Origin of the sequence: Streptomyces sp. MBT53 (assembly GCF_016654115.1) — a bacterium.
In the GTDB taxonomy this organism is placed as follows: domain Bacteria; phylum Actinomycetota; class Actinomycetes; order Streptomycetales; family Streptomycetaceae; genus Streptomyces.
The window spans coordinates 1-41,140 of sequence record NZ_JAEQAZ010000120.1 but is presented as its reverse complement, the minus strand read 5'-3'; the positions used below and the strand labels follow the sequence as shown (position 1 = coordinate 41,140).

Here is a 41,140-nt window from a genome sequence, read left to right as displayed (position 1 = left end):
GGAAGACGCCGAACTCCTCCACCACGCTGGGGCCGAGGCGCAGTTCGTCGCGCTGCCGGAGCAGGGCGCCGGCCTGGACGAAGCGCAGGGGGAGGCCCTCGGACTCGAAGTAGAGATCGCCCGCCCAGTTCGCCTCCTCCTCGGTGAGGACGCGGCCCACGGCGTGTTCCAGGACCTCCACGGCGCCGGCCCGCTGGAGGCCGCCGAGGAAGACCTCCTCGATGACGGAGTCGGCGGCCGGTGCGGGGATCTCGGGGGTCGCGGCGACCAGGAAAGCGCACTCGGGGGTCGCGTCGAGGAGTTCCTCCAGGGCGGCGCCGCCGAACTCGATGTCGTCGAGGACGACGACCGCGCCGATCTCGCGGACGAGGCGAGGTCGAGGCAGTCCTCGGCGACGAGGTCGAGGAGGCTGCTGCGGCCCGAGCCCGAGGGGCCGGTGAGGCGTACGGAACGGCCGCGGGCGAGCAGCCGTACGAGCCGCTCGCGCTCCTCCTGGCGTTCCAGGAGCGGGAGTGCGGGCCGGTTCAGGCCGGGCGGGACGGGCGGTTTGGCCGCGCGGGCGGCCTCGGCGCGCTCGGCGGCGGTGAGTTTGGCGGGCCGGCCGGGCCGCTGGCCGGGCGGGCAGGCCTCGATCTCGCTGCCGTCGACGGGATTGACGGTGAGCAGGAAGTCACCGCTGACCAGCTGCACGGTGCGGGCGAGCGCCGGTGAGTGCTGGCCGAAGTCGGGTGTGAGCGGTTCCCGGGGCGGGCGCTGGCGCGACGACGTGTCGTCGCCGTCCTGGCCGTACTCCTCGGGTTCCCGGTTGATCGGGTCCATAGGTCCAAGCCCCCCAAAAGCGTCGTGTGCGGGTCGACAGGACCCAGGCCCCTCCCGGCCTTGCTGCACACCGCGCTGTCGCTTCTGGTCCGGGCCCGCTCGAAGGGTTGTCACACAGCGGGCGACCGAACCCTAAACCTTCGCACAGTATCTACGACAGCCCGGGGTACCGCGCCGTCCGAGACGTCACAGTCTCATGAGGATTGTGCCCGGCGGACGTCGCACCCTGGGGTCAGACCCTGGGAAGCGACTCCACCCCGATCCCGCCCTCGATGGCGAGGATGCGGTGCAGCCGGGTGGCCACGAGCAGGCGCTGCATCTGCGGCGGTACGTCGCGCAGCACCAGGCGCCGGCCGCAGCGGCCGGCCCGTCGATGGGCTCCCATGATGACGCCGAGGCCGGTGGCGTCCCAGGAGTCGAGCTCGGACAGGTCGAGCACCAGATCGCCGACTCCGTCGTCGACCGCCGAGTGCAGGACCGTACGGGCGTCCGCCGCGCTGCGGACGTCGAGGCGGCCCCCGACGACCAGCTCGACGTGGTCGCCCCTGATGTACATATGCGCTCCCCGTGAGTGCGGTGGCGTACTCCGTGATGTAGGTGATGCAACCTCTGACTGCGTTAGGTGCCGGGAGGTTGCCGTCTGTGAGCGAACCGATACCGAATTCACCCCTGGGTGTGATGCCGCAGGGGCGTGTGCGGTTTCAGTGCTTGTAGAAGCCCTGCCCGCTCTTGCGGCCGATGTCACCGGCGTCCACCATTCGGCGCATCAGCTCCGGCGGGGCGAACTTCTCGTCCTGTGACTCGGTGTAGATGTTGCTGGTCGCGTGCAGCAGGATGTCGACGCCGGTGAGGTCCGCGGTGGCCAGTGGGCCCATCGCGTGACCGAAGCCCAGCTTGCAGGCGAGGTCGATGTCCTCGGCGGTGGCGACGCCCGACTCGTACAGCTTCGCCGCCTCGACGACGAGCGCCGAGATGAGACGGGTCGTCACGAAGCCGGCCACGTCACGGTTGACGACGATGCAGGTCTTGCCGACGGATTCGGCGAACTCCCGCGCGGTGGCGAGGGTTTCGTCGCTCGTCTTGTAGCCGCGCACGAGTTCGCACAGCTGCATCATCGGGACCGGCGAGAAGAAGTGCGTGCCCACGACGCGCTCCGGACGCTCCGTCACGGCCGCGATCTTCGTGATCGGGATGGCGGAGGTGTTGGAGGCGAGGACGGCGTCCTCACGGGCGATCTTGTCCAGCGCGCGGAAGATCTCGTGCTTGACTTCGAGCTTCTCGAACACGGCCTCGACGACGATGTCCGCGTCGCCGACCGCGTCGAGATCGGTGGTCGCGGTGATCCGCCCGAGCGCCTCGTCGGCGTCGTGCGCCTCCAACTTCCCCTTGCTCACGAACTTGTCGTACGAGGCCTTGATGCCGTCGGTACCACGCTTGAGGGCTTCGTCGGTGACATCGCGCAGGACGACGTCCCAGCCCGCCTGCGCGGAGACCTGGGCGATACCGGAACCCATGAGTCCGGCGCCGATGACGGCAAGCTTCCGTGCCACTGTGCGACTCCCCTTTGAAACGCTTACAGCGTGTATCCGTATGCCTCTCGGCGGACACTAGCGAAGTGGCGGCGCTGTGTGACCGGTAAGTAACGCGCGTCACGTCTCATCTGACGGACATCACACCGGCGCGGGTCATACGACCGCCCGTACGGCGTAGTTGAGCACCGCCCGGGCCTGACTACGCTGGCCGTATGGTCAATCTGACGCGCATCTACACCAGGACCGGCGACCAGGGCACGACCGCCCTCGGGGACATGAGCCGGGTCGCCAAGACGGACGTCCGGATCTCGGCGTACGCCGACGCCAACGAGGCGAACGCGGCGATCGGCACGGCCATCGCCCTCGGCGGTCTGGAGGAGGACATCGTCAAGGTCCTCACCCGCGTCCAGAACGACCTCTTCGACGTGGGCGCCGATCTCTCCACACCGGTGGTCGAGAAGCCCGAGTTCCCGCCCCTCCGCGTCGAGCAGTTCTACATCGACAAGCTGGAGGCGGACTGCGACCACTTCAACGAGCGGCTGGAGAAGCTCCGTTCCTTCATCCTCCCGGGCGGCACCCCGGGCGCGGCCCTCCTCCACCAGGCCTGCACGGTCGTACGACGGGCCGAGCGCTCGACGTGGACGGCGCTGGAAGCCCACGCCGAGGTGATGAACCCACTCACCGCGACCTACCTCAACCGGCTGTCGGACCTGCTGTTCATCCTCGCGCGCACGGCCAACAAGGACGTCGGGGACGTGCTGTGGGTCCCGGGCGGGGAACGCTGACCGGCGGCGCCGCTACGCGGGTCGGTCGGAGTCGCCGGTAGATCGCCCGGCGCGGCGCCGTCGTCCGGTCGACGGCCTCGTTCATGTCACCTCCGGCGCGGACGTGCCGAAGAGGTCCGCGAGCACGTCCACGAGGGTGGCGCGCGGTGTGTCGCCCTCCTCGGCGAGCGTCCGCAGGGCCTTCCGCGCAAGCAGTTCGTCCACCGCCGCCTCCAGCTCGTTGCACTCCTCCATGGGCACGATCGCGGCCACCGCGGTGCCGTCGCGGGTGATGACCACCGCACGGTCGAGGAGCCGCGTCAGGTCGTCCCGGGCCTCGGGGAAGGATACGGATGCGGAGTTGTCCCTTCTCCCAGTCTCCGCTGCATCCTTCGACGTACGCCCGGACCATCCTCCGGAAGCACGCCGGGCGCCCGGGGCCCTGTTGGACGGAGCCCGCCGTATCCCCTGAATCACCGGGCTGCTCACGGTGGTCGGCGGTGTCGTGCGCTCCCGCCGCGACCGGCCGGGTGGTGCGCAACCACCGGGACACCGCTGTCGCCGAACGGCCGCGGGCCGAACAGACCGCGCTGCTCGCCGAGATGGACCGCAGCCAAGCTGTCGGCGCCGAACGCGCCCGGACGGCACGGGAGTTGCACGACATGGTCGCCGACCACCTGTCCGCGATCGCCGTTCACTGCCCGGCCGCGCTCTCCCTCGACTCCGCCCACGGCAGTGTCCCGGCACCGGTTGAACTCGCCGCGTACCGCATCGTCCAGGAGTCGTTCACCAACGCGTTCAAGAACGCCGAGGCGGCCGAACTCCTGGCCGCCGTACGGACGGTGGCGGGCGGCGAGGGTCTGATCGCGCCCCTCCCGGGGACCGATCCGGCCGTTCTCGACACCCTCACCCGGCGCGAGCGCGAGGTGTTGTCGTGCCCCGGTGGGGGAATGTCCAACGCGGGGATCGCGGACCGGCTCGACATGGCCGAGGCGACGGCGAAGACGCACGTCAGCCGGTTGCCGGCCAAGCTGGGGCTGCGCAGCAGGGTCCAAGCGGCCGTACTGGCGCAGGAGTTGGGGGTTTAGCACACCGGCGCCGAAGTGGTCCAGACCTATTGACCCGTGGTCCAGACCTTTCTATTCTCACGGCACCGTGGGCGCGAAGGCTCAGTCGCGCCCGTGTCACCCCCGACACCCCTGAGGAGGCGCTCAATGCGCTTCAGAACCAGAGCAGTTGCCGGGTTCGCGACCCTGCTGCTTCCGCTCGCCGCGCTCGTCGGTCTGGCGGCCCCCGCCGAGGCCGCCTCGACCGCGACCGCCACCTTCACCAAGTCCAGCGACTGGGGCACCGGCTTCGGCGGTCAGTGGACCGTCAAGAACACCGGTACCAGCGCCATCAGTTCATGGACGGTCGAGTGGGACTTCCCCTCCGGCACGTCCGTCACCTCGGCCTGGGACGCGGACGTCACCAGCTCCGGCAACCACTGGACCGCGAAGAACAAGTCCTACAACGGCACCATCGCCGCCGGCGCCTCCGTCTCCTTCGGCTTCAACGGAGCCGGCTCCGGCACACCCACCAACTGTCTGCTGAACGGCGGCAGTTGTGACGGCGGCACCACGGTCCCCGGTGACGCGGCCCCCTCCGCACCCGGCACCCCCACCGCCTCCGGGATCACCGACACCTCGGTGAACCTCTCCTGGTCGGCCGCCACCGACGACAAGGGCATCAAGAACTACGACGTCCTGCGCGACGGCACCAAGGTCGCCACGGTGACGACCACGTCGTACACGAACACCGGCCTGACCGCCGGCACCGACTACTCGTACACCGTGCAGGCCCGCGACACCGCCGACCAGACCGGACCGGTCAGCGGCGCGGTCGCCGTGCACACCACGGGCGGTACGACCACTCCCCCGACCACCGGCAGCAAGGTCAAGCTCGGCTACCTCACCGAGTGGGGCACCTACACCCGCAACTACCAGGTCAAGAACCTGGTGACCTCGGGCTCGGCGGCGAAGATCACGCACATCAACTACGCGTTCGGCAACGTGACGAACGGGCAGTGCGCGATCGGTGACGCCTACGCCGACTACCAGAAGACGTTCACCGCCGACCAGTCGGTCAGCGGTGTCGCCGACACCTGGGACCAGCCGCTCGCCGGCAACTTCAACCAGCTGCGCGAGCTGAAGGCCAAGTACCCGAACATCAAGATCCTCTGGTCCTTCGGCGGCTGGACCTGGTCCGGCGGCTTCGCGCAGGCGGCGGCCAACCCGACCGCGTTCGCCAACTCCTGCTACAGCCTGGTCGAGGACCCGCGCTGGGCCGACGTCTTCGACGGCATCGACATCGACTGGGAGTACCCGAACGCCTGCGGCCTGAGCTGCGACACCAGCGGCGCGGCGGCGTACAAGAACCTGATGCAGGCCCTGCGCGCCAAGTTCGGCACCAGCAACCTGGTCACCGCCGCCACCACGGCGGACGGCACCTCCGGCGGCAAGATCGACGCCGCCGACTACGCGGGCGCGGCCCAGTACGTCGACTGGTACAACGTGATGACGTACGACTTCTTCGGCGCCTTCAACGCGACCGGCCCCACCGCCCCGCACTCCCCGCTCACCACCTACACCGGCATCCCGACGCCCGGCTTCACGACGGCCGACGCGATCGCCAAGTTCAAGTCGAAGGGCGTGGCCGCGAGCAAGCTGCTCATCGGCATCGGCTTCTACGGCAGAGGCTGGACCGGCGTCACCCAGGACGCCCCGGGCGGCACGGCCACCGGCCCGGCACCCGGCACCTACGAACAGGGCATCGAGGACTACAAGGTCCTCAAGACGTCCTGCCCGGTCACCGGCACCATCGCGGGCACGGCATACGCCCACTGCGGCACCAACTGGTGGTCCTACGACACCCCGAGCACGATCGCCGGAAAGATGAGCTGGGCCAAGACCCAGGGTCTGGGCGGCGCGTTCTTCTGGGACTTCAGCGGCGACACCAGCAACGGTGAGCTGGTGACCGCCATCAACAACGGGCTCGCGTAAGCGAGTTACCCGCAACGAGGCAATAAGAGCTAGGCGACGTTGACGCGTTGACCGGGCGGGGCTGCTTCCAGCCACGCGAGAAAACCGGTCAACGCGTCTTCGCTCATGGCGAGTTCGAGCCGTGTGCCCCGGTGCAGACAGGTCAGGACGATCGCGTCGGAGAGCAGCGCCAGCTCCTCCTCGCCCTCGGGGAGACGGCGGCCGGCCACCTCGATCGCCGAGCGTTCCAGGGTGCGGCGCGGGCGGTAGGCGTAGGAGAAGACGCGGTACCACTCGATGCGGTCGCCGTTGTAGCGGGCGACGCCGTAGCTCCAGCCCTTGCCGTTGGTGTCGGGTTTCTCGGGGACGTCCCAGCGGAGCGAACAGTCGAAGGTGCCGCCGGAGCGCTGGATGAGTCTGCGGCGCAGGCCGAAGACGAACAGACCCACCACCACAAGGGCGACAACAATTCCGCACACAGTCAGAGCGAGGACCATCGACACCGACCTCCTCGTCTCCTAGGCAAAACAGGTAACGGAACGGAAAAAACACCCACATTCGCCTCAGCCGCGGCTGGGTCCGGATTCCTCCGGTCCCAGCCGCGGCTGAGTCACGTCATCGCGTGGTGCGCCAGGTCTCAGTTGGTCGCCGCCGCACGCAGTCGGACGTCCGCGGCGCGCTCGGCGGAGGCATCGCCCGCCGCCTTCGCCTGCTCCAGCTCGCGCTCCACGCGCTGGACGTCGATCTCGTCCGACAGCTCGGCGATCTCGGCGAGCAGCGACAGCTTGTTGTCCGCGAACGAGATGAAACCGCCGTGCACCGCGGCGACGACCGTGCCGCCGTCGCTCGTACGAATGGTCACCGGGCCCGACTCCAGCACACCGAGCAGCGGCTGGTGACCGGGCATGACGCCGATGTCGCCGGACGTGGTGCGCGCGACGACCAGGGTGGCCTCGCCGGACCAGACCTGGCGGTCCGCGGCGACGAGCTCGACATGCAGCTCAGCAGCCAAGGTGGGCTCCTCGGGTCACCACCCGGCGGTTGTGCCGGGTGTGGGTTTGATTCTAGTGGGCGTGAAAGAGGGGGTGGGACACGCCCCACCCCCTCAGGTGAAGCACGGGGTCAGGAGACGCCCAGCTCCTTCGCGTTCGCCTTCAGGTCCTCGATACCACCGCAGAGGAAGAACGCCTGCTCCGGGAAGTGGTCGTACTCGCCGTCGATGATCGAGTTGAAGGCCACGATCGACTCGTCCAGCGGGACGTCCGACCCGTCGACGCCGGTGAACTGCTTGGCGACGTGGGTGTTCTGGGACAGGAAGCGCTCCACGCGACGGGCACGGTGGACGGTGAGCTTGTCCTCCTCGCCCAGCTCGTCGATACCGAGGATCGCGATGATGTCCTGAAGGTCCTTGTACTTCTGCAGGACCGTCTTGACGCGCATCGCGGTGTTGTAGTGGTCCGCCGCGATGTAGCGGGGGTCCAGGATGCGGGACGTGGAGTCCAGCGGGTCCACGGCCGGGTAGATGCCCTTCTCGGAGATCGGACGGGAGAGAACCGTCGTCGCGTCGAGGTGGGCGAAGGTGGTGGCCGGGGCCGGGTCGGTCAGGTCGTCCGCGGGGACGTAGATCGCCTGCATCGAGGTGATCGAGTGACCGCGGGTCGAGGTGATGCGCTCCTGGAGGAGACCCATCTCGTCGGCCAGGTTCGGCTGGTAGCCCACCGCGGAGGGCATCCGGCCGAGCAGGGTCGAGACCTCGGAACCGGCCTGCGTGAAGCGGAAGATGTTGTCGATGAAGAACAGCACGTCCTGGTTCTGCACATCGCGGAAGTACTCCGCCATGGTCAGACCGGCCAGCGCCACGCGCAGACGGGTGCCCGGGGGCTCGTCCATCTGACCGAAGACAAGCGCCGTCTTGTCGATGACGCCCGAGTCGGCCATCTCCTCGATGAGGTCGTTGCCCTCACGGGTGCGCTCGCCGACACCGGCGAACACGGAGACACCGTCGTGGTTGTTGGCGACGCGGTAGATCATCTCCTGGATGAGCACCGTCTTGCCGACGCCGGCACCGCCGAACAGGCCGATCTTGCCGCCCTTGACGTACGGGGTGAGCAGGTCGATGACCTTGACGCCGGTCTCGAACATCTCGGTCTTCGACTCGAGCTCGTCGAAGCGCGGGGCCTTGCGGTGGATGGACCAGCGCTCGCCCGTGTACTCCTCGTCGCTGTTCAGCACCTCACCGAGGGTGTTGAACACCTTGCCCTTGGTGAAGTCGCCGACCGGGACGGTGATGCCGTCGCCGGTGTCGGTGACCGGGGCCTGGCGGACCAGACCGTCGGTGGGCTGCATCGAGATGGTGCGGACCAGGCCGTCACCCAGGTGCTGGGCGACCTCCAGGGTCAGCGTCTTCTTCGCGCCGTCCAGGGCCGGGTCGGCCACCTCGACGTGCAGAGCGTTGTAGATCTCCGGCATCGCGTCGACGGGGAACTCCACGTCGACGACCGGGCCGATGACCCGGGCGACGCGGCCCGTGGCAACGGCCGTCTCAACTGTCGTCGTCATTACTTGTCACTCCCCGCGGTCGCGTCGGCCAGGGCTGCGGAGCCACCGACGATCTCGCTGATTTCCTGGGTGATTTCGGCCTGGCGGGCCGCGTTGGCAAGACGGGAGAGCGTGGTGATCAGGTCTCCCGCGTTGTCGGTCGCCGACTTCATCGCGCGGCGGGTGGCGGCGTGCTTGGAAGCGGCCGACTGGAGCAGCGCGTTGTAGATACGGCTCTCGACGTACCGCGGCAGAAGGGCGTCCAGGACGTCCTCCGCCGACGGCTCGAAGTCGTACAGCGGAAGGATCTCGCCCTGGGGGGCAGCCTCCTCCGCGACCTCTTCGAGGCTGAGGGGCAGCAGCCGGCTGTCGATCGGCGTCTGCGTCATCATCGAGACGAACTCGGTGTAGACGATGTGGAGTTCGTCCACGCCGCCCTCCGCCGTGTCCTTCTCGATGGCCTCGATGAGCGGACCCGCGACCTTCTTCGCGTCCGCGTACTCGGGCTGGTCGGTGAAGCCGGTCCACTGCTCCGCGATCTTGCGCTCACGGAAGTTGTAGTGGGCGACACCGCGGCGGCCGACGATGTACGTGTCGACCTCCTTGCCCTCGGCCTCGAGACGTGCGGTCAGCTGCTCCGCGGCCTTGATGGCGTTGGAGTTGAAGGCGCCGGCCAGACCGCGGTCGCTCGTGAGGAGCAGCACAGCGGAACGGGTCGGCGTCTCGGCCTCGGTGGTCAGCGGGTGCCGGGTGTTGGAACCCGTACCGACCGCCGTGACCGCGCGCGTCAGTTCCTTCGCGTACGGCGTCGAGGCCTGCACCTTGCGGTGCGCCTTGACGACGCGCGAGGCGGCGATCATCTCCATCGCCTTGGTGATCTTCTTGGTCGCGGTGACGGATCGGATGCGACGCTTGTAGACCCGGAGCTGGGCTCCCATGAGTCAGGTCCCTTCCTACGTCACTTGGCCGCGGCCGGGGCGTCCTCGCCGAGGAGCTTGCCGTCCGAGGTCTCGAACTGCTTCTTGAACTCGGTGATCGCGTCCGCGGCGGCGGTGAGGGTGTCGTCCGACATCTTGCCGCCCTCCTTGATGGAGGTCATGAGGCCCTGCTCCTTGCGGTGCAGGTACTCCAGGAGCTCCTTCTCGAAGCGGCGGATGTCCTCGACCGGTACGTCGTCCATCTTGCCGGTGGTCGCGGACCACACGGAGACGACCTGGTCCTCGGTGGGCATCGGCTGGTACTGCGGCTGCTTGAGCAGCTCGACCAGACGCTGACCGCGCTCCAGCTGGGCCTTCGACGCGGCGTCCAGGTCGGAACCGAAGGCGGCGAACGCCTCCAGCTCGCGGTACTGGGCGAGGTCGAGGCGCAGTCGGCCGGAGACCTGCTTCATCGCCTTGTGCTGCGCGGAACCACCGACTCGGGAGACGGAGATACCGACGTTCAGCGCGGGGCGCTGACCGGCGTTGAAGAGGTCCGACTCCAGGAAGCACTGGCCGTCGGTGATGGAGATGACGTTGGTCGGGATGAACGCCGAGACGTCGTTGGCCTTGGTCTCGACGATCGGCAGACCGGTCATCGAGCCCTTGCCCATCTCGTCGGAGAGCTTCGCGCAGCGCTCCAGCAGACGGGAGTGCAGGTAGAAGACGTCACCCGGGTAGGCCTCGCGGCCCGGCGGACGGCGCAGCAGCAGGGACACGGCGCGGTAGGCGTCGGCCTGCTTGGAGAGGTCGTCGAAGATGATGAGGACGTGCTTGCCGTCGTACATCCAGTGCTGGCCGATGGCCGAACCGGTGTACGGGGCGAGGTACTTGAAGCCGGCCGGGTCGGACGCCGGGGCGGCGACGATGGTCGTGTACTCCAGCGCGCCGGCCTCCTCGAGCGCACCACGCACGGAGGCGATGGTGGAGCCCTTCTGACCGATGGCGACGTAGATGCAGCGGACCTGCTTGTTCACGTCGCCCGAGCGCCAGTTGTCGCGCTGGTTGATGATCGTGTCGACGGCCAGGGCGGTCTTGCCCGTCTGGCGGTCGCCGATGATCAGCTGACGCTGGCCACGGCCGATCGGGGTCATCGCGTCGACGGCCTTGTAGCCGGTCTCCATCGGCTCGTGCACCGACTTGCGGACCATGACGCCCGGGGCCTGCAGCTCCAGGGCGCGGCGGCCGGTGGTCTCGATCTCGCCGAGGCCGTCGATCGGGTTGCCGAGCGGGTCGACGACACGGCCGAGGTAGCCCTCGCCGACGGCGACGGACAGAACCTCGCCGGTACGGGTGACCGGCTGGCCCTCCTCGACACCGCTGAACTCACCGAGGATGACGGTACCGATCTCACGCTCTTCGAGGTTGAGCGCGAGACCGAGGGTGCCGTCCTCGAACTTCAGCAGTTCGTTGGCCATGGCCGAGGGCAGGCCCTCGACCTTCGCGATGCCGTCGCCGGCAAGGGTGACCGTACCGACCTCCTCGCGCGAGGCCGCGTCCGGCTTGTACGACTGGACGAAGTTCTCCAGCGCGTCCCGGATCTCCTCCGGCCGGATCGTGAGCTCCGCCATCTGGGTTCCCTGCTCTCCTTGTTGGGCCCGAAGTTTCACTTGGGGGGATGGGGGGACTCCCCCCTGAACGAGGTGAATCCTCTGCACGGCCCAACTCGGGCCGCCTTACTACGTCTTTGTTGTGGTGGTGCTAGCTCGCCATGCGGCGGGTGGCGTCATCGAGGCGGTCCGCGATGGAGCCGTTGATGATCTCGTCGCCGACCTGCACCCGGATACCGCCGAGGACCTCGGGGTCCACGTCGATGTTCAGGTGCATGTGACGGCCGTAGAGCTTCGCGAGGGCGGCGCCCAGGCGCTGCTTCTGCGGGTCGCTCAGCGGGACCGCCGTCGTGACGACCGCGACCAGGCGACTGCGGCGCTCGGCGGCGAGCTTGGACAGGGATTCGAGTCCCGCTTCCAGGCTACGTCCCCGGGGCGTGGTCACAAGGCGCGTCACCAGTCGTTCGGTGGCCGGCTTGGCCCGGCCGCCGAGCAGGCTGCTCAGCAGCTCGCTCTTGGCCGCGGTGCCCGCCGCGCGGTTGGTCAGCGCGGCACGCAGCCCGGTGTCCGAGGCGACGATCCGGCCGAACCGGAACACTTCGTCCTCGACGTCGTCGAGCTGGCCCGCCTGCTGGGCGGCGGTGAGGTCGGCGGTGGCCGCCAGTTCCTCCAGCGCGTCCACCAGGTCGCGGGACTGCGACCAGCGGGAGCGCACCATGCCGGACAGCAGGTCGAGGGCGGGGCCGCCGACCTGGGCGCCGAGCAGGCGCTCCGCCAGCGCGGCCTTCGCCTCGCCGTCCTGCGCCGGGTCGGTGAGGACCCGACGCAACGACACCTCACGGCCGAGCAGCGCGGTGACGGCGGCCAGTTCGTCGGCGAGCTGCGTCGCGTTCACGGACGTGGAGTCCGTGAGCGCGTCGAGACGCTCGCGTGCGGCTGCCAGGGCCTCGCGGCTCGCTCCGTTCATCGCGCGGCCTCGGCCTTCTCCTCGAGCTCATCGAGGAAACGGTCGATGACGCGGCTCTGCCGGGCGTGGTCCTCGAGGGACTCGCCGACGAGCTTGCCGGCCAGGTCGGTGGCGAGCTTGCCGACGTCCTGGCGCAGTGCCTGCGAAGCGGCCTTGCGGTCTGCCTCGATCTGCGTGTGACCGGCGGCGACGATCTCCTCGCGCTGCCGCTGGCCTTCCGCGCGCATCTCGGCGATGAGCGTGGCGCCCTGCTCCTGTGCCTCCTGGCGCAGGCGCGCGGCCTCGTGCCGGGCCTCGGCGAGCTGAGCCTTGTACTGCTCGAGCACGCTCTGGGCCTCGGTCTGGGCGGCCTCGGCCTTCTCGATACCGCCCTCGATGGCCTCGCGGCGCTCGTCCAGAACCTTGTTGATGTTCGGGAGGAGCTTCTTGGCGAGGAAGCCGAAGACGATGACGAAGGCGATCAGGCCGATGACAAGCTCGGGGATCGGCGGGACGAGAGGGTTTTCCTTCTCGGCCGCCAGAATGAGCAGCTGGCTCATGTCAGTGCCTTTCGTCTAGTGGGCTGTCGCTGATCGCGGTCGATCAGGTGCCGTAGACGAACGGCATGACCAGACCGATGAGGGCAAGGGCCTCACAGAAGGCGAAGCCGAGGATCTGGTTGGCGCGGATCAGGCCGGCAGCTTCGGGCTGACGGGCGAGAGCCTGGGTGCCGTTGCCGAAGATGATGCCGACGCCGACGCCGGGACCGATGGCGGCAAGGCCGTAGCCGATGGAGCCGAGCGAACCGCCGACGGCGGCGAGGGTCTCAATGGCAGCCATGCTGATTCTTCCTTATCTGTACGGACCGGCGGGGGTTGGCCACCGGACGCTTAAGGGGGTTCTGGAGGACGGTGCTCAGTGGTGCTCGGCGAGCGCGCCCTGGATGAAGGTGCAGGTCAGCAGCACGAAGACATACGCCTGCAGGGCCTGGATGAAGAGCTCGAAGGCCGTCATCACGATGACCATGACGAACGAGACACCCGCGTAGGCGATCCCGATGCCGTTGAGCAGGTACCAGCTGGCGATCGTGAAGAGCAGCAGCAGGGTGTGGCCCGCGAACATGTTCGCGAAGAGTCGCACGGCGTGCGTGAACGGCCGGACGATCAGGTTCGAGAGCAGCTCGATACCCATCGCCAGCGGGAGGACCGCGCCGAGCGACTTGTCGTAGCCCGAGAAGTTCTTGAAGGCGCCGACGAATCCGTGCCTCTTGAACGTCAGCGAGACCCAGGTGATGTAGACGATCGCCGCGAGGACAATCGGATACGCGATGATCGAGGTCACCGGGAACTGGGCGACCGGAACGATCGACCAGAGGTTCATCATCCAGATGAAGAAGAAGAGCGAGACGACCAGCGGTACGTACTTCTCGCCTTCCTTCTTTCCGATGGTCTCGTAGACGACACCGCGGCGGATGAAGTCATAACCGGTCTCGGCGACCATCTGCAGCTTGCCGGGGACGACCTTCGGCTTGCGGAAGGCGGCCCAGAAGAAGCCGACAACGATGACCGAGCCGATCAGCGCCAGCAGCATCGGCTTGTTGAAGTACACGTTGCTGTCGCCGTCCCCCAGAAGGGGCTTGAACAGGAACGAGTGCAGGCCGGGAGCCGGGAAGCCACAGCCGTCGAAGATGTGGCAGTCGGTCTCGAAGGCGAGCACCTGCGTCGGGTCAGCACTCACCGCGGGCTCCTTCAGCGTGGCGCATAGGTACGGCAACCTCGTTGTGTCGGCGCGGCGCACAGCCGCGGTTCGGCACTGGACTGGTGTAACGGATGTGGGGGCGGCAGTGGGGCATCGAGCCTCGCGATTGAGCAGGCGTCAGCTCAGATGCCCGCGCCCGCGATGCCGCAGTTGGCACCGGACGATAGCAGGGTCGCTTACGTGCTCTTATCCCGGCCCTACCTCTCACGACGAGTGCCCCGACTTCTCGGGCTCGACGTAGAGGATTTTGGCCTTCATGTGGGCACGAGTCTGCGCGATGACCCAGATGATGGTTCCCGCGAGCAGGGTGAACGCGAAGGCCTTGGGATTGAACAGCGTGGTGTGCTTGAACGCGGCGAGGAAGACGAACAGCAGCAGAATCTGCGCCGCGAAGAGCATGAGGCCCATCGCCTGGAACAGGTGCGGAAGCGATTTGGCAGTGCGCTGCAGAACGTAGAGCCCGATTCCCATGAAGAGGATCACGATCAGCGTCGCAACGGCTGCCCCAATAGCTCCTTTGCCGCCGGCGACCACACCACTGACGACGGCGGCAATCGCGCCGACGGCAGCTGTGGGCACAGCGGCCTGAAGGAGAATCCGGGCGTCATTGGACGGCATGGCGGCAACTCCGCTTGCTAAGGGGGGCGTGTCGTCATGGACGAGCGTAGTCCCGGGATGAGAGAGAACCTCACGCCAATGGACCGTCGCACTAGGGTCCTTCGGCTCTGTCCCGGGTTCTCGTGAACCGTATCACAAACTATTTGATGCGGTCTTTACCTAGAAGGTGTGCTTGCTGTCACACATGAGAGTGACAGTGCGCGTCTGTGCAAAATAGCGGCCAACTTGTCTGGTATGGGGAGGCTTTGTCTGCCCACGAGATGGCAACGCTTTAGTCAGATTCTTACCTTGGCGTCAGCCCGAGCGTCAGCGCGAGGACTCCGCTTTACGTCCGTCCAGGAGCCGCGAACGGGGGCCGACAGCGGTCGCCCCGTTGACTCCTGACACTCCGGCGACTACCGGCGGACGCGGATCGCGGTCCTCCTCCGCCAGTACCAGCACAGGGTCAACTGCCGCCCTGCGACGGCGATAACGCGGCGGCACCAGGTGCTCGGCCCAACGCGGGGCACGCGGGGTGAAGCGCGGCAGCAGAAGCAGCACCAGACCGATCGCGCTCAGGAAGACGATGCCGAGGACGATCCACATCGAGGCCGAGTTGACCGAGTAGCCGAGTGCGCCGAACGCGATCAGCGCCGACCAGAAGTACATGATCAGCACCGCCCGGCTGTGCGAGTGGCCGATCTCCAGGAGCCGGTGGTGCAGATGGCCGCGGTCCGCGGCAAACGGCGACTGGCCGCGCCAGGTGCGGCGCACGATCGCCAGCACCAGGTCGGCGGCCGGCACCGCGATGATCGTCAGCGGCAGCAGCAGCGGGATGTAGACCGGCACCGTCGAGTGCACGGCCGCCTTCTCCGAGTGCAGGAACAGCTGCAGCGCGTCCGGGTCGACCTGTCCCGTGATGGAGATCGCACCCGCCGACAGCACCAGGCCGATCAGCATCGAGCCGGAGTCGCCCATGAAGATCCGCGCGGGGTGCATGTTGTGCGGCAGGAAGCCGATGCACATGCCCATCAGGATCGCCGAGAAGAGCGTGGCGGGGGCGGCGGCCTCGATGCCGTACGAGTACCAGATGCGGTAGGCGTACAGGAAGAACGCGGCGGCGGCGATGCAGACCATGCCGGAGGCGAGGCCGTCGAGGCCGTCGACGAAGTTGACCGCGTTGATCGTGATGACGACCAGGGCGACCGTGAGCAGGGTGCCCTGCCACTGGGTCAGCGCCACGTTGCCGACGCCCGGGATGGGCAGCCACAGGATCGTCAGACCCTGCATGACCATCACGCCGGCGGCGATCATCTGGCCGCCCAGCTTGATCAGGGCGTCGATCTCGAACTTGTCGTCCAGGACACCGATCAGCCAGATCAGGGCGGCGCCGGAGAGCAGCGCCCGCGGCTCGTTCGAGTTCTGGAAGACCTCGCTGAGGTTGGTCAGATGGTCGGCGACCAGCAGACCGGCGCACAGGCCGAAGAACATGGCGATACCGCCGAGCCGCGGAGTGGGTTCCCGGTGCACGTCACGGGCCCTGATCTCCGGCATCGCCCCGGCCACGATCGCGAACTTCCGCACCGGCCCGGTCAGCAGATACGTCACCGCGGCCGTCACGCAGAGCGTCAGCAGGTATTCACGCACAGGCTTCCCCACAGGTCTCGCTGGCCATCACAGCCCCACACCCTAGCGAGGGACGCATATGGTTGGGGACTTCCGGGTAGAGCAGATGGTTGCACGTGTGGCTGTGGGCCGGTCGCAGCAGGGCACGTCCAGTGTGGCGCCTACCCCGTTTGACCGGATGTACGCGACGGACCGGACGTGCCCGGGACCACGGCTTCTAGCTGAGCAGCGGCGAACCGGTCAGCTGCCAGGGGTCCTGCCAGCTCTTGCCGTCCCCGTCGATGTCCCACTGCACCTGGCCGTCGGCCGACCAGTACAGGTCGCCGTCCCAGGGGGTGGTGGGGGTCTTGCAGGTCGCGGTGGCCGCCCACGTGGAGTTGGCCGACGCCGTGTAGTCACAGGTGTGGGACTTGTTGATGTAGTCGTTGCCACCCGTGGTGAAGCGGTACTCCAGGCGGGCGTTGACCGTGAACCCGTCGAACTTCCTGCCGACCGCGCCCGTGAGCGTGGCCGCCGACCAGCTGATCTGCACGTCGGCATAGGTCAGGTTGTCGGCGGTGCGGAAGACACAGAGACTGACGTCGAGGTCGAGGTCGGACTTGTTGGGCAGCGCCACCCGCTTGGACGGGGAGCTGTTGCACTTCACCGTGGCCGCCTGGGCGGACGGCGCGGAGAGACCGAGGAGGACCAGGGCCGTCGCTACCGGAGCCGCGAGATGTCTTTTCTTCACCGGGCGACCATAGAGTTGACAACACACGGTCAACAACAGATTTTCATCGGACTCTCACCCGGGATACGGCGCGAAGGCGCCGACCAGCTCCCGCACTTCGTGGCGTGCCCGCTTGGCGTCGACGTCGCCGCGCAGTACGCCCGCGAGGAGCGCGGCGATGCCCGCCATCTCGCCCTCGCCCATCCCCTGCGTGGTCACCGCGGCCGTACCCAGCCGCAGTCCGCGGGAGTCTCCGTGCGGCAGCGCGCAGCAGTCCAACACCAGTCCCGCGGCGGCGAGTTGACCGCGGGCGACGCGCCCGTCGACGCCGAGGGGCAACGGGTCGACGGTGATGAGGTGGGTATCGGTGCCGCCCGTCGTGACGACCAGTCCCTCCGCCGCCAGTCCGGCCGCGAGCACCCGGGCGTTGGCGACCACCTGATGGGCGTACGCCGTGAAGGCCGGCGTCGCCGCCTCGCCGAACGCGACGGCCTTCGCCGCGATGGTGTTCATCTGCGCACCGCCCTGCGTGAACGGAAAGACGGCCCGGTCCACCCGCTCGGCCAGCTCGCTCCCGCACAGCAGCATCCCGCCGCGCGGCCCGCGCAGCACCTTGTGCGTGGTGGCACAGACGACATCGGCGTACGGCACCGGGTTCGGCGCCGCTCCCCCCGCGACCAGGCCGATGGGGTGGGCCGCGTCCGCGATGAGATAGGCGCCCACCTCGTCGGCGACCTCGCGGAAGAGGGCGTAGTCGATGTGGCGGGGGTAGGCGATCGAGCCGCACACGATCGCCTTGGGGCGGTGCGTACGGGCGAGGGCGCGCACCTGGTCGTAGTCGATGAGCCCGGTCTCGGCGTCCACGCCGTACCCCACGAAGTCGAACCACCGCCCGGAGAAGTTCGCGGGCGACCCGTGGGTGAGATGCCCGCCGTACGGCAGCCCCAGCGCGAGGACGGTGTCACCGGGGCGCAGCAGGGCCGCGTAGGCGGCGAGGACGGCCGAAGACCCGGAGTGGGACTGCACGTTGGCGTGCTCGGCGCCGAACAGCGCCTTCGCGCGGTCCACGGCGACGCGCTCGGCGACGTCGACGATCTCGCAGCCGCCGTGGTGGCGGGCGCCGGGGTAGCCCTCGGCGTACTTGTTGGCGAGCGGGGAGCCGAGAGCGGCCAGCACGGCGGGCGAGGTGAAGTTCTCGGCGGCGATCAGCTGGAGCGTCGTCGACTGCCGGGTCAGCTCCCCGAGCAGGATCTCGGCCAGCTCGGGGTCCTGCCGACGCAGGACATCGGCCTCAAGGACAGGGATGACCGACATGGTGGACTCCGAGCCGTCGACGGTGACGTACGTCCAATGTAGGCCCGGGACGGGTGGGACGCGCGACCGTTGTCAGGTCTTCACGGGCACACCCGTGAACGCGGTGACCACCGGATCAAGTCCGCGTGGGCGCACCCGCGAAAGCCACGACCGCCGGACTCACGTCCGCGCGGAGACCCCCGTCAACGCCGTGACCACAGGATCGATCGCCTGGTTTATCTCGTCCCCGATGGAGCGGAAGAACGGGAGGGGGGCGCCGTAGGGGTCGAAGACCTCGTCGGCCTCTGCCGTGGGGGCCAGGAGCCAGCCCCGGAGGGCCGCTGCCGCGCGGACCAGGGCGCGGGCGCGGGCCACCATGCCGTCCTCCAGGGGTGGGAGGGTGGCCGGGTCGATCGCCTTCACCAGGCGGGTGAACTCCTTCAGGGTGAAGGTGCGCAGGCCCGCGGAGTGGCCCATGGAGATGACCTGCTGACGGTGGTCCCGGGTCGCGGTCAGGACCAGGTCGGCGCGGATCACGTGGTCGTCGAGCAGCTCGCGGCCGGTGAACCCGGAGGGGTCGGCGCCGAAGTCGGTGAGGACCGTCGCCGCGTTGGTCTCCATGGGCGCGCCCTCATGGCCCCACGTGCCGGCGCTCTCCACGATGAGCCCGCCCCACAGCGGGTCGCCGAGCCGGTCCGCCAGGGCATGGCGGGTCAGCCGCTCGGTGATCGGCGAGCGGCACACGTTGCCGGTGCTGACGTGGAGGATGCGGAAGCTGTCCATGGGGAGCCCGAAGGTCCCCGTCACTTCCCCGTTGCCTATGCCACGCCCCGCGTCAGGGGCTGTCAATTCGCCACCTCGAGGTCGGGGACGACCTTCCGCAGCTCCTCGGCCGAGATCGCACCGGCCCGCAGCAGCAGCGGCACCTCGCGCGTGACGTCGACGATCGACGACGGCACGTTGCCGGGCGTCGGACCGCCGTCGAGGTACACGGAGACCGAGTCGCCGAGCATCTGCTGCGCGGCGTCGCAGTCCTCCGGCGCGGGGTGGCCCGTGAGGTTCGCGGAGGAGACCGCCATCGGGCCGACCTCCGTCAACAGCTCGATGGCGACGGGGTGCAGCGGCATACGGATGGCGACCGTGCCCCTGGTGTCCCCCAGGTCCCACTGCAGGGACGGCTGGTGCTTGGCGACCAGCGTGAGGGCGCCCGGCCAGAACGCGTCGACGAGTTCCCAGGCCAGCTCGGAGAAGTCCGTGACGAGGCCGTGCAGGGTGTTCGGGGAGCCGATGAGGACGGGCGTGGGCATGTTGCGGCCCCGGCCCTTGGCGTCCAGGAGATCGGCGACGGCCTCCGAGGAGAACGCGTCGGCCCCGATGCCGTAGACCGTGTCGGTCGGCAGGACCACGAGTTCGCCCCGGCGGACGGCGGACGCGGCCTCGCGCAGACCCGTCGTGCGGTCGGTCGCGTCATTGGTGTCGTATCGCCGTGCCATCTAACGGGCCTCCTGCTCAATCACGTGTACGTAAGCGGTTGTTGAGCCGTGGTCGCCGATCACGGAGTCGCCCTGCGGGCGGTCGCGAAGCGCGGGCGGTTGTTGAGATCGGGGTGGTCGGCCGCGTCGGCCCAGCCACGTTCCTCGGTGAAGATCCACGGCACCTGGCCGCCCTGGGTGTCGGCGTGCTCGATGACGACGACACCGCCGGGACGCAGAAGCCGGTGTGCGGTGCGTTCGATGCCACGGATCAGGTCGAGGCCGTCCTCCCCCGAGAACAGGGCGAGTTCGGGGTCGTAGTCGCGGGCCTCGGGAGCGACGTACTCCCACTCCGTGAGCGGGATGTACGGCGGGTTGGAGATGACCAGGTCGACATGGCCGTCGAGGTCGGGGAAGGCGTCCAGGGCGTTGCCCTGCCGCAGGTCGACCCGCGACCCCTCCATGTTCTTGCGGGTCCACTGCAGGGCGTCCTCGGACAGCTCCACGGCGTGCACCCGGGAGCGCGGGACCTCCTGCGCGAGGGCGAGCGCGATGGCGCCGGATCCGGTGCAGAGGTCCACGATCAGCGGCTCCACGACGTCCATCGCGCGGACCGCGTCTATGGCCCAGCCGACGACCGACTCGGTCTCGGGGCGCGGCACGAACACCCCTGGCCCGACCTGGAGTTCCAGGTAGCGGAAGAAGGCGCGGCCGGTGATGTGCTGGAGCGGCTCACGCTGCTCGCGACGGGCGATGGTCTCCCAGTAGCGGGCGTCGAAGTCCACGTCCTTCACGGAGTGCAGCTCGCCCCGCTTCACACCGTGCACGAACGCGGCGAGCTCCTCCGCGTCGTTGCGCGGCGAGGGCACGCCGGCGTCGGCCAGCCGCTGGGTGGCCTGGGCCACCTCTGCTAGCAGCAGGTTCACGCAAGTCCTCCGTGTCGTACTCGTCCGTGCCCAACGTGCCGTGCGTGCCGTGGTGTTACGCCGCCGCGAGCTTGGCGGCCGAGTCCGCGTCGACGCAAGCCTGGATCATCGCGTCGAGGTCGCCGTCCAGGACCTGGTCAAGGTTGTACGCCTTGAATCCGACGCGGTGGTCCGAGATGCGGTTCTCCGGGAAGTTGTACGTACGGATCTTCTCGGAGCGGTCGACCGTGCGGACCTGGCTGCGGCGGGCGTCGGCGGCGTTCTTCTCCGCCTCCTCCTGTGCCGCGGCGAGCAGCCTGGAGCGCAGGATACGCATCGCCTGCTCCTTGTTCTGCAGCTGGCTCTTCTCGTTCTGGCAGGAGGCGACGACTCCGGTGGGAATGTGGGTGATGCGCACCGCGGAGTCGGTCGTGTTGACGGACTGGCCGCCGGGGCCCGAGGAGCGGTACACGTCGATGCGGAGGTCGTTCGGGTTGATCTCGACGTCGACCTCCTCCGCCTCGGGGGTGACGAGGACACCGGCCGCCGAAGTGTGGATACGGCCCGCGGACTCGGTCGCGGGCACGCGCTGCACGCGGTGCACCCCGCCCTCGTACTTCAGGCGGGCCCACACGCCCTGGCCGGGCTCGGTCGCGCCGTTGCCGCCCTTGGTCTTCACGGCGACCTGGACGTCCTTGTAGCCGCCCAGCTCGGACTCGGTGGCGTCGATGATCTCGGTCTTCCAGCCGACGCGCTCCGCGTACCGCAGGTACATGCGCAGCAGGTCACCGGCGAACAGGGCGGACTCGTCGCCGCCCGCGCCCGCCTTGACCTCGAGGATCACGTCCTTGTCGTCGTTGGGGTCACGCGGCACCAGCAGCAGCCGCAGCTTCTCCGTGATCTCGTCCCGGTGCTTCTCCAGCTCCTTGACCTCGGCCGCGAACTCCGGGTCGTCGGCGCCGAGTTCACGCGCGGTCTCGATGTCGTCGCCGGTCTGCTTCCAGGAGCGGTACGTGGCGACGATCGGGGTGAGCTCGGCGTAGCGCTTGTTCAGCTTGCGCGCGTTGGCCTGGTCGGCGTGGACCGACGGGTCGGCGAGCTTCTTCTCAAGGTCGGCGTGCTCGCCGATGAGGTCCTCGACAGCCTCGAACATCTTGGGCTCCTGAAATGCGGTGAAGAAAGGGAAGGCGGGCGACCAAAAACGCCGGTCCCGGCACGCCGGTGGAGGGGCGTGGCCGTGGACCGGCGAAATTGAAGCTCGCTACTTCGTGGAGCCGGCAGCAGCCTTGCCGAAGCGGGCCTCGAAGCGGGCCACGCGGCCACCGGTGTCGAGGATCTTCTGCTTGCCCGTGTAGAACGGGTGGCACTCGGAGCAGACCTCGGCGCGGATGTTGCCGCTCGTGATCGTGCTGCGGGTGGTGAACGACGCGCCACAGGTGCAGCTGACCTGGGTCTCGACGTACTCGGGGTGGATCTCGCGCTTCAAGGTGTCTCCTAGGTTCGGGAGGGCGCCGGGTCGCTCTGCGGGTTCGCGGGGCGTGAACCGGGGCCGACTGTCCAGTCTGCCAGGACTGGAGCCAACCTCCCAAACCGGGGGCCTAGGTGATCTATTCCCTGCGGGTCCTCTGTGGCTGGTCGCGCCCCGCGGCGAAGCCGCGAATCGACACAGCCCCGCGCCCCTACGGGGCGCTGGTCACCACGCCCTTGGCTTCGCCTGTTGCCGTGCCCTTGGAGGCCGCCGCCGGGATCGGCTGGTCGTTCTTCAAGGCGTTCCAGACCAGCTGCGCCTTCGCCTTCTCCACGATCACCCGGTTCGGGTTGGCCGGGTCGTACTCGACCGGCATCGTGACCATGGTCATGTTGGCGGAGCTGATGCCCTTGAGGCCGTTGGCGAAGGACGTGAGGGAGTTCACCGAGCCGAGGTCGGAGTCGGTGGTGACGGCCTGCGTGGCGGTGTTGGCGAGGTCGAAGAGCTTGGTCGGGCTGGTCAGGAGGCCGACGTGCTTGACCTGGTTGACCAGGGCCTTGATGAACGCCTGCTGGAGCTGGATGCGGCCGAGGTCGGAGCCGTCGCCGACGCCGTGCCGGGTGCGGACCAGACCGAGGGCCTGCGAGCCGTTGAGCGTGTGCTTGCCGGCCTTGAGGTCCAGGTGGCTCTTCGTGTCCTTGATGTCCTTGGTGGTGGTGATCTGGACGCCACCGAGCTCGTTGATGAGCTTCTCGAAGCCCGCGAAGTCGACTTCGAGGTAGTGGTCCATGCGCAGACCGGAGATGGACTCGACGGTCTTCACCGTGCAGGCGGCGCCGCCGGTCGAGTACGCCTCGTTGAACATCACGCCGGAGGCCGCGTCGTGCGTGACGCCCTTGGTGTCGGTGCACTCGGGGCGGTCGACGAGGGTGTCGCGCGGGATGGACACCACGCTGGCCTTCTTGTGGCCCTTGTAGACGTGGATGATCATCGCGGTGTCGGAGCGGGCGCTGCCGTCGTCCGTGCCGCCGCCCAGCTTCTTGTTGGTGCCGGAGCGGGAGTCGGAGCCCAGGACGAGGATGTTCTCGGAGCCGTTGTCGACCTTGACCGGCCGGTCGGTGCCGAGGGCCTGGTTGATGTCGACGCTCTTGATGTTGCCGTTGAGCTTGAAGTACACGTACCCGGCGCCGGTGCCGCCCAGCACCAGGACGCCTCCCGCGACCCAGGCCGTGATCATCAGGGCCTTGCGGCGCGGACTGCGGTTCTTCTGCTTGCGGCCCTTGGCGCGGTGGCGCGGGCCGCTGTTGCCGTCCTGGCCCGGTATACCGGGCTCCGGCGTGCTCTCGGCGGACATGGGCTCCTCGGTCTCTCGTCCGGTCGGTTACCCCCTGCTTTCAGGGTCGGGCGCGGTCAGTACCGCTCCATTTTCGTCCGCCTGGTCAGACGGGGAAACTCGACAAAGGGTTGCACAACGCAGAGTGCCCATCGCGTACGGCGATGGACACTCTGCGTAGTCGCGTCAGCGGGTTATGCCCCGCTCACCTGCGATTTCAGCCGAAGAGGTCGTCCTGCCGGAAACCGGTGCCCGGTCACTTCGCTGTGCCGAAGATCTCGCCGTCGCTCATCGGGCGGCCAGGCCGAACCGCAGCCCGGCTGCCGGGAGGCCGCCTGTGCCCGGTGCATAGGTGGTGACCGCCTGTGCGGTGCCTCCGGTCACGTTCGCCCAGGGCATCGCGTACAGGGAGCCGTAGGCGCCCGGGCCGTAGGGCATACCGATGTAGAGGTTGGCCTGTGTGCCGTACAGACTGGTGCCGGCGCTCTGCGACGTGGCCGGTGATCCCGGCATGCCGGAGGCGTTGCCGGCCTCGATCCACCGGTCGGTGACACCCGGTGCGCTGCGCAGACCGAAGACCTCCACGGCGCCCGCGTCGACGACCGTGCCGATGTCCTCGCCCGGCAGGCCGACAGCCATCACCAGGCCGGCGTCGGTCGCTGTCGTCCCCGGGTCCCGGTTGACGACGGACACCTGGGCGCCCATGCGGTCACCGGCCTCGGGCGCTCCGGTGATGTCGTCGGGTCCCTGGTCGTAGCCGCTGTTGATCTCCGAGATCACCGGAGAGGCGATCTTCTCGACCCTGACCACGACGGCACGTCCCGCGTCGGCCTTGACCGCTCCCCCGTAGGTGATGTCCTCCCCCGGTACACCGATGGCGATGTACGTGGCTCGCCTGGGCCACGGGAAACCCTGCACGAAGAGAGCCTGGGTGGCCGAGACCGACGCGCCGAACTGGTCCCCCGCCTCGGCGTCACCGCTCACGGCCGGGCTGACCTCGTCGACGGATCCCACGTGGGCCGGGACACCGCTGCTGTTCAGTTCGTGGGACATCACGTCGACCTGACCCGCTGTCACTTCGGTCGCGTTCGGGCCCGGGAAGGCCACGAGGCCCTCGCCCGGTATGCCGACCGCGACGTACTCGGGGCTCGCGGTCACGGAGGACCCGAACTTGTCGCCCGCCTCCAGCGTGCCCGCCACCCCCGAACTCCCCTGGATCAGCGTCCGGTTGACGGTGCCGCGCAGGTAGAAGACGGCCCCGGTGTCCGCCTTGCCGTCGATGTCCTCACCGGGAACACCGATGACCAGGTACGGCTCCTGGTCGAGCGTGCGGCCGGCGGCGACGGCGGCGCCCATACGGTCCCCGGATTCCGAGGCCGCGGCGAGGATGCCCTCCGCGCCGGTGCCCTGTTCGAGGTGGAGTGCCGCCCTGCCGGTACCGAGGCCGCCCGAGGCCCCGTAGAGAACGTCCACGGTGCCGGCGTCCGTCGCGCTGCCGACGTCCTCGCGGGGCGTGCCGACGACCAGGTCGGTGCAGCCGTCCTTGTCGTAGTCGACGGTGGCGAGGGAGTCGCCGAAGTAGTCGTTCGGTTCGGCGTCACCGGGTACCGAGGCAAGGTCCTGGTTCAGCTCGGCCGTGCCCCTGCCACCGCCGTAGACGACGCGCAGGAGGCCGGCCTTGGCGTCACCGCCGACGGTCGCCTCGGGGTCGGCGACGGCGAGGTCCTCTCTCTCGTCGCAGTTGAAGTCGTTGCCTGCGGCGAGCGGCTGGACGGTCGCGCCGAGCGCCTGGGCGACGTCGATGCGGGGCGTGGCGGCGCCCGTGTAGCTGATGGTCCGCCCGCCGGTCTTCAGCCGTGACTCCAGGCTCGCGATGCTGTCGTCGGGGAACGCCTGCCGCAGGATCGCGAGAGCGCCGGCCACGTGCGGCGCGGCCATGGAGGTGCCGTTCTTCGAGGCGTATCCGTCGCCGGGAACCGAGGAGACGATGCTGGTACCGGGGGCGAGGAGGTCCAGCAGCGGGCCGCGGTTGGTGAACGCGGACAGTTGGTCGTCGTCGGTGGTGGCGCCGACCGTGATCGCGGAGGCGACACAGCCGGGGGCGCTCACCGCGTCGGCGTATCCGTTGTTGCCTGCCGCGACCACGGTGGCGACTCCGGCGGCGAGCAGGTTGTCGATGGCCGGCTTGCGCGCGTCGCCGTCGCAGGCTGTGGCGTACCGGCCGGCGCCCAGGCTCAGGTTCGCGGCCACCACAGGTGTCCCGGACTGGCGCAGCTGCAGCACCTTCTCCAGGGCGGACAGCTGGGCGCTGGTGAAACTGAGCACGCACGGTGCGGCGCCGGGGCCGCAGATGTCCTCGGAGGTGAACTTGCTGAACACCTGGAGGGCGATGATGTTCGCACCGGGGGCGACACCGCGCTTCGGGGCTCCGGTGATGCCCTCGCCGTTGCCGGCGACGATGCCCGCCACGTGGGTTCCGTGGTCGCAGTCGGCGATGGCCGTGCACGGGCCCGTCCCGGAGTCGGCCGTGCCCGTCCCCTCCTGGTGGTCGGTCCCGTCCGGGCACAGGCTGGTGGCGGTCAGATCGGGGTCGATCGGCGAGAAGCACGCCTCGGAGATGACCCGGTCCTTGAGGAACGGGTGGTGGGTCGCGACCCCGGTGTCCAGGACGGCCACCACACTGCCCGCCCCGGTCATACCCGCGGCGGAGGCCTGGTCGGCGCCGATGATGGGGATGCTCTCGTCCAGCGACGGCGGGACCGCGACGTCTTCGGTGACGCTCACCACGCCCGGCAGGGCGGACAGCCGGTCCAGCCCGCTCCGGTCGACCTTGAGGGTGACGACCGGCATGGTCGCGAACGACTGCACGGTCTCACCGGCCGACGCCGCGGCGGACAGGTCGGTGCGGTTCTGGGTGACGACGTTGACGCGGACGACACTGCCGCCCGACGCCGCGTCGTACAGCGGCGGATCGACCGGGTCGCCGGTCGTCGCGGCCGCGGCGGCGGCACTGTGCGGCGCCGCGGCCTGGGCCGGCCCGGCGCCGAGCGTCATGGCCAGCACCACCGTGACGACCGTGGTCCAGAGGGGTTTTCTCACTGAAGCTCCCGTGGGAAGCGGGCAGGACTGAGCCCTGTGGCGTAGGTGCGGGGAAGGAGCCGAGCGTGAAGGGGCCGGACGGCGAAAGGGTTCGCCGTCCGGCCAGGGCGCTCGCAGGCGTGATCCGTCGGAGAGCGGTGCCGCGGATCAGGTGGCGTTGGCGCCGTTCTTCGGGTTCCCGTACCGCTGGACGAACTTGAGGTAGGTGTGCGCGATGCTGCGGCACAGGCTCTTGAACCGGTAGGCCGAGCAGGTGTAGTCGCGGAGCGTGGTGTGGAAGGCGTTGTCCACGTTCGACTTCTTGTTGCGGTCGAGGTAGTACTTGTAGCCCTTGTAGGTGTTGCCGATCAGGCCGTACCCGTAGTCGTGCATGTCACAGGCGGACCGGAAGTCGTAGCCGGAGGGCTTGTCCGGAGAGCTCGTGCAGTGGTCGTGGTTGATGCCGACCACGTAGTAGCCGCTGGGCAGCTTCTTCCAGTACGGGGCGTGCCAGCCGTAGTGCGCGGCCCACGCGGCGCAGCCGCTCTTCGTGTACCACAGCCAGGATGTGGCGGTGTTGCACTGGCGCGGGTACGCCTGGGGGTCGGAGATCTCACCGGGGATGATGTCGGTGGCCGGCGGGCCGACGACAGTGGGGTCGTTGATGCCGGCCGCGCCCTGGAACACGGACTGCGAGGCCGGGCGCGACAGGCCGGACTCCTCGACGTTCGGAGCGGCCGACTCGGCCGGGAAGGTGAGGTCCCAGGCGCCGTTCGCCGGGGAGCTGATCTCGGAGACGCGGCCGATCGTGTCGTAGGAGTACGACGCCACCGGGTCGGCGCTCTCGACGGGGTTGGTCATGGTCCGCAGCAGGCCCGAGGAGTCGTAGGCGTATCGGGCGACCGTCTGCGTCGTGGAGCCGGTGGTGAGGGTGATCTCCCGGGTGCGCCCCGTGTAGTCACCGAGCGATGTCCCGGAAGCGGTCGTGCTCGACGCGTAGGTGACCTTCAGCGACTGCTGCGGGGTCTCCCCTGCGGCCGGCTCGTCGATCGTGGACACCCGGCCCTGGGCGTCGTAGGCGACGGTGGAGGAGCCGTTGGACGTGCTGCCCACGCTGGTGACCCGCCACTTGTCGCTGCCGGGCGCCACCTGGCTCCACGCGAAGGTGGGCTTGAGGTCCGCGGCCGGCACCGGGTTGCCGCTCGCGTCGGTGAAGGTGTCGTCCCCCGTCCCCGTCACGGACAGGTCCACGCCGAGACTTTCGACGATGGTGGTGACCATGGCCCCGGCCGCGGTGTCCCATTTCGTGGTTTCGGTGATTTTGGAGCCGTCGGTGGTCTGGTATTTGTTGACACCGCCGCCGCTCGGATAGGCGATGCTGCTCGTCAGGTCGTAGTGGAATGATTCGCCGACCCCGAGGTCGGTGACCACGATGTCGCCGTCCTGCTGTTCCAGCTTGCGATTGAGGGTGCCGTCGAGGAATTCCGCTTCCCAGCCGGGTCCGAATGCGGCCATGTCGGCGCGGGACGCGGGTGCCGATTCCGGCCGGGCGACACTGCCCGCCTGGGCGACTACGCTGTGTCTGCGGCCCATCCCGCCGACAGCCACGTCGCTTTCGGCGATCTGGAAGGACTGGGCCTCGGTGAAGTACAGGCCGGGGCCTATCTGCTGGATCTCGCCCGTGGCGAGTGGCGGGTCGACGGTGTCCGCCGCCGCGGGCTGCATTGGAAGCAGTAACGAAAGAGCGAGCGCCGTGATGAGTGGCACAACTGACTTGCGCACAAATCCCCCTCGTGTAGATCAACTCACTTGATCGCTGCAGACCATAAAGAGCTGACCAACAAAGCCACAAGAGACTTTATAGGGAATCAAATAGTCCGCTTCTTTGCTCCGGTGAAGGACCGTCGACACCCTTGAGTACGCTGGCCGATAACCATTGAGTACGCGTACTCATGTGCGCCGGTCGGCCTGTTCGGAGACTGTCCGCATGCCACCAAATCCCGCCCGGCCCAGCGGATTAGCCCACTCTCCGTGCGGTCCGCGGCTCACCCTCGCGACGATCGCCCTCGCCGCATTGACGCTCACCGCCTGCGGCACCGGGGGGACATCTGCCGACGACGCCCGGAAGGCGTCCGCCGACGCCGTCGACGCCGGTTCGAAGGGCGGTGCACCCACCCCGGATCAGCGCGTTGCCTTCATGAACATGCTCAACACGGTCGGGCAGCCGTGCGCACCGGACGCGCCACCCGAAGAGGAACCGACCCCCGCCGGCGAGAAGCCGCCGACCGCGCCCGTGGAGCCGTTGCCGGTCGACGGGTCCGCACCCGGCAGCACCGAACCGACGCCGCGCACCTCCGGGACACCACAGGACGTGACGCTGAGCGCGGTCGAGAAGTGCGAAGGCCGCCTCCACTCCAAGCGCATCACCAAGGCACTCAGTCGCCCGACGGCCCCGACGCCCGGCGAGATCAGGACAATGCTCAACGATCTCGGCTACATCAATGAGCGCATCCACAGCCTGCGGAAGTCCGGGGCGACCACGCATTTCTACGTCGACCTGCGGGTCTTGGGCGGGTCGCTGTGTCTGGACGGCTCGGTGACCGGCACGACCACCGTGGTCACAGCGTTCGCAGCGCCCCCCACCGGCCCTTTCACCCCGGCAAAGCGGAGGTAAAGACCCCGCATTCACGTGACCTAGATCACTACAGAAGGGGCTGCGCCGCTCAAGAAACACACAGAGAGAGAAGGGCCGCCCCCTCAGCGGGGACGGCCCTTCTCTCTTGGTACGACAGCTCTCAGGCCGACCCTCAGTCGCCGTTGCCAGGCGTGGTCTTCTGGATCTGGAGCAGGAACTCGGCGTTCGACTTCGTCTGCTTCATCTTGTCGAGAAGCAGCTCGATCGCCTGCTGCTGGTCGAGCGCGTGCAGCACCCGGCGCAGCTTCCACGTGACGGCCAGCTCGTCGCTGCCGAGCAGGATCTCTTCCTTACGGGTACCGGACGCGTCGACGTCCACCGCGGGGAAGATGCGCTTGTCGGCGAGCTTCCGGTCGAGCTTGAGCTCGGCGTTGCCCGTGCCCTTGAACTCCTCGAAGATGACCTCGTCCATGCGCGAGCCGGTGTCGACGAGCGCGGTGGCGAGGATGGTCAGCGAGCCGCCGTCCTCGATGTTGCGCGCGGCGCCGAAGAAGCGCTTGGGCGGGTACAGCGCCGTGGAGTCGACACCACCGGAGAGGATACGGCCGGAGGCGGGCGCGGCGAGGTTGTAGGCACGGCCCAGACGCGTGATCGAGTCCAGGAGTACGACCACGTCGTGGCCCAGCTCCACCAGGCGCTTGGCGCGCTCGATGGCCAGCTCCGCGACCGTGGTGTGGTCCTCGGCCGGGCGGTCGAAGGTCGAGGAGATGACCTCGCCCTTCACCGACCGCTGCATGTCGGTGACCTCTTCCGGACGCTCGTCGACCAGGACGACCATCAGGTGGCACTCGGGGTTGTTGTGCGTGATCGCGTTGGCGATCGCCTGCATGATCATGGTCTTGCCGGTCTTCGGCGGGGCCACGATCAGACCGCGCTGGCCCTTACCGATCGGCGCGACGAGGTCGATGATGCGGGTGGTGAGGACGCCCGGGTCCGTCTCCAGACGGAGGCGGTCCTGCGGGTACAGCGGCGTCAGCTTGTTGAACTCCGGCCGCCCGCGGCCGTGTTCGGGCGCCATGCCGTTGACCGAGTCGAGGCGCACGAGCGCGTTGAACTTCTCGCGGCGCTCGCCCTCCTTCGGCTGACGGACCGCGCCGGTGACGTGGTCGCCCTTGCGCAGGCCGTTCTTGCGGACCTGGGCGAGGGAGACGTACACGTCGTTGGGACCCGGCAGGTAGCCCGACGTACGGATGAAGGCGTAGTTGTCGAGGATGTCGAGGATGCCCGCGACGGGGATCAGGACATCGTCGTCCGCGACCTGCGGCTCGCCCGCGGCGGTGCCGCCGAACTCGTCACGGCCGCGACGGCCACGACGGTCGCGGTAACGGCCACGACGGCCACGGCGTCCGCCGTCGAAGTCGTCGTCGTCCTGCGGGCCGTTGTCGCGCGGCTGCCGGTCCTGACGGTCCTGGCGGCCACCGCTCTGCTGCTGGCCCTGCTGCTGCCGGTCCTGACGGCCACCGCTCTGCTGACGGTCCTGCTGCTGGCTGCCGCCCTGCTGCTCGTCGCCCTTGCGGCGGTCGCCGCGGTCACGGTCCTGACGGCCACCGCGGTCGCGGTCACGGCGGTCACGGCGGCCCTGACGGCCGTCGTCACCGACGTCGCCCCTGGCCTCGCCCTGCGCGGCGGCGGGCGTCTCGGCACGCGGCTCGCTCTTGACCTCGGCGACGACCGTCTCGGGGCTGCCCGCCTCGGCGGTGGCACGGCGCCGACGGCGCTCGACCGGAGCGTCCTCGCTGGCCGGCTGGCCAGGAATCTCGATCTGCTGCTGGGCCACGGCCTTCTCGGCGGCGACCTTCTCGGCCTTCTCCTCGGCCGGGGCGACCGTCTCGTCGCCCGTACGGGTCTTGGAGGTGGCGCGGCGCTTGGGCTTGGTCTCGGTGGCGGTCTCGGCCTTGGCCGGAGCACCTCCGCCCGCCTGCGCCTCCTTGATGACCTCGATCAGCTGGCTCTTGCGCATGCGCGCGGTGCCCCTGATGCCGAGGCCGGATGCGACCTGCTGCAGCTCGGCCAGCACCATGCCGTCGAGGCCGGTACCGCGGCGCCGCCGGGAGCCGGCACCGGTGGCAGGCGCGGAGGCGTCCGTGGCGGGCGCGGCAGCGGTCTCCTCGACACGCGCGCCCATCAGATCGGTGGTGTCGCTCACGAAGGGTCCTTCCCTGGAGCGGACGTCGGCCTGTCTGGCTCGGCGACCGGTTGTGCTGTCCGGCTTCGGTTCTTGCTGTGTGAACCGTGCCGGGGCGGTGGTCCGCCTCAGCGGCGGAAGAGATTTCTGGTGACGGCGCTTCCCAAAGCAGTGGCACCGAGTGGCTGTGTCACGTTGCTTGGTCGCACCAATTCCGGAGCTTTCCCGGCTTCCGGAGCGTGCCCGGCGAACCACTCAGTGCCCGGACGGAACAGAGTGTGGTTTGGGAGGCTCCCGGAAGAATGTCTGTCCCTGACGGGGACAACAAGCACCTCGCCATGGTGGGGTCGGGTGCAGACTTGAGATTAACACTACCGGATCCAACAAACATTCCCCCTCTCGAAATCCGGCGACGGTACGTAGTCAATTGCTGCTCGGGGCGCTGCTCGGGGCCGCGAGCGGAAGTACGCACGCGCCCTGTTCGTCGAGGTCGAGCCGGTTGGCGGCCCAGCCCTCGCCGGCGAGATGGGCGACCTTGTCGGCGTTGTCGGCGTCGACGAGCGCCAACACGGTGGGCCCCGCACCGGAGATGACGGCCGGCACCCCGTCCGCGCGCAGCCGCTCGACGAGCGCCGCGCTCTCGGGCATGGCCGGTGCCCGGTACTCCTGGTGCAGCCGGTCCTCGGTGGCGGGCAGCAGCAGTTCGGGGCGGCGGGTGAGGGCCTCGACGAGCAGTGCGGCGCGGCCCGCGTTGGCGGCTGCGTCGACGTGCGGGACGTTGCGCGGGAGCAGGCCGCGCGCGGTCTCGGTGAGGACGGGCTTCCCGGGCACGAAAACCACCGGAACGATGGAACCGGCGGGATCCATCCTGATCGCCCGCGCGGCGCCGGCGTCCATCCAGGAGAGCGTGAAGCCGCCCAGCAGACAGGCCGCCACATTGTCGGGGTGGCCCTCGATCTCGGTGGCGAGTTCCAGCAGGGCCGTGTCGTCGAGCTTGGAGTCCCCGCCTATGGTCACGGCGCGCGCCGCGACGATGCCGGCGCAGATGGCGGCGGAGGAGGAGCCCAGGCCGCGGCCGTGCGGAATGCGGTTGGCGCAGACGATCTCCAGGCCGCGCGGCTGTCCGCCGAGCAGGTCGAAGGCGGTGCGCAGGGACCGTACGAGGAGGTGGTTCTCGTCGCGCGGGAGGGTCTCGCTGCCCTCGCCCGCGATGTCGATGAGCAGCCCGGAGTCGGCGACACGGACGACGACGTCGTCGTAGAGCCCCAGCGAGAGGCCGAAGGCGTCGAAGCCCGGGCCGAGGTTGGCGCTGGTGGCGGGGACGCGCACCCGGACGGCGGCGGCGCGGAAGGCTGGACCGGCCATCGCTCGATGACTCTCCTTGAGCTGCGTGATTGTCGAAGACATTCGATGAAGTGCGATGAAGTTCGATGACATCCGATAGGTACGTGGAGACCCTCGGGCCGTGGAGACGGCGCGGTGCCGAGCCATGCGCGCAGGCATATGCGGCGGGCGGGTTCGGTACAGCCTATCGAAGGAAGGTTCTGTGGCGACATAGGGCGCACAGGAGGCGCACGATGCGTGTCGTAAGCCCCCTGTGCACCCCCTGCGGGGATCTCCCCCGGATGCCGTTCCGCTTGTGGGTCTACGCGAGTCCGAGTCGCTCGGCGGCCGTGGGCGCGTCGACCGGGATCGTGACGGGCTGCGGGGCGCCGGCGACGGCCCAGTCGGGGTCCTTCAGACCGTTTCCGGTCACCGTGCAGACGATGGTCTGGCCCGGGTCGACCTTGCCCTGCTCGGCCGCCTTCAGCAGACCGGCGACGGAAGCGGCGGAGGCGGGCTCGACGAAAACACCCTCCTGTGCGGCCAACAGCCGGTAGGCGCGCAGGATTTCACGGTCCGTCACCTCGTCGATGAACCCGCCGGACTCGTCCCGCGCGGCGAGCGCGTACTGCCAGGAGGCCGGGTTGCCGATGCGGATCGCGGTGGCGATGGTCGAGGGGTCCTTGACGATCTCGCCGCGCACGATGGGCGCGGACCCGGACGCCTGGAACCCCCACATACGCGGAGTCTTCGCGGCGATGCCGTCGCCGGCGTACTCCTTGTAGCCCTTCCAGTACGCGGTGATGTTGCCCGCGTTGCCCACCGGCAGGACGTGGATGTCGGGCGCGTCGCCGAGCATGTCGACGATCTCGAAGGCGGCCGTCTTCTGGCCCTCGATGCGCACCGGGTTGACCGAATTCACCAGCGCCACAGGGTAGTTGTCGCTCAGCTCGCGGGCGAGGGTGAGGCAGTCGTCGAAGTTCCCGTCGACCTGGAGGATCTTCGCGCCGTGCACGAGGGCCTGGCCCATCTTGCCGAGCGCGATCTTCCCGCGCGGCACGAGGACGGCACAGACCATCCCGGCGCGCACGGCGTAGGCGGCGGCGGACGCGGAGGTGTTGCCCGTGGAGGCGCAGATGACGGCCTGCGCGCCCTCCTCCTTGGCCCGCGTGATGGCCATGGTCATACCGCGGTCCTTGAAGGACCCGGTGGGGTTGGCGCCCTCCACCTTGAGGTGGACCTCGCAGCCGGTGCGCTCGGAGAGCACCTGCGCGGGCACGAGAGGCGTGCCGCCCTCGCGGAGGGAGACGACCGGCGTGCTGTCGGACACCGGGAGCCGGTCCCGGTACTCCTCGATGATTCCGCGCCACTGGTGGGTCATTGCTGGTTACTCTCCTTCAACCCGCATGATGCTGGCGACACCCCGCACGGTGTCGAGCTTGCGCAACGCCTCGACGGTCCCGCCCAGGGCGGCGTCGGACGCGCGGTGCGTGACGACGACGAGAGAGGCCTCGCCGTCCTTCCCCTGCTGCCGAACCGTATCGATCGAGACACCGTGCTCGGCGAACACGGTGGCGACCTGTGCGAGAACACCTGGTTTGTCGGCGACGTCGAGGCTGATGTGGTACCGCGTGACGACCTCGCCCATGCCCGACACGGGCAGTCCGGCGTACGCCGACTCCCCTGGCCCGGTGGTCGAGTTGAGCCGGTTGCGGCACACGGCGACGAGGTCGCCGAGGACGGCGGAGGCGGTCGGAGCGCCACCGGCACCGGGGCCGTAGAACATCAGCTGCCCGGAGGCGTCGGACTCGACGAACACGGCGTTGTAGGCGCCGCGCACGGAGGCCAGCGGATGGCTGAGCGGAATCATGGCGGGATGCACGCGCGCGGTGACGGACCCGCCGTCCTCGGCCCGCTCGCAGATGGCGAGCAGCTTGATGGTGCAGCCCATGTTCTTGGCGGAGGCGAAGTCGGCGGCGGTGACCTCGGTCATCCCCTCGCGGTAGACGTCGTCGAGACGCACGCGCGTGTGGAAGGCGATTCCGGCGAGGATGGCGGCCTTGGCGGCGGCGTCGAAGCCCTCGACGTCGGCGGTCGGGTCGGCCTCGGCATACCCGAGCGCGGTGGCCTCGTCGAGGGCCTCCTGATACCCGGCCCCGGTCGAGTCCATCTTGTCGAGGATGAAGTTGGTGGTCCCGTTGACGATCCCGAGCACCCGGTTGACCTTGTCCCCGGCGAGGGACTCGCGCAGCGGCCGGATCAGCGGAATCGCCCCGGCGACGGCGGCCTCGTAGTACAGGTCCTTGCCCTGCCGCTCGGCGGCGGCGTGCAGGGCGGCGCCGTCCTGGGCGAGCAGCGCCTTGTTGGCGGAGACGACGGAGGCGCCGTGCTCGAAGGCGGTGGTGATGAGCGAGCGGGCGGGCTCGATACCCCCGATGACCTCCACCACCACATCGATGTCGCCGCGTTCGACGAGGGCGGTGGCGTCGGTGGTGACGAGGGCGGGGTCGATGCCTTCACGGACCTTGGAGGGCCGCCGTACCGCGACCCCCGCGAGCTCGATCGGTGCGCCGATGCGGGCGGCGAGGTCGTCGGCGTGCGTCGTCATGATGCGCGCCACCTCTGAGCCGACCACTCCACAGCCCAGCAGCGCCACCTTCAGCGGACGCGTACGCATCATCCGACCTCGTTTCCTCATACCGTCATCGGTTGGACCAGTCTCACTCACCGGACGGGACTTTCTATCCATAGTCCGGATCGTGAGACATCGATTTCATTTTCACAGGGGTGGAAGACGGGAGATCTTCCACCCCATTTGTTTCCGCAGAGTGCGACTCAACCGACGTCGAGCCGGAGCAGGTCCTCCTCGGTCTCCCGCCGGACGATGACCCGCGACTCGCCGTCCTTCACGGCGACGACCGGCGGCCGGAGCACATGGTTGTAATTGCTGGCCATGGAACGGCAGTACGCGCCCGTAGCCGGTACGGCGATGAGATCACCGGGTGCCAGATCCCCCGGCAGGAACGCGTCCTTGACCACGATGTCCCCGCTCTCGCAGTGCTTGCCGACGACGCGCGCGAGCATGGGCTCGGCATCGGAGCGGCGGGACACGAGGGCGACGCTGTACTCGGCGTCGTAGAGCGCCGTCCGGATGTTGTCGGACATGCCGCCGTCGACCGACACGTACGTCCGCAGCCCGTCGAGGGGCTTGATGGTGCCGACCTCGTAGAGCGTGAACGCGGTGGGCCCGACGATCGCACGCCCGGGCTCGACGGAGATACGAGGAGTCCGCAGCTTGGCCGAATCGCACTCACGGGTGACGATCTCGGTGAGCGCCTTGGCGATCTCGTGCGGCTCACGGGGATCGTCGTCGCTGGTGTACGCGATCCCGAGCCCGCCTCCGAGGTCGATCTCGGGCAGCTCGACCCCGTGCTCGTCGCGAATGTCCTTCAGCAGCCCGACAACCCGGTGGGCGGCGACCTCGAACCCGGACATGTCGAAGATCTGCGACCCGATGTGGGAGTGAATCCCGATCAGTTCCAGCCCGTCGAGCTGAAGAGCCCGCCGTACGGCTTCGGCGGCCTGCCCCCCGGCCAGCGGAATCCCGAACTTCTGGTCTTCATGAGCGGTGGCGATGAACTCGTGCGTATGCGCCTCGACACCGACCGTGATCCGGATCTGCACGGGCTGCCGCTTGCCGAGGGACTGCGCGATATGGGCGACGCGCACGATCTCCTGGAAGGAGTCGAGAACGATCCGCCCGACACCGGCCTCGATGGCCCTCGTGATCTCGCTCACGGACTTGTTGTTTCCGTGGAAGGCGATGCGGTCGGCGGGCATACCGGCGGAGAGGGCGGTGGCGAGTTCGCCCCCGGAACACACATCGAGATTCAGCCCCTCCTCGTGCAACCACCGCACGACGGCACGGGACAGGAACGCCTTGCCGGCGTAGAAGACATCGGCGTCGTGCCCGAAGGCGGTACGCCAGGCCCGGGCACGCTGCCGGAAATCGTCCTCGTCGAGAACGTAGGCAGGGGTCCCGTGCCGCTCGGCAAGCGTCTTCACGTCAATGCCGCCGACGGTGACGACACCGTTCGCGTCGTCGTCACGGGTGACGGTCTGGGCCCACACCTTGGGGTCGAGGGCGTTGAGATCGGCGGCGGGCCCCGAGTAGTGCCCCTCGGGCAGCACATCGGCGTGACGGGGACCGGCGGGGTGTGCGGAACGGCTCATGTCGTGTTCTCTTCTGTCTCTTCCTGGCGCGGAGATCGAGTGAGTGGTGTCTGCGTCGGTCTTCGCGCTCAGAGGTGTTCGGGTCCGTCGATGCCGAGCAGGGACAGGCCACCGGCGAGCACCGCCCCGGCGGCTTCGGCAAGCGCGAGCCGGGCACGGTGGGCGGCCAAGGGTTTCTCGTCCCCGAGCGGAAGCACCGCGGGAAGGAGAAGCAGCGTCGCATCCGCTACGGCGACCAGGTGACGGGCGAGCAGATCGGGAGCGCGGTGCGCTGCCGCGCGGGACAGGACGCGGGGGTGGTCGGCGAGGAGGGGGGTGACCTCATGCCTGAGGGAGGTGGTGGCCTCTTGTACGTCGCCGGGTCGGGCGGTGAATCCGAGGTCGGCGGCGTTGCGGCTGACGGCCCGGGTGCGGGCGTAGGCGTAACGGACCCGGAAGAGGGGATTCGACTCCCGCTGCACGAGGTGGTCGGCGGTGAGACGGGGCCGGTCATGGGCGGCGGGGTGAAGGAGAGCCCAGCGGGCGGCATCGCGGCCGAGGGCGAGAAGGCCGGCGAGGTCGGAGGTGGGGACGGGGACAGGACGTACGACTTCAAGGCCGAGGTCGGGGTCGAGGTTGAAGTCGGGGTCGAGGTCGAGCGGGGCGGGTTCCTGGGGGGCGACACCGGCGACACCGAGAACGGTCGCCCAGGCGGGCTCGGGTGACCCGGTCTCACAGCTGGTGCGGACGTCGGCGCCCTGTGAGCGCAGGAGGCGGGCGACGACGTCCATGACGACGAGGGCGCGTGGCTCGTCGGAGGCGTGAAGTCGTACGAGGTGAGCGACTGGGGTGTTAGGGGGGCTGTCATCGCCGATGGTTCGGCCGTCGACGAACCCGTACCGCGGTCCGCGTCGCAGGATCTCCGCGACGAGCGAGGTGGACGCGGTACTCCCCAGACTGATGTTGAGAAACCCGGGCCCGGTGATCTCGACACCGCTGACGCCCTGCGCGCCGGCCAGATGCGGCAGCAGCAGCTCGGCGACGTGACGGGGGGTTTCTCCGGCGGGCCGGGCGAGCTGAAGGGCGATGTTGGTGGCGTAGTCACCCCACCCGCCGGCCCCCGGCACGGTCACCGAAACCGTCTCCGGCACGACCACGCTCAGCTCCCCGCCCTCGACAGCACGGCGCACCGCGCACAGCACGGTACGGGAGAGCTCGACGGGGGTCACGGGACAAGCGTAGGGAGGAGGGGGGTGGGTAGGCCAGCCGGTTTGGCCGGGGGTCCGGGATGTGGACGCCGGGATGGAGGCGGGTCGAGGTCTCCATGTCCGGCGTCTGGGACCCGGGCAGCCCGTCAGCCGCCGCTACGGCCACCTCGTCCGGCCCGTTCGGCCTCGCCCGCACCGAAGGGACCGCCGATGGACAGCCCGCCCGTCGCGTCACGCCGCCCGCGCTCGATCAACTGCCGTACGAGCGCGATGAGTTCGGAAGGCTCGAAGGGCTTGGCGAGAAACGCGTCGACGCCGACGTCGAGTCCGCTCTCGACCTCGTGCTGAGTGCAGGCGCTGACGATGGCGAGGGGGAGATCACGGGTACGGGGATCGCTGCGCAGCCGAGCGGCGGTACGCAGTCCGTCCAGCCGGGGCATCACGACATCGAGGGTGACCACATCGGGCTGCACCTGATGAATGACGTCCAGACACTCGGCACCATCGGCCGCGGTCACGACCTCGAGACCCTCCAGCTCGAGATTGACCCTGATCAACTGCCGGATGACCTTGTTGTCGTCCACAACAAGCACCCGACCCGACGCGCCTGGCACAACTCGAGAGTAGGTCCGGACCGGCCACCGCGTCCGGGTTTTCCCCACTTCCACCCCCTGCGAGCGACCCGGGACACCTCCCGAACCACCTCTCCCCCGACCTCTCTGACCACCGGGAAACCTGTTCATGAACACGGGTATGGAGCTGGTAGGGTTCTACCCGTCGCCACGAACACCGCGACGAACACGCCCCCGTAGCTCAGGGGATAGAGCAACGGCCTCCGGAGCCGTGTGCGCAGGTTCGAATCCTGCCGGGGGCACCTTGTATTGGGTGCCCAAAGACCCCGCCATCAGCGCGTCAGCTGAGTGCGGGGTCTTCGTGTGTGTGCGGGCGGATGCCGTTGGAAGCAGGCGTTTGCCAGTGATCACGAGATGGCGACGCAATGATCTTGACCGCTCTCTTCGCAGGCCAGGCGTCCTTCGTGGGAGCCCGAGCAAGGCTCATTTTGCGCTTGGCCGGGCAACAAGCTTGTGGTGTTCTGCTCCAGTGAATGGTGTCGTCTCAGCCTTAGTCGCGATTGCAGGCACCTTGTTGGGATCGGCTGTCACATACGCGTTCCAGCGCAACGCGTCCGCACGAGACCAACTGTTCTCGGCTCAACAACAGTTACGTTCGGATCGGATGACCGTCTACGGCGACTTCGCCGGGGCACTGACCGAATTCCGGCGCGGGCAACAAGATCGTTGGTACCGCTGGAGCGAGGATCCTGACGGCCCAGCGTCCACTGAAGCTCGCTTGGAGGCTCACCGGCTCCGCGGGGTTGCCCTTCACGCATTGTTCCGGGTCCAGCTCATCGTAAGCACGCAGACACTGATCGATGCCGCGCAGGACGCCTACGCCCGAACGTCCGCTTTACACCTGGCAACCGACAAAACAGAAGTGCAAGCCTTGGCCACGCAGGCACGAGAGGTGTTGGAGCAGTTCATCAAGCTCGCTTCATCAGACGTGCAGTAGCCGACAAGCGGTACACCGCGTCGGAGCCGAGCCCACAGCAACTCGGCTCCATCCGAGTCCAGTTGGGCCTTCCGCACGCCTCGCGCAGGACAGACCCGAGGGCCTCCTGCGTGAACTCCGTGCTGTTGTCCGAGATTATGCGGTCGGCCGGCATAGATGCCACGCATGAAGAGCGGGAACCAGTCTCACCGGGTCCTGCTCTTTGTCATTGCCGTATGTCGCTCACTGAAGCACACATTCCCTAGATATAAATGGTCACCTTTGGTCGTTTCATTTCACTTCCTCGGAAGTCGCGCATGCGCTCTTACCTGGCCGTGGGCAGGCGTGCGACCATGCCCATCCAAAGTTCGGCGCCACAACTCCGGGGGGAATTATGAACAGAAGATGGGCACTCGTGTGCGGTTTGGTTTCCGTACTGGCGTTTTCAGGGACAGGGACCGTGCAGGCCGCAAGCCACCCCGTCTTCGTGTGGAAAAGCGTGAAGAGTGGGCGCTGTGTGGACGCAGACCTCAACAGCATCGGAGCCAACGGCACCAAGGTCCAGCTCTGGGACTGCAATCGCAGTGTGCAGCAGAACTGGATTCTGTACGGAGACGGAACTATTCGTAGTTCCAAGAACAAGAAGTGCCTTGACGCCGACCTCAACACGATCGGACGCAACGGCACCAAAGTTCAACTCTGGGACTGCAACGGCACGCTGCAGCAGAAATGGAGCATCACTGGGGGAACTACTAGTGCGACGCACCGCATTGTCAGTCGGTACAGCTACCGCTGCGTCGACGCGGACCTCAACACGATCGGACGCAATGGCACCAGAGTCCAGCTCTGGGACTGCAACAGCCAACCGCAGCAGAGCTGGAGGACGCTGTACTACTGATTGCCGGCACGTCATTGAGATCTGTCGGTGATGTCACCGGCGGCGTGACGGTCGTACCGACCGCAGTCTGCAAGGCTCCCGTGCCGTTGGGTGGATGTCCGAAGTCGGCCCATCGGCGCAGGAGTCTTGCTTGCTCTCTGGACAGCGGCGCCGCTTCTCCGCCGCGCGAAGTCAAGAACCCAGCTGCGGAACATCCGATCGCACGAGGCGGACCCGCGCGGCCGGTATGCGGTCGGGGAAGTAGGCGAATCCGTTGCCGTTGTCGAGGAGCAGTGCCTCGTCGATGTCGTCCACGGACCAGAGGTCGACCGGGCCGCCGGTGTTGTTGAGCCGGAAGAAGAACTCTGTTTCCTCTTCGCCCCGGCAGACGAAGATGCCCTCCGCTTCGGGGCGGCGGCTGCCGGCGATTCCCCGTGCGGCGCCCATCCGGGTCCAATCCAGGCCGTGTTGTGCGATCGACCTGCGGTTGAGTACGGACGAGACATGAAAGAAGTACGACGTTTCAGACACGCCTGGAGTATAGGAGGCCGTGAGGCTGCCTCCTCAGGGGTGTGGACGGGCAGGGCTGCAGTCGGTGGATGGATGGTCGGATCGACGAACGGCGCGCCGCCCCTGGATGGGACGGCGCGCCGTGGGTTTCACGTCACTGCCGGGACGTCACTGGTGGGACGTCACCGCCGGGACGTCACTGGTCGGACGTCATGGTGCCGGTGGGGTCAGTGGTGGCCGCCGCCACCGTGGCCGCC

Annotated in this window: 38 protein-coding genes, 1 tRNA gene and 1 pseudogene; 7 read left to right on the top strand and 33 right to left on the bottom strand. The window is 68.5% G+C overall.

What is annotated here, in order from left to right:
* The 3 genes and pseudogenes from JHN45_RS34030 to JHN45_RS34020 form a co-directional block, all read right to left on the bottom strand.
* A pseudogene (locus JHN45_RS34030) lies at nt 1-819 on the bottom strand (ATP-binding protein); the annotation flags it as partial.
* Between the two features lie 232 nt (nt 820-1,051).
* Nucleotides 1,052-1,375, bottom strand: a complete 324-nt coding sequence (locus tag JHN45_RS34025) for an STAS domain-containing protein (protein WP_043683078.1) — start codon at nt 1,373-1,375, stop codon at nt 1,052-1,054.
* Between the two features lie 145 nt (nt 1,376-1,520).
* Nucleotides 1,521-2,369 (bottom strand): 3-hydroxyacyl-CoA dehydrogenase family protein, encoded by an 849-nt coding sequence (locus JHN45_RS34020; RefSeq protein ID WP_200711007.1) that lies wholly within the window; start codon nt 2,367-2,369, stop codon nt 1,521-1,523.
* A 194-nt stretch (nt 2,370-2,563) separates the two neighbouring features.
* On the opposite strand from JHN45_RS34020, the gene JHN45_RS34015 reads away from it, so the two are divergent.
* The gene (locus JHN45_RS34015; RefSeq protein WP_201052917.1) at nt 2,564-3,136 is read left to right on the top strand and encodes a cob(I)yrinic acid a,c-diamide adenosyltransferase; all 573 of its coding nucleotides are present in this window, start codon (nt 2,564-2,566) and stop codon (nt 3,134-3,136) included.
* A gap of 81 nt (nt 3,137-3,217) precedes the next feature.
* Here the strand turns inward: JHN45_RS34015 and JHN45_RS34010 are convergent, their stop codons facing one another.
* Nucleotides 3,218-3,415, bottom strand: a complete 198-nt coding sequence (locus JHN45_RS34010) for a hypothetical protein (RefSeq protein WP_201052916.1) — start codon at nt 3,413-3,415, stop codon at nt 3,218-3,220.
* Between the two features lie 200 nt (nt 3,416-3,615).
* Between JHN45_RS34010 and JHN45_RS53405 the strand changes: the two genes are divergently transcribed.
* Together JHN45_RS53405 and JHN45_RS33995 are read left to right on the top strand one after the other, a co-directional pair.
* Complete coding sequence (locus JHN45_RS53405) at nt 3,616-4,203, top strand: LuxR C-terminal-related transcriptional regulator (RefSeq protein ID WP_307783271.1); 588 nt, start codon at nt 3,616-3,618, stop codon at nt 4,201-4,203.
* A gap of 126 nt (nt 4,204-4,329) precedes the next feature.
* Nucleotides 4,330-6,156, top strand: a complete 1,827-nt coding sequence (locus JHN45_RS33995; RefSeq protein WP_200711003.1) for a glycoside hydrolase family 18 chitinase — start codon at nt 4,330-4,332, stop codon at nt 6,154-6,156.
* Nucleotides 6,157-6,185: 29 nt separating this feature from the next.
* Here the strand turns inward: JHN45_RS33995 and JHN45_RS33990 are convergent, their stop codons facing one another.
* The 21 genes from JHN45_RS33990 to JHN45_RS33890 form a co-directional block, all read right to left on the bottom strand.
* The gene (locus JHN45_RS33990; protein WP_200711002.1) at nt 6,186-6,632 is read right to left on the bottom strand and encodes a DUF2550 domain-containing protein; all 447 of its coding nucleotides are present in this window, start codon (nt 6,630-6,632) and stop codon (nt 6,186-6,188) included.
* A gap of 140 nt (nt 6,633-6,772) precedes the next feature.
* Entirely contained in the window at nt 6,773-7,147 is a 375-nt protein-coding gene (locus JHN45_RS33985) for a F0F1 ATP synthase subunit epsilon (RefSeq protein WP_019073171.1), read from the bottom strand.
* A gap of 110 nt (nt 7,148-7,257) precedes the next feature.
* Nucleotides 7,258-8,694 carry a F0F1 ATP synthase subunit beta gene (atpD, locus tag JHN45_RS33980; RefSeq protein WP_200711001.1) on the bottom strand — a complete coding sequence of 479 codons (1,437 nt, stop codon included), beginning with the start codon at nt 8,692-8,694 and terminating at the stop codon, nt 7,258-7,260.
* Nucleotides 8,694-9,611 (bottom strand): F0F1 ATP synthase subunit gamma, encoded by a 918-nt coding sequence (locus JHN45_RS33975; RefSeq protein ID WP_200679776.1) that lies wholly within the window; start codon nt 9,609-9,611, stop codon nt 8,694-8,696. Before JHN45_RS33975 ends, atpD begins: the two co-directional genes overlap by 1 nt.
* A 20-nt stretch (nt 9,612-9,631) precedes the next feature.
* Nucleotides 9,632-11,221: a F0F1 ATP synthase subunit alpha gene (gene atpA, locus JHN45_RS33970; protein WP_033285405.1), complete on the bottom strand. Its 1,590-nt coding sequence runs from the start codon at nt 11,219-11,221 to the stop codon at nt 9,632-9,634.
* Between the two features lie 130 nt (nt 11,222-11,351).
* Nucleotides 11,352-12,167: a F0F1 ATP synthase subunit delta gene (locus tag JHN45_RS33965; protein ID WP_201052915.1), complete on the bottom strand. Its 816-nt coding sequence runs from the start codon at nt 12,165-12,167 to the stop codon at nt 11,352-11,354.
* Entirely contained in the window at nt 12,164-12,706 is a 543-nt protein-coding gene (locus tag JHN45_RS33960) for a F0F1 ATP synthase subunit B (protein ID WP_093629142.1), read from the bottom strand. Before JHN45_RS33960 ends, JHN45_RS33965 begins: the two co-directional genes overlap by 4 nt.
* Before the next feature lie 43 nt (nt 12,707-12,749).
* On the bottom strand, nt 12,750-12,986 hold the full coding sequence (locus JHN45_RS33955; protein WP_093629141.1) for a F0F1 ATP synthase subunit C: 237 nt from the start codon (nt 12,984-12,986) through the stop codon (nt 12,750-12,752).
* Nucleotides 12,987-13,061: 75 nt separating this feature from the next.
* On the bottom strand, nt 13,062-13,898 hold the full coding sequence (gene atpB / locus JHN45_RS33950; protein ID WP_200711013.1) for a F0F1 ATP synthase subunit A: 837 nt from the start codon (nt 13,896-13,898) through the stop codon (nt 13,062-13,064).
* 210 nt (nt 13,899-14,108) lie between these two features.
* Nucleotides 14,109-14,522, bottom strand: a complete 414-nt coding sequence (locus JHN45_RS33945; protein ID WP_200710999.1) for a hypothetical protein — start codon at nt 14,520-14,522, stop codon at nt 14,109-14,111.
* 306 nt (nt 14,523-14,828) lie between these two features.
* Nucleotides 14,829-16,148, bottom strand: a complete 1,320-nt coding sequence (locus tag JHN45_RS33940) for an MraY family glycosyltransferase (RefSeq protein ID WP_200710998.1) — start codon at nt 16,146-16,148, stop codon at nt 14,829-14,831.
* A 196-nt stretch (nt 16,149-16,344) separates the two neighbouring features.
* On the bottom strand, nt 16,345-16,857 hold the full coding sequence (locus tag JHN45_RS33935; RefSeq protein WP_200710997.1) for a hypothetical protein: 513 nt from the start codon (nt 16,855-16,857) through the stop codon (nt 16,345-16,347).
* Nucleotides 16,858-16,911: 54 nt separating this feature from the next.
* A complete protein-coding gene (gene glyA / locus JHN45_RS33930; protein WP_201052910.1) occupies nt 16,912-18,150 on the bottom strand; it encodes a serine hydroxymethyltransferase in 1,239 nt (412 codons plus the stop codon).
* A gap of 159 nt (nt 18,151-18,309) precedes the next feature.
* Complete coding sequence (locus JHN45_RS33925; RefSeq protein WP_200710996.1) at nt 18,310-18,978, bottom strand: protein-tyrosine-phosphatase; 669 nt, start codon at nt 18,976-18,978, stop codon at nt 18,310-18,312.
* Complete coding sequence (locus JHN45_RS33920) at nt 18,975-19,622, bottom strand: L-threonylcarbamoyladenylate synthase (RefSeq protein WP_200710995.1); 648 nt, start codon at nt 19,620-19,622, stop codon at nt 18,975-18,977. Before JHN45_RS33920 ends, JHN45_RS33925 begins: the two co-directional genes overlap by 4 nt.
* A gap of 59 nt (nt 19,623-19,681) precedes the next feature.
* Nucleotides 19,682-20,527, bottom strand: coding sequence for a peptide chain release factor N(5)-glutamine methyltransferase (prmC, locus tag JHN45_RS33915; protein WP_019073183.1), 846 nt, complete (start codon nt 20,525-20,527; stop codon nt 19,682-19,684).
* Between the two features lie 55 nt (nt 20,528-20,582).
* A complete protein-coding gene (gene prfA / locus JHN45_RS33910) occupies nt 20,583-21,659 on the bottom strand; it encodes a peptide chain release factor 1 (protein ID WP_019073184.1) in 1,077 nt (358 codons plus the stop codon).
* Between the two features lie 108 nt (nt 21,660-21,767).
* Nucleotides 21,768-21,992 carry a 50S ribosomal protein L31 gene (rpmE, locus tag JHN45_RS33905; RefSeq protein WP_019060712.1) on the bottom strand — a complete coding sequence of 75 codons (225 nt, stop codon included), beginning with the start codon at nt 21,990-21,992 and terminating at the stop codon, nt 21,768-21,770.
* Nucleotides 21,993-22,185: 193 nt separating this feature from the next.
* Nucleotides 22,186-23,328: an LCP family protein gene (locus JHN45_RS33900; protein ID WP_200710994.1), complete on the bottom strand. Its 1,143-nt coding sequence runs from the start codon at nt 23,326-23,328 to the stop codon at nt 22,186-22,188.
* Nucleotides 23,329-23,595: 267 nt separating this feature from the next.
* Nucleotides 23,596-26,406: a S8 family serine peptidase gene (locus JHN45_RS33895; RefSeq protein WP_201052908.1), complete on the bottom strand. Its 2,811-nt coding sequence runs from the start codon at nt 26,404-26,406 to the stop codon at nt 23,596-23,598.
* 147 nt (nt 26,407-26,553) lie between these two features.
* Nucleotides 26,554-28,110 carry a phospholipase A2 gene (locus tag JHN45_RS33890; protein WP_200710992.1) on the bottom strand — a complete coding sequence of 519 codons (1,557 nt, stop codon included), beginning with the start codon at nt 28,108-28,110 and terminating at the stop codon, nt 26,554-26,556.
* Nucleotides 28,111-28,372: 262 nt separating this feature from the next.
* Between JHN45_RS33890 and JHN45_RS33885 the strand changes: the two genes are divergently transcribed.
* A complete protein-coding gene (locus tag JHN45_RS33885; RefSeq protein ID WP_200710991.1) occupies nt 28,373-29,059 on the top strand; it encodes a hypothetical protein in 687 nt (228 codons plus the stop codon).
* Nucleotides 29,060-29,192: 133 nt separating this feature from the next.
* Here JHN45_RS33885 and rho read toward each other — a convergent pair whose 3' ends face one another.
* The 7 genes from rho to JHN45_RS33850 all read right to left on the bottom strand — a co-directional run bounded on the left by rho (nt 29,193) and on the right by JHN45_RS33850 (nt 38,691).
* Nucleotides 29,193-31,226 (bottom strand): transcription termination factor Rho, encoded by a 2,034-nt coding sequence (gene rho / locus JHN45_RS33880; protein ID WP_201052906.1) that lies wholly within the window; start codon nt 31,224-31,226, stop codon nt 29,193-29,195.
* Nucleotides 31,227-31,628: 402 nt separating this feature from the next.
* Nucleotides 31,629-32,570, bottom strand: a complete 942-nt coding sequence (gene thrB / locus JHN45_RS33875; protein ID WP_019073189.1) for a homoserine kinase — start codon at nt 32,568-32,570, stop codon at nt 31,629-31,631.
* A 280-nt stretch (nt 32,571-32,850) separates the two neighbouring features.
* Nucleotides 32,851-33,909 carry a threonine synthase gene (gene thrC, locus JHN45_RS33870; protein ID WP_200679749.1) on the bottom strand — a complete coding sequence of 353 codons (1,059 nt, stop codon included), beginning with the start codon at nt 33,907-33,909 and terminating at the stop codon, nt 32,851-32,853.
* Nucleotides 33,910-33,915: 6 nt separating this feature from the next.
* The gene (locus tag JHN45_RS33865) at nt 33,916-35,208 is read right to left on the bottom strand and encodes a homoserine dehydrogenase (RefSeq protein ID WP_200710989.1); all 1,293 of its coding nucleotides are present in this window, start codon (nt 35,206-35,208) and stop codon (nt 33,916-33,918) included.
* Between the two features lie 155 nt (nt 35,209-35,363).
* Nucleotides 35,364-36,761, bottom strand: a complete 1,398-nt coding sequence (gene lysA, locus JHN45_RS33860; RefSeq protein ID WP_200710988.1) for a diaminopimelate decarboxylase — start codon at nt 36,759-36,761, stop codon at nt 35,364-35,366.
* A 68-nt stretch (nt 36,762-36,829) separates the two neighbouring features.
* Entirely contained in the window at nt 36,830-37,969 is a 1,140-nt protein-coding gene (gene nrtL / locus JHN45_RS33855; RefSeq protein WP_201052903.1) for an ArgS-related anticodon-binding protein NrtL, read from the bottom strand.
* 125 nt (nt 37,970-38,094) lie between these two features.
* Nucleotides 38,095-38,691, bottom strand: a complete 597-nt coding sequence (locus tag JHN45_RS33850) for a response regulator (RefSeq protein WP_236584416.1) — start codon at nt 38,689-38,691, stop codon at nt 38,095-38,097.
* 59 nt (nt 38,692-38,750) lie between these two features.
* On the opposite strand from JHN45_RS33850, the gene JHN45_RS33845 reads away from it, so the two are divergent.
* The 3 genes from JHN45_RS33845 (at nt 38,751) to JHN45_RS33835 (ending at nt 40,394) form a co-directional block, all read left to right on the top strand.
* A tRNA-Arg gene (locus tag JHN45_RS33845) sits at nt 38,751-38,822 on the top strand.
* A gap of 362 nt (nt 38,823-39,184) precedes the next feature.
* Nucleotides 39,185-39,517 (top strand): hypothetical protein, encoded by a 333-nt coding sequence (locus JHN45_RS33840; protein WP_234468091.1) that lies wholly within the window; start codon nt 39,185-39,187, stop codon nt 39,515-39,517.
* A 439-nt stretch (nt 39,518-39,956) separates the two neighbouring features.
* On the top strand, nt 39,957-40,394 hold the full coding sequence (locus tag JHN45_RS33835) for an RICIN domain-containing protein (protein WP_200710984.1): 438 nt from the start codon (nt 39,957-39,959) through the stop codon (nt 40,392-40,394).
* 171 nt (nt 40,395-40,565) lie between these two features.
* Here JHN45_RS33835 and JHN45_RS33830 read toward each other — a convergent pair whose 3' ends face one another.
* Nucleotides 40,566-40,904 (bottom strand): hypothetical protein, encoded by a 339-nt coding sequence (locus JHN45_RS33830; protein WP_200710983.1) that lies wholly within the window; start codon nt 40,902-40,904, stop codon nt 40,566-40,568.
* Nucleotides 40,905-41,140 lie beyond the last annotated feature (236 nt).

Bases quoted from the DNA above. Each gene is read 5' to 3' on its own strand.
- JHN45_RS34025 (WP_043683078.1), bottom strand. From the start codon at position 1,375: ATGTACATCAGGGGCGACCACGTCGAGCTGGTCGTCGGGGGCCGCCTC.
- JHN45_RS34015 (WP_201052917.1), top strand. From the start codon at position 2,564: ATGGTCAATCTGACGCGCATCTACACCAGGACCGGCGACCAGGGCACG.
- JHN45_RS33995 (WP_200711003.1), top strand. From the start codon at position 4,330: ATGCGCTTCAGAACCAGAGCAGTTGCCGGGTTCGCGACCCTGCTGCTT.
- JHN45_RS33990 (WP_200711002.1), bottom strand. From the start codon at position 6,632: ATGGTCCTCGCTCTGACTGTGTGCGGAATTGTTGTCGCCCTTGTGGTG.
- atpD (WP_200711001.1), bottom strand. From the start codon at position 8,694: ATGACGACGACAGTTGAGACGGCCGTTGCCACGGGCCGCGTCGCCCGG.
- JHN45_RS33975 (WP_200679776.1), bottom strand. From the start codon at position 9,611: ATGGGAGCCCAGCTCCGGGTCTACAAGCGTCGCATCCGATCCGTCACC.
- atpA (WP_033285405.1), bottom strand. From the start codon at position 11,221: ATGGCGGAGCTCACGATCCGGCCGGAGGAGATCCGGGACGCGCTGGAG.
- JHN45_RS33965 (WP_201052915.1), bottom strand. From the start codon at position 12,167: ATGAACGGAGCGAGCCGCGAGGCCCTGGCAGCCGCACGCGAGCGTCTC.
- JHN45_RS33960 (WP_093629142.1), bottom strand. From the start codon at position 12,706: ATGAGCCAGCTGCTCATTCTGGCGGCCGAGAAGGAAAACCCTCTCGTC.
- JHN45_RS33955 (WP_093629141.1), bottom strand. From the start codon at position 12,986: ATGGCTGCCATTGAGACCCTCGCCGCCGTCGGCGGTTCGCTCGGCTCC.
- JHN45_RS33945 (WP_200710999.1), bottom strand. From the start codon at position 14,522: ATGCCGTCCAATGACGCCCGGATTCTCCTTCAGGCCGCTGTGCCCACA.
- glyA (WP_201052910.1), bottom strand. From the start codon at position 18,150: ATGTCGGTCATCCCTGTCCTTGAGGCCGATGTCCTGCGTCGGCAGGAC.
- JHN45_RS33920 (WP_200710995.1), bottom strand. From the start codon at position 19,622: ATGGCACGGCGATACGACACCAATGACGCGACCGACCGCACGACGGGT.
- prfA (WP_019073184.1), bottom strand. From the start codon at position 21,659: ATGTTCGAGGCTGTCGAGGACCTCATCGGCGAGCACGCCGACCTTGAG.
- JHN45_RS33900 (WP_200710994.1), bottom strand. From the start codon at position 23,328: ATGTCCGCCGAGAGCACGCCGGAGCCCGGTATACCGGGCCAGGACGGC.
- JHN45_RS33890 (WP_200710992.1), bottom strand. From the start codon at position 28,110: ATGCAGCCCGCGGCGGCGGACACCGTCGACCCGCCACTCGCCACGGGC.
- JHN45_RS33885 (WP_200710991.1), top strand. From the start codon at position 28,373: ATGCCACCAAATCCCGCCCGGCCCAGCGGATTAGCCCACTCTCCGTGC.
- thrB (WP_019073189.1), bottom strand. From the start codon at position 32,570: ATGGCCGGTCCAGCCTTCCGCGCCGCCGCCGTCCGGGTGCGCGTCCCC.
- thrC (WP_200679749.1), bottom strand. From the start codon at position 33,909: ATGACCCACCAGTGGCGCGGAATCATCGAGGAGTACCGGGACCGGCTC.
- JHN45_RS33865 (WP_200710989.1), bottom strand. From the start codon at position 35,208: ATGATGCGTACGCGTCCGCTGAAGGTGGCGCTGCTGGGCTGTGGAGTG.
- lysA (WP_200710988.1), bottom strand. From the start codon at position 36,761: ATGAGCCGTTCCGCACACCCCGCCGGTCCCCGTCACGCCGATGTGCTG.
- JHN45_RS33850 (WP_236584416.1), bottom strand. From the start codon at position 38,691: ATGAACAGGTTTCCCGGTGGTCAGAGAGGTCGGGGGAGAGGTGGTTCG.
- JHN45_RS33840 (WP_234468091.1), top strand. From the start codon at position 39,185: ATGACCGTCTACGGCGACTTCGCCGGGGCACTGACCGAATTCCGGCGC.